The 55,613-nt window shown below is 71.7% G+C and carries 56 protein-coding genes and 1 tRNA gene (2 of these 57 only partly in view); 24 read left to right on the top strand and 33 right to left on the bottom strand.

The window, feature by feature from the left end; genetic code table 11:
- Positions 1-426 carry the 3' end of a methylmalonyl-CoA mutase gene (scpA, locus tag BN39_RS13755; protein ID WP_019202997.1) on the top strand. It extends 1,803 nt beyond the left edge of the window, so only the last 426 of its 2,229 coding nucleotides appear in the window; the start codon falls outside the window, past its left edge; the stop codon is at positions 424-426.
- A gap of 2 nt (positions 427-428) precedes the next feature.
- On the top strand, positions 429-1,412 hold the full coding sequence (gene meaB / locus BN39_RS13750; protein ID WP_081586167.1) for a methylmalonyl Co-A mutase-associated GTPase MeaB: 984 nt from the start codon (positions 429-431) through the stop codon (positions 1,410-1,412).
- A 4-nt stretch (positions 1,413-1,416) separates the two neighbouring features.
- Here the strand turns inward: meaB and BN39_RS13745 are convergent, their stop codons facing one another.
- Complete coding sequence (locus tag BN39_RS13745) at positions 1,417-2,397, bottom strand: triacylglycerol lipase (protein ID WP_148281496.1); 981 nt, start codon at positions 2,395-2,397, stop codon at positions 1,417-1,419.
- Between the two features lie 11 nt (positions 2,398-2,408).
- Complete coding sequence (locus BN39_RS13740) at positions 2,409-3,392, bottom strand: triacylglycerol lipase (RefSeq protein WP_019202994.1); 984 nt, start codon at positions 3,390-3,392, stop codon at positions 2,409-2,411.
- A 90-nt stretch (positions 3,393-3,482) separates the two neighbouring features.
- On the opposite strand from BN39_RS13740, the gene BN39_RS13735 reads away from it, so the two are divergent.
- Genes BN39_RS13735 through BN39_RS13720 form a run of 4 tightly spaced genes read left to right on the top strand, consistent with a single transcriptional unit; the run spans position 3,483 to position 7,307 of the window.
- On the top strand, positions 3,483-3,944 hold the full coding sequence (locus BN39_RS13735) for a flavodoxin family protein (RefSeq protein ID WP_019202993.1): 462 nt from the start codon (positions 3,483-3,485) through the stop codon (positions 3,942-3,944).
- A 59-nt stretch (positions 3,945-4,003) separates the two neighbouring features.
- Positions 4,004-5,656: a thiamine pyrophosphate-binding protein gene (locus BN39_RS13730; protein ID WP_040767988.1), complete on the top strand. Its 1,653-nt coding sequence runs from the start codon at positions 4,004-4,006 to the stop codon at positions 5,654-5,656.
- On the top strand, positions 5,653-6,285 hold the full coding sequence (locus BN39_RS13725; protein ID WP_019202991.1) for a hypothetical protein: 633 nt from the start codon (positions 5,653-5,655) through the stop codon (positions 6,283-6,285). The genes BN39_RS13730 and BN39_RS13725 overlap by 4 nt, the downstream gene beginning before the upstream one ends.
- Positions 6,270-7,307, top strand: a complete 1,038-nt coding sequence (locus BN39_RS13720; RefSeq protein ID WP_051159019.1) for a 3-oxoacyl-ACP synthase III family protein — start codon at positions 6,270-6,272, stop codon at positions 7,305-7,307. Before BN39_RS13725 ends, BN39_RS13720 begins: the two co-directional genes overlap by 16 nt.
- Positions 7,308-7,323: 16 nt before the next feature.
- Here the strand turns inward: BN39_RS13720 and BN39_RS13715 are convergent, their stop codons facing one another.
- The 6 genes from BN39_RS13715 to BN39_RS13690 are packed head-to-tail and all read right to left on the bottom strand — an operon-like array spanning position 7,324 to position 11,462.
- Entirely contained in the window at positions 7,324-7,932 is a 609-nt protein-coding gene (locus BN39_RS13715; RefSeq protein ID WP_019202989.1) for a QsdR family transcriptional regulator, read from the bottom strand.
- 17 nt (positions 7,933-7,949) lie between these two features.
- Positions 7,950-8,720 (bottom strand): triacylglycerol lipase, encoded by a 771-nt coding sequence (locus BN39_RS13710; RefSeq protein WP_019202988.1) that lies wholly within the window; start codon positions 8,718-8,720, stop codon positions 7,950-7,952.
- A gap of 6 nt (positions 8,721-8,726) precedes the next feature.
- On the bottom strand, positions 8,727-9,494 hold the full coding sequence (locus BN39_RS13705; protein WP_019202987.1) for an SDR family NAD(P)-dependent oxidoreductase: 768 nt from the start codon (positions 9,492-9,494) through the stop codon (positions 8,727-8,729).
- Between the two features lie 42 nt (positions 9,495-9,536).
- Positions 9,537-10,067: a GNAT family N-acetyltransferase gene (locus BN39_RS13700; protein ID WP_019202986.1), complete on the bottom strand. Its 531-nt coding sequence runs from the start codon at positions 10,065-10,067 to the stop codon at positions 9,537-9,539.
- Positions 10,064-11,146: an alpha/beta fold hydrolase gene (locus BN39_RS13695; RefSeq protein ID WP_019202985.1), complete on the bottom strand. Its 1,083-nt coding sequence runs from the start codon at positions 11,144-11,146 to the stop codon at positions 10,064-10,066. Before BN39_RS13695 ends, BN39_RS13700 begins: the two co-directional genes overlap by 4 nt.
- A gap of 1 nt (position 11,147) precedes the next feature.
- Positions 11,148-11,462: a hypothetical protein gene (locus BN39_RS13690; RefSeq protein ID WP_019202984.1), complete on the bottom strand. Its 315-nt coding sequence runs from the start codon at positions 11,460-11,462 to the stop codon at positions 11,148-11,150.
- Positions 11,463-11,602: 140 nt separating this feature from the next.
- Between BN39_RS13690 and BN39_RS13685 the strand changes: the two genes are divergently transcribed.
- Positions 11,603-12,901: a TrpB-like pyridoxal phosphate-dependent enzyme gene (locus BN39_RS13685; RefSeq protein ID WP_019202983.1), complete on the top strand. Its 1,299-nt coding sequence runs from the start codon at positions 11,603-11,605 to the stop codon at positions 12,899-12,901.
- Between the two features lie 7 nt (positions 12,902-12,908).
- Here the strand turns inward: BN39_RS13685 and BN39_RS22295 are convergent, their stop codons facing one another.
- The 6 genes from BN39_RS22295 to BN39_RS13655 all read right to left on the bottom strand — a co-directional run bounded on the left by BN39_RS22295 (position 12,909) and on the right by BN39_RS13655 (position 22,242).
- Complete coding sequence (locus BN39_RS22295) at positions 12,909-15,746, bottom strand: EAL domain-containing protein (RefSeq protein WP_019202982.1); 2,838 nt, start codon at positions 15,744-15,746, stop codon at positions 12,909-12,911.
- Complete coding sequence (locus BN39_RS13675; protein ID WP_019202981.1) at positions 15,743-16,621, bottom strand: Gfo/Idh/MocA family protein; 879 nt, start codon at positions 16,619-16,621, stop codon at positions 15,743-15,745. Before BN39_RS13675 ends, BN39_RS22295 begins: the two co-directional genes overlap by 4 nt.
- Complete coding sequence (locus BN39_RS13670) at positions 16,618-18,081, bottom strand: amino acid permease (RefSeq protein WP_019202980.1); 1,464 nt, start codon at positions 18,079-18,081, stop codon at positions 16,618-16,620. The genes BN39_RS13675 and BN39_RS13670 overlap by 4 nt, the downstream gene beginning before the upstream one ends.
- An 11-nt stretch (positions 18,082-18,092) precedes the next feature.
- Positions 18,093-19,397 (bottom strand): styrene monooxygenase/indole monooxygenase family protein, encoded by a 1,305-nt coding sequence (locus BN39_RS13665; protein WP_019202979.1) that lies wholly within the window; start codon positions 19,395-19,397, stop codon positions 18,093-18,095.
- Between the two features lie 24 nt (positions 19,398-19,421).
- The gene (locus BN39_RS13660; RefSeq protein WP_019202978.1) at positions 19,422-20,633 is read right to left on the bottom strand and encodes an acyl-CoA dehydrogenase family protein; all 1,212 of its coding nucleotides are present in this window, start codon (positions 20,631-20,633) and stop codon (positions 19,422-19,424) included.
- Positions 20,634-20,712: 79 nt separating this feature from the next.
- Complete coding sequence (locus BN39_RS13655) at positions 20,713-22,242, bottom strand: HNH endonuclease signature motif containing protein (protein ID WP_019202977.1); 1,530 nt, start codon at positions 22,240-22,242, stop codon at positions 20,713-20,715.
- A gap of 180 nt (positions 22,243-22,422) precedes the next feature.
- On the opposite strand from BN39_RS13655, the gene BN39_RS13650 reads away from it, so the two are divergent.
- The 3 genes from BN39_RS13650 to BN39_RS13640 all read left to right on the top strand — a co-directional run bounded on the left by BN39_RS13650 (position 22,423) and on the right by BN39_RS13640 (position 26,203).
- A complete protein-coding gene (locus BN39_RS13650) occupies positions 22,423-23,154 on the top strand; it encodes a YoaK family protein (protein ID WP_019202976.1) in 732 nt (243 codons plus the stop codon).
- Between the two features lie 111 nt (positions 23,155-23,265).
- Positions 23,266-24,453: a serine hydrolase gene (locus BN39_RS13645; RefSeq protein WP_040767984.1), complete on the top strand. Its 1,188-nt coding sequence runs from the start codon at positions 23,266-23,268 to the stop codon at positions 24,451-24,453.
- Between the two features lie 118 nt (positions 24,454-24,571).
- Complete coding sequence (locus BN39_RS13640; RefSeq protein WP_019202974.1) at positions 24,572-26,203, top strand: AMP-binding protein; 1,632 nt, start codon at positions 24,572-24,574, stop codon at positions 26,201-26,203.
- Here the strand turns inward: BN39_RS13640 and BN39_RS13635 are convergent.
- Genes BN39_RS13635 through BN39_RS13615 form a run of 5 tightly spaced genes read right to left on the bottom strand, consistent with a single transcriptional unit; the run spans position 26,200 to position 30,533 of the window.
- Complete coding sequence (locus tag BN39_RS13635; RefSeq protein ID WP_019202973.1) at positions 26,200-26,826, bottom strand: hypothetical protein; 627 nt, start codon at positions 26,824-26,826, stop codon at positions 26,200-26,202. The two genes, BN39_RS13640 and BN39_RS13635, sit on opposite strands and share 4 nt — an antisense overlap.
- On the bottom strand, positions 26,820-27,302 hold the full coding sequence (locus BN39_RS13630) for a DinB family protein (protein WP_019202972.1): 483 nt from the start codon (positions 27,300-27,302) through the stop codon (positions 26,820-26,822). Before BN39_RS13630 ends, BN39_RS13635 begins: the two co-directional genes overlap by 7 nt.
- The gene (locus BN39_RS13625; RefSeq protein WP_019202971.1) at positions 27,289-28,326 is read right to left on the bottom strand and encodes a nucleoside hydrolase; all 1,038 of its coding nucleotides are present in this window, start codon (positions 28,324-28,326) and stop codon (positions 27,289-27,291) included. The genes BN39_RS13630 and BN39_RS13625 overlap by 14 nt, the downstream gene beginning before the upstream one ends.
- A 20-nt stretch (positions 28,327-28,346) precedes the next feature.
- Entirely contained in the window at positions 28,347-29,801 is a 1,455-nt protein-coding gene (locus BN39_RS13620) for an SDR family NAD(P)-dependent oxidoreductase (protein WP_019202970.1), read from the bottom strand.
- Positions 29,802-29,816: 15 nt separating this feature from the next.
- Positions 29,817-30,533: a hypothetical protein gene (locus BN39_RS13615; protein WP_019202969.1), complete on the bottom strand. Its 717-nt coding sequence runs from the start codon at positions 30,531-30,533 to the stop codon at positions 29,817-29,819.
- 99 nt (positions 30,534-30,632) lie between these two features.
- Between BN39_RS13615 and BN39_RS13610 the strand changes: the two genes are divergently transcribed.
- On the top strand, positions 30,633-31,133 hold the full coding sequence (locus BN39_RS13610; RefSeq protein WP_040768323.1) for a gluconokinase: 501 nt from the start codon (positions 30,633-30,635) through the stop codon (positions 31,131-31,133).
- Between the two features lie 6 nt (positions 31,134-31,139).
- On the opposite strand, the gene BN39_RS13605 is transcribed toward BN39_RS13610, so the two are convergent.
- Both BN39_RS13605 and BN39_RS13600 read right to left on the bottom strand, forming a co-directional pair.
- Positions 31,140-32,318 (bottom strand): NADH:flavin oxidoreductase, encoded by a 1,179-nt coding sequence (locus tag BN39_RS13605; protein ID WP_019202967.1) that lies wholly within the window; start codon positions 32,316-32,318, stop codon positions 31,140-31,142.
- Positions 32,319-32,363: 45 nt separating this feature from the next.
- Positions 32,364-33,527 (bottom strand): MFS transporter, encoded by a 1,164-nt coding sequence (locus BN39_RS13600; RefSeq protein WP_019202966.1) that lies wholly within the window; start codon positions 33,525-33,527, stop codon positions 32,364-32,366.
- 63 nt (positions 33,528-33,590) lie between these two features.
- Here BN39_RS13600 and BN39_RS23530 point away from each other — a divergent pair, with 63 nt between their 5' ends.
- Entirely contained in the window at positions 33,591-34,196 is a 606-nt protein-coding gene (locus tag BN39_RS23530; protein WP_159103254.1) for a TetR/AcrR family transcriptional regulator, read from the top strand.
- Positions 34,197-34,214: 18 nt separating this feature from the next.
- Here the strand turns inward: BN39_RS23530 and BN39_RS13590 are convergent, their stop codons facing one another.
- Complete coding sequence (locus BN39_RS13590) at positions 34,215-35,291, bottom strand: DUF4185 domain-containing protein (protein WP_019202964.1); 1,077 nt, start codon at positions 35,289-35,291, stop codon at positions 34,215-34,217.
- A gap of 6 nt (positions 35,292-35,297) precedes the next feature.
- Here BN39_RS13590 and BN39_RS23525 point away from each other — a divergent pair, with 6 nt between their 5' ends.
- A complete protein-coding gene (locus tag BN39_RS23525) occupies positions 35,298-35,543 on the top strand; it encodes a hypothetical protein (protein ID WP_019202963.1) in 246 nt (81 codons plus the stop codon).
- 39 nt (positions 35,544-35,582) lie between these two features.
- Here the strand turns inward: BN39_RS23525 and BN39_RS13580 are convergent.
- Positions 35,583-35,668: transfer RNA gene (locus tag BN39_RS13580), tRNA-Leu, on the bottom strand.
- A 114-nt stretch (positions 35,669-35,782) separates the two neighbouring features.
- On the opposite strand from BN39_RS13580, the gene BN39_RS13575 reads away from it, so the two are divergent.
- Both BN39_RS13575 and BN39_RS13570 read left to right on the top strand, forming a co-directional pair.
- A complete protein-coding gene (locus BN39_RS13575) occupies positions 35,783-37,114 on the top strand; it encodes a M20/M25/M40 family metallo-hydrolase (RefSeq protein ID WP_040767980.1) in 1,332 nt (443 codons plus the stop codon).
- A 25-nt stretch (positions 37,115-37,139) separates the two neighbouring features.
- Entirely contained in the window at positions 37,140-37,670 is a 531-nt protein-coding gene (locus BN39_RS13570; RefSeq protein ID WP_019202961.1) for a YbhB/YbcL family Raf kinase inhibitor-like protein, read from the top strand.
- On the opposite strand, the gene BN39_RS13565 is transcribed toward BN39_RS13570, so the two are convergent.
- The 3 genes from BN39_RS13565 to BN39_RS13555 are packed head-to-tail and all read right to left on the bottom strand — an operon-like array spanning position 37,667 to position 40,014.
- Positions 37,667-38,749, bottom strand: coding sequence for a quinone-dependent dihydroorotate dehydrogenase (locus BN39_RS13565; RefSeq protein ID WP_019202960.1), 1,083 nt, complete (start codon positions 38,747-38,749; stop codon positions 37,667-37,669). The two genes, BN39_RS13570 and BN39_RS13565, sit on opposite strands and share 4 nt — an antisense overlap.
- Before the next feature lie 16 nt (positions 38,750-38,765).
- A complete protein-coding gene (locus BN39_RS13560; RefSeq protein WP_019202959.1) occupies positions 38,766-39,005 on the bottom strand; it encodes a DUF5703 family protein in 240 nt (79 codons plus the stop codon).
- 7 nt (positions 39,006-39,012) lie between these two features.
- On the bottom strand, positions 39,013-40,014 hold the full coding sequence (locus tag BN39_RS13555; protein WP_019202958.1) for a YncE family protein: 1,002 nt from the start codon (positions 40,012-40,014) through the stop codon (positions 39,013-39,015).
- A 63-nt stretch (positions 40,015-40,077) separates the two neighbouring features.
- Between BN39_RS13555 and BN39_RS13550 the strand changes: the two genes are divergently transcribed.
- The gene (locus tag BN39_RS13550) at positions 40,078-40,923 is read left to right on the top strand and encodes an undecaprenyl-diphosphate phosphatase (protein WP_019202957.1); all 846 of its coding nucleotides are present in this window, start codon (positions 40,078-40,080) and stop codon (positions 40,921-40,923) included.
- Here the strand turns inward: BN39_RS13550 and BN39_RS13545 are convergent.
- The gene (locus tag BN39_RS13545) at positions 40,910-41,770 is read right to left on the bottom strand and encodes a LysR family transcriptional regulator (RefSeq protein ID WP_019202956.1); all 861 of its coding nucleotides are present in this window, start codon (positions 41,768-41,770) and stop codon (positions 40,910-40,912) included. The genes BN39_RS13550 and BN39_RS13545 overlap by 14 nt on opposite strands.
- A gap of 70 nt (positions 41,771-41,840) precedes the next feature.
- Here BN39_RS13545 and dapA point away from each other — a divergent pair, with 70 nt between their 5' ends.
- Positions 41,841-42,728 (top strand): 4-hydroxy-tetrahydrodipicolinate synthase, encoded by an 888-nt coding sequence (dapA, locus tag BN39_RS13540; RefSeq protein WP_019202955.1) that lies wholly within the window; start codon positions 41,841-41,843, stop codon positions 42,726-42,728.
- Here dapA and BN39_RS13535 read toward each other — a convergent pair whose 3' ends face one another.
- Positions 42,729-44,285, bottom strand: a complete 1,557-nt coding sequence (locus tag BN39_RS13535; RefSeq protein ID WP_159103252.1) for a DUF4153 domain-containing protein — start codon at positions 44,283-44,285, stop codon at positions 42,729-42,731.
- A 98-nt stretch (positions 44,286-44,383) separates the two neighbouring features.
- On the opposite strand from BN39_RS13535, the gene BN39_RS13530 reads away from it, so the two are divergent.
- The 3 genes from BN39_RS13530 to BN39_RS13520 all read left to right on the top strand — a co-directional run bounded on the left by BN39_RS13530 (position 44,384) and on the right by BN39_RS13520 (position 46,475).
- Positions 44,384-45,049, top strand: a complete 666-nt coding sequence (locus BN39_RS13530) for an MSMEG_4193 family putative phosphomutase (RefSeq protein WP_019202953.1) — start codon at positions 44,384-44,386, stop codon at positions 45,047-45,049.
- 67 nt (positions 45,050-45,116) lie between these two features.
- The gene (locus BN39_RS13525) at positions 45,117-45,701 is read left to right on the top strand and encodes a DUF3090 domain-containing protein (RefSeq protein ID WP_019202952.1); all 585 of its coding nucleotides are present in this window, start codon (positions 45,117-45,119) and stop codon (positions 45,699-45,701) included.
- Complete coding sequence (locus BN39_RS13520) at positions 45,702-46,475, top strand: SCO1664 family protein (RefSeq protein ID WP_019202951.1); 774 nt, start codon at positions 45,702-45,704, stop codon at positions 46,473-46,475.
- Here BN39_RS13520 and BN39_RS23905 read toward each other — a convergent pair.
- From BN39_RS23905 to BN39_RS13510, 3 genes are read right to left on the bottom strand one after another with little or no spacing between them, the layout of a single operon-like run.
- Positions 46,434-46,628 (bottom strand): hypothetical protein, encoded by a 195-nt coding sequence (locus tag BN39_RS23905; protein ID WP_081586099.1) that lies wholly within the window; start codon positions 46,626-46,628, stop codon positions 46,434-46,436. The two genes, BN39_RS13520 and BN39_RS23905, sit on opposite strands and share 42 nt — an antisense overlap.
- Positions 46,625-47,491: a DUF692 domain-containing protein gene (locus tag BN39_RS13515; protein WP_019202950.1), complete on the bottom strand. Its 867-nt coding sequence runs from the start codon at positions 47,489-47,491 to the stop codon at positions 46,625-46,627. The genes BN39_RS23905 and BN39_RS13515 overlap by 4 nt, the downstream gene beginning before the upstream one ends.
- Entirely contained in the window at positions 47,488-48,399 is a 912-nt protein-coding gene (locus tag BN39_RS13510; protein ID WP_159103251.1) for a TIGR04222 domain-containing membrane protein, read from the bottom strand. The genes BN39_RS13515 and BN39_RS13510 overlap by 4 nt, the downstream gene beginning before the upstream one ends.
- Positions 48,400-48,637: 238 nt before the next feature.
- Between BN39_RS13510 and mshC the strand changes: the two genes are divergently transcribed.
- Both mshC and BN39_RS13500 read left to right on the top strand, forming a co-directional pair.
- Complete coding sequence (mshC, locus tag BN39_RS13505) at positions 48,638-49,882, top strand: cysteine--1-D-myo-inosityl 2-amino-2-deoxy-alpha-D-glucopyranoside ligase (RefSeq protein ID WP_019202948.1); 1,245 nt, start codon at positions 48,638-48,640, stop codon at positions 49,880-49,882.
- 25 nt (positions 49,883-49,907) lie between these two features.
- Complete coding sequence (locus tag BN39_RS13500; RefSeq protein ID WP_019202947.1) at positions 49,908-50,219, top strand: hypothetical protein; 312 nt, start codon at positions 49,908-49,910, stop codon at positions 50,217-50,219.
- 8 nt (positions 50,220-50,227) lie between these two features.
- Here BN39_RS13500 and BN39_RS13495 read toward each other — a convergent pair whose 3' ends face one another.
- Entirely contained in the window at positions 50,228-51,088 is an 861-nt protein-coding gene (locus BN39_RS13495; protein ID WP_019202946.1) for a PAC2 family protein, read from the bottom strand.
- 62 nt (positions 51,089-51,150) lie between these two features.
- Here BN39_RS13495 and metH point away from each other — a divergent pair, with 62 nt between their 5' ends.
- Both metH and BN39_RS13485 read left to right on the top strand, forming a co-directional pair.
- Positions 51,151-54,759: a methionine synthase gene (metH, locus tag BN39_RS13490; protein WP_019202945.1), complete on the top strand. Its 3,609-nt coding sequence runs from the start codon at positions 51,151-51,153 to the stop codon at positions 54,757-54,759.
- Positions 54,760-54,954, top strand: coding sequence for a hypothetical protein (locus BN39_RS13485; protein WP_019202944.1), 195 nt, complete (start codon positions 54,760-54,762; stop codon positions 54,952-54,954). It abuts the gene before it with no gap.
- Between the two features lies 1 nt (position 54,955).
- Here BN39_RS13485 and BN39_RS13480 read toward each other — a convergent pair whose 3' ends face one another.
- A protein-coding gene (locus BN39_RS13480; protein WP_019202943.1) for a bifunctional UDP-sugar hydrolase/5'-nucleotidase crosses the window boundary here: on the bottom strand, positions 54,956-55,613 show its end. Its footprint extends 1,055 nt past the window's final position; 658 of the gene's 1,713 nt are visible here — the last part of the coding sequence; its start codon lies beyond the right edge, outside the window; it ends in the stop codon at positions 54,956-54,958.

Raw genomic sequence — 55,613 nt, 5'->3', positions numbered from 1 at the left:
TTCGAGGAGGCCGACGGCCGCCGCCCCCGCGTGCTCATCGCCAAGATGGGCCAGGACGGGCACGACCGCGGCCAGAAGGTGATCGCCACCGCGTTCGCCGACCTGGGCTTCGACGTGGACGTGGGCCCGCTGTTCTCGACGCCGGAGGAGGTGGCCCAGCAGGCCGCCGACAACGACGTGCACGTCGTGGGCGTGTCCTCGCTGGCGGCGGGGCACCTGACGCTGGTCCCCGCGCTGCGCGACGCCCTCGCCGAGGTGGGCCGGCCCGACATCATGATCGTGGTGGGCGGCGTCATCCCGCCCGGCGACTTCGACGAGCTGTACGCGGCCGGCGCCTCGGCGATCTTCCCGCCCGGCACCGTCATCGCGGATTCGGCGGTCGACCTGCTGCAGCGCCTCGCCGAGCGGCTCGGCTACACGCTGTAGTGCTGACCGTCGAGGAGTTGGCGGCCGGCGTCCGGGAGGACCGCCGCGCCGTCCTCGCGCGGGCGATCACCCTGGTGGAATCGCGCCGCGCGGATCACCAGGAGCTGGCGCAGCGGCTGCTGCTGGAACTGACGCCGCCGCCCGATGCGCCGATCGCGACCCGCGTGGGGATCACGGGTGTGCCCGGCGTCGGCAAGTCCACGACGATCGAGGCCCTGGGCAATCACCTGATCTCGTTGGGGCACAAGGTGGCCGTGCTCGCAGTGGATCCGTCGTCCACGCGCAGCGGCGGATCGATCCTCGGGGACAAGACGCGGATGGGGACGCTCGCGGTGAACCCGCGTGCGTACATCCGCCCGTCGCCCACGTCGGGCACGCTCGGCGGCGTCGCCAAGGCGACCCGGGAGACCATGGTGCTCATGGAGGCCGCCGGTTTCGACGTGGTCCTGGTGGAGACCGTCGGCGTGGGGCAGTCCGAGGTGACGGTCGCGAACATGGTGGACACCTTCGCCTTCCTCACCCTGGCCCGCACCGGTGATCAGCTGCAGGGCATCAAGAAGGGCGTCCTGGAGCTCGCCGACGTGGTCTCGGTGAACAAGGCCGACGGGGAGCACGTCGTGGAGGCGCGGGTCGCCGCCCGCGAGCTGTCCGGCGCGCTGCGCCTGATCCACCCGAAGGGCTCGTTGTGGCGCCCGCCGGTGCTCACCATGAGCGCGCTCGAGGGCACGGGCGTCGCCGAGTTCTGGGACGAGGTCCTGCGGCACCAGCGCACGCTGAAGGAGGCGGGGGAGTTCGACCGCCGGCGCCGGGAGCAGCAGGTGGAGTGGACCTGGACCATGGTGCGCGACGCCGTTCTCGGACGGGTCGAGCGGTCCGACGGTGTGCGGTCCGTACGCGACGAGGTCGAGGCCGCCGTCCAGGACGGCTCCCTCACCCCGGCCCTCGCCGCGCAGCGCATCCTCGACGCCTTCGACGCGCCGTCCTGACCCGTCAATCAGCGAGCTGTTCGAGCATGGTCATGTCGTAGGCCCAGGGTTGCGGTTCGGAGCCGAAGTACGGTGCGACCGCCTCGCACGGAACGGGTTTCGCGTTCCCCGGGGCCAGCGCGTTGAGCACATGGGTCCACGCGCGTCGGTTGTACACGGTGCTGATGTGCTCGGACCAGTCCTTCAGACAGCCCTCCTGCAGGGTGATGTTCGTGACCTTCTCACCCTTGAGGTACTGCCGCGGGTACGGGGTCACCACCTGATCGTTGACGGTCACGATGGTGGTGTAGGTGACGCCCGGCCGGGTGTCACCGGCGCCGTACACCTCCCGTGCGAGGTCCGATCCGACGGTCTGCTGGCCGAGTGCGGGCACGAAAACGTCGAGAACCTTCCGCACCGCGGGCCCGAGGGGAACGAGGGTCGGCTGCAGCAGGGCGGCGGTGGAGAGGGTGGTTCCGTGGTTACTCGGGGAGATGCCGACGAACTTGTCGACGTAGCGGGCACCGTCGAGCACATTGATGAAGTACGCGGGCAACACCCCGCCGCCCTGCGAGTGCCCGACGAGATCCACCTTCTTCGCGCCGGTCTCGGCGAGGACGGCGCGGACCCTGTCGCGCAGTGTTCGGGCGCTGCGACGGACGTCGTCCACGGCCTGTACCGGGATCTCGGGCAGATAAGCGGCGTTGCCGTAGTTGAAGGTGAACACGCAGTGCCCGGCGTTCTTGAGGAACGGGGCGCCGGCCTGGAAGGCGAGCGCCTGGTTGGTGGCGCTCGGGTTGATGAGGACTACCGGATTCGGATGCTGCGGGCCGGGTTTGCACGGGAGGTTCGCGCCGGGCGGCGGCGTTTCGGGGAGCAGGCCGGGTCCGATCGCGGTGAGCACGTCCCACCGGACCGGGAGTGCCGCGCCCGCCGGCGCGGCACACGTCCCGGCGATGACGGCCGCGACCACTCCGACGGCGACGGAGCGGCGAAGGCTTCTCATCTCGCCCGCCTTCAGTTGGCGAGCTGCTCGAGCATGGTCATGTCGTAGGCCCAGGGTTGCGGTTCGGAGCCGAAGTACGGTGCGACCGCCTCGCACGGAACGGGTTTCGCGTTCCCCGGGTCCAGCGCGTTGAGCACGTGGTTCCACGCGCGGCGGCTGTAGACGGTGGACAGGTGCTCGGACCAGTCCTTGAGACAGCCCTCCTGCAGGGTGATGTTCGTGACGGCGTCGCCCTTGAGGTACTGCCGGGGGTAGGGGGTCACCACCTGGTCGTGGATCGAGACGATGGTGGTGTAGGTGACGCCGGGCCGGGTGTCGCCGCCGGCGTACACCTCCTTGGCCAGCTCGGACCCGATGGCCTGCTGGCTGAGCGCCGGGCCCAGGACGTCGAGGATCTTCATGACGCCGGGGCCCACGGGGCCGAGGGTCGGCTGCAACAACGCGATGGTGGACAGGGTGGTGCCGTGGTTGCTCGGGGAGATGCCGACGAATTTGTCCACGTACTTCGCGCCGCCGAGGACGTTGACGTAGTACGCGGGCATGATCCCGCCGCCCTGTGAGTGCCCGACGAGGTCCACCTTCTTCGCGCCGGTCTCGGCGAGGACCGCGCGCACCTTCGCCTGCAGCGTGCGTCCGCCGTCTCGGATGTCGCCGAGCGCCTGCACCGGCGTCTCCGGCAGGTAGGCCGGGTTGCCGTAGTTGAAGGAGTACACGCAGTACCCCGCGTTCTTCAGGTACGGCGCGCCGGCCTGGAAGGCGGTGGCCTGGTTCGCGAACGTCGGGTTGACCAGGATCACCGGGTCGGGGTGCGCGGCGCTCGGCTTGCACGGCACGTTGGCGCCGGGTGGGGGCGTCTCGGGGAACAACGCGGGAACGACCGCGGACAGCAGGTCCCACCGGACAGGGAGCGGAGCGGCTCCCGCCGCGCCGCCGCCGGCCGAGGTCAGCGCCGTCGCCGAGAGGATCGCCAGGAGGACCGCCAAGGCCTTCTTCATGTGCATTCTCTTTCGTCGCCTCAGTTATGTGATTGCAATGTTAGGTATGATTCTCTGTCGTTGCAGGCGATCAGGCGTCACGATTGATACATGGCGGTACTACTTGTCTGCGCGTCCACGCATCACGGCAACACCCGCAGGGTCGCGGACCGGCTCGCGTCGGTGCTCGACGCCCGGGTCGTCGCCCCTGCCGACGTCACCGAGGAGGAGATCGACGGCGCGGATCTGGTCGGCTTCGGATCGGGCGTGTACTGGATGTCGTTCGACTCCGCGCTGACGGACCTGATCCGAACGTTGCCGTCGAAGTCGCGCGGCTCCGCGTTCGTCTTCGCCACCAGCGGGATGCCCGAGACGCCGGTGCGCCGCTACACCCGTGGGCTCCGGTCGCTGCTCGAGGAGCGCGGTTTCGATGTCGCCGACGAGGCGTTCCTCTGTCGCGGGTGGGACACCATGGGCCCCATCGGGTGGATCGGCGGGATGAACAAAGGGCACCCGACCGGCGCCGACCTCGACGCGGCCGCCTCGTACGCGCAGCGCTTCATTGAAACCTAAAGCGTTTGCCATCGCAACTTTCGTTGTGATGGTCGTGCGACGCGCCTACCGTTGTCGGTGTGGATCCCACAGTGGCGGACGTGCTGGCGAAAGCTTTGTACGCGTACGGAATTCGTGACGCGTACGGTATCCACGGGGCGAACTCGGAGGACCTGTTCGCCGCGGTGCTGCGCGAACCTCCCGAGGCGCGCCTGCGGCTGACCATCGCCAAGCACGAATTCGGCGCGGGGGCCATGGCCGACGGCACCGCTCGGATGACCGGCCGTCCCGCCTGCCTCATCGCCACCTCCGGCGGCGCCGCGATGAACTGCGTTCCCGCACTGGCGGAGTCGTACCAGTCCCGGGTGCCGGTACTGGCTCTGGTCGGGTCCGCCCCGACGGCGTCGGAGGGCCGCGGCGGGTTCCAGGACATGTGCGCACACCCGCGGACCGTCGACGCCCTCGCGGTGTACCGCGGTATCACCGGCTACGCCGCGAAGGTCTCCTCACCCGAGCATCTGTGGCCCGCGCTCGACGGTGCGCTCGACGCGCTGGAGCGAGGCCACCCCGCGGTCCTCCTCCTGCCCAAGGACGTGCAGACCGCGCCCGCCGCACCGTCGGACCGGCACCGGATCCCGTCGCCGCCCGCGCCGGCGCCCGAACCGTCTGCGGCGGTCCGCAGCGCGCTGGCCACCGCGTCCCGGCCGCTGATCGTGCTCGGCGAGGCCGCCTCCCGCGCCGGGCTGGCCAACCCCGCGGGTGCCCTCGCCCGCGCGACCGGCGCGGTGTTCGCTCTGGGGCCCAACGGCCGCGACGCGCTGCCGGCCGGCGCGCACTTCGTCGGCGTCTCCGGCCCCATGGGGCACCCGTCGGTGCCGCGGGCGGCAGCGGAGGCCGACCTCATCCTGGCGCTCGGAACCGACCTGGACATCATGGACCGAGCGGGCCTGGAACCCGCGCTCGACGCCGTCCGCACCGTGCACATCGCCGCGGAGCCGCCGCTGTACCCCGTCGGCCTGCACGAGCCGACCGCCGACCTCGCCGGTTACGTCGCCGCTCTCGCCGCCGGCCTCAGCGGGCGCCGCCCCCGCGCGCCGTGGACCACCGCACCGCCGGAGCCGATCGAGCCACCGCGCTCCGGGAACGACCGGATCACCTGCACCGACGCCGTTCTGGCCCTGTCCGGTGCGATCCCCGCCGACGCGCTGGTGTTCGCCGACGCCGGTAACGCCGGCGCCGCGGTGGTCCACCGGATGCCTCCGCACACCGGCTCCCGGTTCCTCGTGGCGCTCGGCATGGGCGGCATGGGCTACGGCATCGCCGCCGGAGTCGGCGCCGCGATCGCCGGCGGGCGGCGCACCGTGATCATCGCCGGCGACGGCGCCTTCTACATGCACGGCATGGAGATCCACACCGCCGTGGAATCCGGGGCGCCGGTGTTGTTGGTGGTGCTCAACAACGACGCGCACGGCATGTGCGTGGCGCGTGAGGATCGGTTCTTCGCCGGGCTGCCGAGCCTGAACACGTTCCGGCACACGCGAATCGGCGACGGGCTCGCGGCGATGTTCCCGTCCCTGAGGGTGGTCACGGCCGACACGGTGGCCGACACGCGCGCCGCCGGCGCGGACCTGCTCCGCGCCGCCGGTCCCTCCGCACTGGTGGTGAACACGGACCCGCTCGAGGTGCCGCCGTTCGCCGCGATCCTCCCCGACACCGCGAAGGAGCCCCGATGATCCCGAGAGAAGAGATCGAAGGCACGATCCGGATCGAGAGCCACCCGCGCCCCGTGGCGCAGCCGATCCTCATGGACCGCCTGCGGTCCGTCTATCCGCACGACCAGGTCTACGGCGAGTTCTGCACCGTGCACTCCTACGTCGACGCCCCGCCCGACGAGCTCTACGACTGGCTCTCCGACACCCGTTCGCTGGAGGAGTGGACGTACAGCCTGCGCGGGTTCCGCGAGACGGACGAACCGGGCCTGTGGGTGGCCCGCGACATGCTCGGCGCTGACACCGAGATCTACACCCGCACCGTCGCGGACCCGAACGCGCGGACCGTCGACTACCACTGCGCCTGGGACCAGGGCAAGCACCTCTGGATGATCTACCTGATGCGGGTGGTCGACGCGAAGACGGTGTTCGACAAGCCCGGGTCGGTGGTGCTGTGGACCAACTGTCACCACCCGTTCTACGACGAGAACCCCTACCCGGAGACCGCGCCCCCGGAGCGCCCGGTGTGGGTCGGCGACCTGTGGGACACCTTCTCCGGCGGCCACCAGATGGAGCTCGAGAACCTCAAGGCGATCGCAGAACACCGCCATGCCGCGGGGCGGCCCATCCGGCCCGAATGGATGGAGTCGTGACCGCCCCCGCGAACCCCCGCATCGTCGGGCTCGCGTCCTACCTGCCCGAGAACCGGGTCTCCGCCGACTACTTCCGTGAGTTCGCTGACGCCGACAGCCGCACCCTGACCTCGAATCCGATGTTCGCGCCACCCGCGTTCCGGCACCACGCCGCGCCCGAGGAGTCCAACGTGGAGCTCATGTGCGCGGCCGTCGACCGGCTCCGGGAGCAGGTCGGATCCGATGCGATCGAGCGGGCCGACGTGATCCTCACCCACTCCCAGCTGCCCGACCTGCCCGTCGTGGGGTGCGGCGGCGATGTGGCGCGCCGGCTGGGCGTGCGCCCCACGCTCGTGCTGGACCTGCACAACGGCGGCTGCGCCGCGTTCATGCTGATGCTGCACCTCGTGCGCACCATGGCCGCCGCCGGGACCGCCCGCTCCGCGCTCCTGCTCACCGCGACGAACGCCGCGGGCAACGTGTTCACCCAGGACCGGGTGCGGAACCTGCCGCAGGCCGCGATCCCCGGCGACGGCGCCGCGGCGGCCCTGGTGGTCGCCGACCCGGGCGTGGGCGGCATCGAGGTGCGGAACGTGACCGTCGCCCAGCACAGCGAGTACGCGGGTGACATGACCGCGGCGGTCGACCCGCCCCGCAGGTACTGGGAGGCCGGTGAGGGACAGCTCCACGTGGGCTTCACCGAGTCGAAGATCGCGAAGGTCCTCGCGCGCGGCAACCGCCTCGTCCCCGAGGTCGCGCTCCAGGCGGCCGCGGCGGGCGGGCTGACCGGCCCGCAGGTGGGGCACCTCGTCACCAACCAGCCCAACCGCACGTTCCTGCGGAACTGGCGCGAGGCGCTGGAACTTCCGCCCGAACGCCACCCGGACACCTTCGACGAGTGCGGCAACCTATTCGCCGTGGGCGTCCCGCACACCTTCGCGACCGCCCTCGCGGACGGCCGGATCGCGCCGGGGGAGGACGTGGTGCTCGCCGCGTTCGCGCACGCCGGCGACTTCGCGGGGTCCGCGCTCGTGCGGACGTGACCGGACGCCGTGCGCCTCAGGGACGTGCGGGAAGGAACCGGGAGGCGACGCCGAGCACGGCGGCGCAGGACAGCCGTGCCTTCTCGGTGTCCGGCTGCTCGCCCGTGATGATCGGTGAGTACACGTACGCCTCAGCGGTGCGCAGCAGCAGGAACGCGAGATCGTCGATCGGCAGTTCGGGCGTGTACCGCCCCGCGTCGACCTCCTCCTCGATGACCGCGGCGATCCGGGCGAGGATCCGGTGGTGCACGCCACCCGCCTGGGTCGTCATGACGCGGAAAGCGCGTTCCGGTTCGCTGCGGACGAACGGGACGAACGCGGACCCGCGGTTCGCGACCGACGCGAAATCGCCCATCACGTTGGCGATCCGCACCGCGCCCTCGCCCTCGGCGCGCCGGGCGACGCGGTCGAACGCCGGCGCCGTGATCGACCACACCACCTCGCCCATCAGCCGGTCGCGCCCACCGAACCAGCGGAAGAGCGTGTTCCGGTTGACTTCCGCGTAGGCGGCGAGCTCGTTCATCTCCACTCGGCGCCCGGCGAGGAAGATCTCCGTGGCCCGCGCGATCACCGCGTCGCGCCGGTCCCGGCCGTCGCCCGCGGTGTCGGAGGCCCCGCTCGTCATCTGTGCAGTATCACATTTCACGCCCGATCGGTCGCGGTCGCCGGGTACGCGAACGTGAACGCGGGCGGCGGGCGGAACGGCGGACCGCCGGGCCCGTGGGCGAGTCGGTCGGCGAGCGCCCACAGCACCGCGGGATTGGCGCCGAGGCCCAGATGGGAGCCGAGCACCTCGATGTTCTCGGCCGACGGTGCCGGGTCCCGGCACAGCTGCCACGGCACGATGCCGTCGAGCCTGCTGTAGATCGCCACGGACGGCACGGGGAGCGGCGCACCGTCGGGCTCGAGCGGCAGCCCGAGTTCCTCCGCGTGCCACCGGCCGAACACCTCGTAAACCAGTCGGGCGTTGCTCTGCCCGTGGTCCGACAGCCGGAACGGGCTGCCGAGCGTGACCACCTGGCGGACCTGGTCGGGGTGCCCCCGCGCGAGCCGCCGGGCGAAGATGCCGCCCAGGCTCCAGCCGATCAGCGTGACCGGGCCCTCCTGATCGGCGATCGCGCGGAGCCGTGCGGGCATGCCGCGCAGGATCTTCTCGGACGGGCCGATGTTGGTGCCGAGGCGCCAGCCGTGCACGCGGTACCCGAGCATGCGCAGGGTGCGGCGCAGGGGCAGCGTGGTCGCGTCCGAGGTCCCGAGTCCGGGCAGGACGAGGATCGGCCTCCCGTCACCGGCCGGCGCGCGCAGCAGGGCCGGCCAGGTCCAGGCGAGGGCGCCGCCCTCCCAGAATGCGCGGGCGCAGTCGGTCGCCAGGAGGGCCGGGCCGGGTGCGCGGACGTGATCGACGGTGGTCATCGCGCCTCAATTCGTCAGCATGCCGCCGTCGACCGGCATCGTGATGCCGGTGACGTAGCTGGACGCGTCGCTCGCGAGGAAGAGCAGCGCGGGGTTCAGTTCGCCTTCGGCGCCGAGCCTGCCGAGCACGGTGCGCGGGAGCACGCGCTCGTCGAGGACGCCGTCCTCGAAATCGTCGGTCATCTCCGAGGCGAAGTAGCCCGGAGCGATCGCGTTCACCCGGATCCCGCGGCGCGAGCCCCACTGTTGCGCGAGGTCACGGGTCAGGCCGACCACCGCGGCCTTCGACGCCGAGTACGCCGCCTGCGGCATGAGGACACTGGTCAGGCCGAGGACGCTGGCGATGTTGATGATCGAGCTGCCCGGTCGCATCGCGCGCGCCGCCGCCTGCGCCATCCAGTACGTGCCGTTGAGGTTCACGTCGACCACCTTGCGGAAGTCGTCGGGATCCTCCCGCAGCGCGGGCACGGCGGTCGCGATCCCGGCGTTGTTCACCAGCACGTCGACGCGCCCGAACTCCCTTGTCGCAGCGTCGATCACCGCCGTACAGGCGTCGGGATCGACGACGTCGCAGGCCACCGGGAGGGCGCGGCGGCCGGCGGCCTCCACCAGTGCGGCGGTGTCGGCGAGGCGGTCGGCGCGCCGCGCGGCGAGCACGACGTCGGCGCCCGCGGCCGCGAGGGCCCGGGCGAAGCCGACGCCCAATCCGCTCGAGGCGCCGGTCACCACGGCGACGCGGCCGTCGAGGCGGAAGAGGTCCAGGGGGTTCGTCATCGTGGTCGATCCGTTCCGTCGGGGGCCGGGGCAGGAAGGAGGTCAGGCGTCGAAGTCATCGGCGACGCCGACGAGGCCGATCGCCTCGGCGGAGTCGCGTGCGTGGTGGGCGAGCACGATGAGGTCGCGCAGTTCGCCGTCCCGGCCGCGGATGTGATCGCGCAGCAGGGCCTCGCCGGTGAACCCCAGTTCGTTGAACATCGTGAGCACCCGGTCCTCGTCGGTGGCCAGCTCGATCATGACCTTGGTCAGTCCCGCGGAGATCCCGGCCCGTAGCGCCTCCTGGACCAGGCGGCGGCCGATGCCGGCGCCGCGGCGGGCCGCGCCGACGACGAGGCGGAGTTCGCCGACGTGATCCGACCAGCCGGGGAGTCGGGCGAGGGAGGCGTAGCCGAGCACGGCACCGTCGGCCGCCGCGACCCAGCGCAGTCCCGGCTGGTCGACGATGCCCGCCGTCGGCGCGCTGAGGTCCTCGCGGATCACCGTGAGGTCGTGTGCCGACAGCCCGGCGAACATCTCGGCGAGCCCCGCCTCGTCGCCGGCGGCCAGTGCGCGGATGGTGATGTCGGTCATCGGACGGCCTCGCTCTGCGTGATCAGGAATTCGATGATGGTGGGGATGGTGGTCTTCGCCGCGGTGCGCCCGACGACGAGGCCGACGTGCCCGCCCTTGAGGCGCAGCTCGGTCTTGTCCTCGGACCCGACGAGGTCGATCACCGGCCCGGCGGCGGCGATGGGGACGATGTGGTCCTTCTCGCCGACCACCGCGAGGAACGGGGTCCGGATGTCGGCGAGGTGGATCCGGTCACCGCCGAGGAAGAGCCGGTCGGTCATGAAGCCGTTGTCCGCGCTGAGCATCGACGCCATCTGGCGCGCGACGCCGCCCGGCAGCGGGATGTGGTCGGTGCCCCAGCCGTTCATGGCCTGGTAGGCGGCCACGTACTCGTCGCTCCACATGCGTTCGAGCAGGTCGACGTATCCCGTGAGTTCGGCGACCGGCTTGAGGGAGCGGAACGCGCCGTAGACCACGTCGGACGGGATGTTCCCGTCGTCACCGATCGCCCGCTCCACTTCGTCCGGCCCGCTGTTCAGCACCGACGTGAAGGGCATCTCGGAGTAGTCGACGGGGCACGCGACCACCGAGTGGCTGCGGATCGGGGAGTCCGTGTGGTGCGCCGCGTGCAGCAGCGTCAGGTTCCCGCCGAAGCAGTAGCCGAGCAGGTTCACCTCGTCGGTGCCCGACCTGCGGCAGGTCACGCGGATCGCCGCCGGGATCGCGGCGTCCGCGTAGTACTCGAGGCCGTTCGACGCGTCCCGCTCGTCGGGGACGCCCCAGTCCAGGAGGTACACGTCGAAGCCGGCGCGCAGGAGGTGCTCGACGAAGCTGTTGCCGGGCGTGAGGTCGAGGATGTAGCTGCGGCTGACCAGGCTGAACACGATCAGCAGCGGAGGGCGGTGCCGCACGTCGTCGTTGCGGTACCGGAACAGGCGTGCCCGACCGTCCCGCCAGACCTCGTCGCGAGGGGTCGCGCCGAGCCGCGGCGCCGACATCCCCGCGGCCATCCTGATCCCGTTGCGCGCCCGGAGCGCGTTCCGCTCGATCTCCTGCCGGACCCGGTCCAGTGCCGAGCGCGGACCGTCGGTGACGCCCACGTCAGAGCTCCCCGTCGAGGTCGTCGCGCGGCCCGCGCTCGTCGCGGTCGGCGAGCTCGCGGCGCAAGCGCCGGATCTCGTAATCCAGGTCGCCCACCTGCCGGCGGAGCTTGCGGATGTCCGAACCCGCGGGGAGGTTCACGGCGTGCAGCACGGCGGCGCCCGCGGCGTCGATCCGCCCGCCGATCGCGTCGCGGGTGCGGCCGACGACCTTCAGGGTCGCGGTGAACTCCTCGGAGTGGACGACGGCTTCGACCGGGGGCGTGATCCGCTGTTCGATCTGGTCGTACAGACCCCGTAGCGAGAACCTGCTCATGTCCGGACTCCTCGGTCGAGCGACCCACGGCGCTCCCGAGGGTGTGCATCATTTCAGCAGAATGACTCATCCGCCGGTGCGGAACGGTGAAACTCCCGGGCCCGCAACCGGGGCGGCGGCGGTCTCCTAAGCTGAGATCCATGACACTCCCGGACGCCGCGCAGCACCAGGACATCACCACCGTCGAGGTGCCGACGCACTGGTACAACCTGGCCGCCGAGCTGGAGACGCCGATCCCGCCGCACCTGCACCCCGGCACCAGGGAACCGGTGCGACCCGAGGACCTGGCGCCGCTCTTCGCGAGCGGGCTCATCGCGCAGGAGGCGTCCACTGAGCCGTACCACGCGATCCCGGAGCCGGTCCGGGAGATCCTCTCCATGTGGCGGCCCGCGCCGCTCATCCGCGCCCGCCGGTTCGAGGAGGCGATCGGCACCACCTGCCGCATCTACGTCAAGTACGAGGGCGTCAGCCCCGTCGGCTCGCACAAGACGAATTCGGCTGTGGCGCAGGCTTACTACAACTCCGTCGACGGGGTGAAGAAGCTCACCACCGAGACCGGTGCCGGCCAGTGGGGCAGCGCACTCTCGTTCGCGGGCGCGCAGTTCGGGATCGACGTGGAGGTGTGGCAGGTGCGCGCCTCCTTCGACTCCAAGCCGTACCGCGGACACCTCATGCGCACCTACGGCGGAACCGTGCACCCGAGCCCGTCGGACCTCACCGAGGCGGGGCGCGCCATGCTCGCGAAGGATCCGCACACCACCGGCAGCCTCGGCATGGCCGTCTCGGAGGCGGTGGAGGTCGCCGCGCAGGATCCCGAAGCCCGCTACGCGCTGGGCAGCGTGCTCAACCACGTGGTGCTGCACCAGTCCGTGATCGGCCTCGAGGCCGTCGAACAGCTGAGTGTCCATGAGAAGGGCGCCGACGTCGTGTTCGGCTGCGCGGGCGGCGGTTCGAACCTCGCGGGGCTCGCGTTCCCGTTCCTGCGGGAGAAGATCCACGGCCGCCAGGACCCACGGATCGTGGCCGTCGAACCCGCTGCGTGTCCCTCGATCACACAGGGGGAGTACCGCTACGACCACGGCGACGTCGCCGGACTCACGCCGCTGCTCAAGATGCACACCCTCGGCATGGACTTCGTGCCGGACCCCATCCACGCGGGCGGCCTGCGCTACCACGGCATGTCGCCGGCGCTGAGCCACACGGTGGAGCTGGGCCACGTCGAGGGCCGCGCAGTCGGCCAGAACGACGCGTTCGCGGCCGGCGTGCAGTTCGCCCGGTCGCAGGGCATCGTGCCGGCGCCGGAATCCACCCACGCCATCGCCGCCGCGGCCGAGTACGCCCGCGAGCACGACGGCGAGGTGCTCGTGATCGGGCTCTCCGGCCACGGGCAGCTGGACCTTCCCGCCTACGCGGAGTACCTCTCGGGCGCCCTCGCCTGATCCGCCGTCAGGCCGGCGCGTCCGGAGGGGTGCGGTTCATCGACGCCCGGATCTCGTCGAGCTTGGCCTTGGCCGCCTTCTCCCGCTCAGCGAACCGGCGCTCGGTGTCCTGCCCGGCCGCGGTCCCGTGCGCCAACTCCTCCGCGCCCAGCGCGGTCGTGGTCCGCTGCTCGATCCTGTCCCGGACGTGGTCGAACGTCGGCACACCGCCCGCGGTGTACCCCGTGACCTCCTCCAGTGAGGGAGCCGCCGGAGCGGGTGTGTCCACGATCTCCGCGTCGATCGGCTCCGAGGCCTGGTCGCCGGTGGGCTGGGCATCGCCGGGATTCGTCATGGCCCCAGCGTAGCCGCGGAGGCCCGCCAGGACGTCGACGTCGACCGCAGGACTCCAGAGGAACCCCTGGGCGTACCGGGCCCCCGCCGCCGCGAGCGCCGCGGCCTGCTCGGGCTGTTCGACCCCCTCCGCGATCACGTCCAGGTCGAGCGCGCGCGCCATCGCGATGGCGGCCGTCAGCATCGCCTCCAGGCGGTGGTCCTCGCGCCGCGCGGAGGCGACGACCACCGACCTGTCGATCTTCACCAGCGCCAGGTCGAGGTCCTTGAGCTGCGCCAGGCTCGACCACCCGGTACCGAAGTCGTCCAGCGCGATCCGCGCACCCAGCTCGATGAGGCGGTGCGTCGCGGCGAGCACGTGCCGCTCCGGAACCACCCGCTCGTTGATCTCCAGGATCAGGCGGGCGGGGTCGAGGCCTGTCCGCTCCAGGGTGCGCTCCACCACGGAGGGCAGCTGCGGATCCGCGAGGTCTTCCGACGCCAGATTCACCGACACCCAGCCCAGGGACGGGTCGGCGGCGAAATCGGCGCAGGCCCTGCCGAGGACGAGCCGCGCCAGCGCGGGCAGCAACCCGAGTGCCTCGAGATGGGGGAGGAACTCCGCGGGGGCCAGCTCCGCACCGTCCGGGCCGGCGATCCGGGTCAGCGCCTCGGCGCCCACCCGCTCGCCCGTCGCGAGGTCGACGACCGGCTGGTAGCGGACCACGACGTCGCCGCCCTCGACGGCGGCGCGGACCCGGGTGGCCAGCGCCACCCGCTCCTGTTGGGGCGCCCGCAGCCCGGCGGTGTACTGCACGATGCGGTTCCGGCCGTCGCGCTTCGCCTGCAGCAGTGCCAGATCCCCGTCGATCAACAGCTGGGAGATCCCGTCGTCCGTCGCACCCGACTCCACCAGGCCGATGGAGCAGGTGACGGTGAGCTGCAGCCCGTCGATCTCCACCGGCTCACCCATGGCGGCCCGCACCCGCTCCGCCCACTCCTCGGTGGGGTCGCCGCCGGCCACGCGCGGGCGGAGGACGACGAACTCGTCGCCGCCCAGGCGCGCCACGAGATCGGTCGCAAGACTCGCGTCGACGAGCCTTCGGGCCACCACCTGCAGCACCTGATCGCCCAGCTTGTGGCCGAGCGAGTCGTTGATCCGCTTGAACGAGTCCAGGTCGATCCACAGCACGGCCAGCGCGGCACCGTCGGCGCGCCGTCGCCGCACCACCTCGGTGGCCCGCTCGATGAACCCCGCCCGGCCGAGGAGATCGGTGAGGTCGTCGTGATCGGCGCGTCGCCGCAGCCGCAGGTTGAGCTCGCGGATCTCCTCCTCCGAGCTGCGCCGGTCCGTGATGTCCGTGTGCGTGCCGATCAGCCGGCTCGGCAGGCCGCTCGGGCCGATCTCCATCGCCCGGCCGCGGTCGTGGATCCAGCGCCAGGATCCGTCCTTCGTCCGCATCCGGTGCTCGAACCGGAACTCGGCGACCTCGCCGCGCACCACCTGCGAGATGATCTCCCAGCAGCGCACGTAGTCGTCGGGGTGGACGCGCCCGGCCCAATCCTCCACGGACGTGCCCACGTCCTCGTCCGAATAGCCCAGCATCGCCTTCCACTGCTGCGAGTAGAACACCGTGCCCGACCCCACGTCCCAATCCCAGATGCCGTCCCCCGCACCGTCGATCGCGAATTGCCAGCGCGCCTCCACGTGCCGGAGCAGGGCCTGATCGCGGCGGGTCGCAGTGATGTCGCGGGAGATTCCGATGAGGCCCACCACGTCGCCGCTCGCACCCCAGTAGGGCGCCTTGTTCGACAGGTACGTGCGGCGCTCCCCGTCGACCACGGGGTACTCCTCGACCTCCCGGCCGATCCCGGAGTCCATGATGGCGCGGTCCGTCGCGATCAACGTCTGCGCGAGATCCGCGGGGAACAGCTGCGAATCGTCCTTCCCGACGGCCGTCGCGACCGGGATACCCATCAGCCGCGACACCGCGGCGTTGACGTACTGGTAGCGGCCGTCGCGGTCCTTGATGTATACGAGGTCCGGGGCCGTGTCGATCACGGCCTGCAGCAGGTTCGCGACCCGCTGCGACGAGGTCCGCGATTCGGCGACCCGCTCCTCGAGCCGCCGGGTGGCCTCCTGCTTCGCCCGATCGGACGCGACCCGGTCCGTGATGTCGCGGATCAGGCCCACGATGTAGGTGTGGCCGTCGATCGCCAGGCAGGAGATGTGCGCCTCGACCGGGAAGGTGGTCCCGTCCTTGCGCCGGTGCATCGCGGGCACCAGGACCGACGCGCCCGCCATGGCCGTGTCCCAGGTGCGGCGCGCGTCGTCGACGGTCACCTGGACCACCTCGAGCGCGTTCATCCGCAGGAGCTCCTCGCGGCTGTACCCCGTGGTGATGCAGGCGGTGTCGTTGACGGCGACGAACCGGCCGTCGGCGTCGTGCACGAAGAAGCCGTCGAGCGACATCTCGATGAAGGCGCGGTAGAACCCGTCGTCGAGGCGGGGCCCGTCGCCGCGGGGGTTCACAGCACCGGCGGGCGGACCCCGGCCCGGACCTGGGCGATCACTCGCTGGACGTGCAACCCTCGCAGCACCCCGAGCGGGTGGTCCCGGCCCGTGGCGACGGACTCGAGGAACTCGTCGAGAAGGACCGCGAAGCATTCGGTGGCGGGCGTCGCCCGGCTGTCGAGCACCGCGCACCCGGCCCCCGAGTGCGCGGTCACCCGCATCACCGTGGGGGTCACGGGCGTCTTGATGGACAACGACATCGAGGATGCGGCGCCGCCTTCGTGCACGGCCTGCACGGTCCAGGTGTCGCTGGGGCCGTCGTGCGAGGCGGCCGTGACGGATTCGACGGGACCGGCGACGGCGTCCACCAGATCGATCACGTGGGGGCCCACGTCGTAGAGCGCTCCGTCCTCGTGCCGCCACTGCGACGCCGCGTACTTGCCGCCGAGGACGGCGCCCGAGAGCCATTGCCCCTCCACGGCGACGGGGCCCAATGCCCGTGCCGCGGTGATGAACTCGCGGGTCTCGGGCGCGAAGCGGCGGGTGAACGCCACGATCGACCGCACCCCCGCCCCGGACACCGCCTCCGCGAGTGCCGTCGCCCCGTCGAGGTCGAGCGCGATCGGCTTGTCGAGGATCACGTGCCGGCCCGCCCGAGCCGCCTCGATCGCCAACGGCGCCTGCACGTTCGGCGGCACCGCGAACGCCACGGCGTCGACCGCATCGAACAGGGCGCTCGGTGATTCGAAGGCACGCGGGAACACGCGCGCAGCGGCCTCGGGATCGCGGGCCCAGCCGCCCACGAAATCGACGCCCGGATGCGCGGCCAGCGCGGGGGCGTGGGTGTCCTGCGCCCACGGGCCCGCGCCGACCAGACCGATCCGGAGGGTCACGACGGGGCCCCGGCCTCGTCGGCCTCCTCGCCGACCTTGGAGTGCAGGCGCCCGTAGACCACGTAGATGGCGATGCCCAGTGCGAACCAGATCAGGAAACGCAGCCAGGTGGCGATCGCCAGGTTCATCATCAGGTACACGCACGCCAGCCCGGACAGGATCGGGATCACCGGCGAGAAGGGCACCTTGAACGGCCGCGCGAGATCGGGCTTCGTGCGGCGCAGGATCGGCACCGCGAGGGAGACGAGCAGGAACGCGAAGAGCGCGCCGATGCTCACCATCTCCGACAGGTCCTCGATCGGGATGAAGCCGCCCATGAGCGCGCAGACGACCACGACGCCGATGGTGAACCGGACGGGAGTGCCGTACTTCGGCGAGACCTTGGCGACCGCGGGCGGGATGAGCCCGTCGCGGCCCATGGCGTACCCGATCCGCCCCATCGTGACGAGTTCCACGAGGATCACCGAGGTGAGGCCCGCGACCGCCGCGATCGCGACCAGATCACCGGCCCAACTCGCGCCGACCACCTCGAACGCCTTGGACAGCGGTGCGCTGGAGTCGATGTCTGTGTACTCGACCATGCCGGTGAGCACGATGGACACGAGGACGTAGAGCAGGGTGCAGGCGAGCAACGTGCCGATCAGGGCGCGCGGCATGTCCCGGGCCGGGTTCTTGGACTCCTCGCCGAGGTTGGCGACCGCCTCGAAACCGGTGTAGGCGAAGAACACCACCGCGGCCGCGGTGAGGATGCCGGCGACGCCGAAGTGGGACGGGGCGCCGCCCAGGAAGGTCTCGATCAGCGGGCGATCCATGGCGGATCCACCCTGTTCGGCCGGGACCGAATCGGGGATGAACGGCGTCAGGTTCGATCGGGTGACGAAGAACGCGCCCACGATGACGACGAACACGGAGATCGCGACCTTCACCAGGACCAATCCGTTGGTGACGCGCGCCGATTCGCGGATGCCGACCGTCGCGACGACGCCCAGCACCACGATGATGAGGATCGCGCCGATGTTCACCGGCGCCTCCTCGGTGAACAGCTCGGGCGGGAGCCCGAACAGGTCCGCGAGATAGCCGGACCAGCTGCGCGACACCACCGCCGCGCCGAGGCCGAACTCCAGGAGCAGGTCCCAGCCGATGATCCACGCGAAGACCTCGCCGATCGTGGCGTACGCGTAGGTGTACGCGCTGCCCGCGGTGGGGACGGCCGCCGCGAGCTCGGCGTAACAGAGTGCCGCGAAGAGGCTGACCAGCCCCGCCACCACGAACGAGAGCGCGATGCCGGGACCGGCGTTCACCTTCGCCTGAATGCCGGTGAGGGTGAAGATGCCGGTCCCGATCACGATGCCGACACCGAAGCCGATGAGATCCTTGAGGCCCAGATCGCGGCGGAGGCCGCCCTCCGCGGCACCGTCGGCTTTGATCCTGGCGATGGGTTTGGTCCGCAGGATGTCCATTCCGCGGGACGCTACACCCGTTCGTACGCCTCCGCAGCCTCCTTGGCCCCATCGATGAACCGCAGTACGTCCTCCTCCGTGCGGAACTCCAGGATCGGATCGGGCACCGAGAGCAGGCCGAAGAGCGCGGCTCCGACGGCGTCGTCCTCCGTCGCCCCGGCGAACAGCGGTCCGGCGGCGAACGCGTACTCCGGGTCGCCGAGGAACAGCCGCGTCACCTCGGCGGCGGCATGCCCGCGCTCCTCCCAGTGCCGGTCGAACTGGTCCGCTATCCACTCCGCGGTGAAGTCGGAACCGCGCGCCTCGACCGCCTTGACCAGTGCGGCGACCTGGATGAGGCCCGTCTGCGCCCCCTGGCCCGCGATGGGGTCGAACGCGATCGACGTGTCGCCGAGCGCCGCGACCGGATGCCCGCTCCGGGTGTACCCCACGCCCTGCCGCACCGTGGGGGTCACGGCGCCGCGCAGCCAGGACCGCTTGTCCCGATCGATCACCCGCAGCTTCTCGATGTCGGGCAGATCGTCCGGGAAGTAGTCCCGGTAGACGCCCACCACGACCTCCAAGGCGCTCTCCGCGTCCGTGACCTCGTTGAAGCGCTCGACCCACGCCCCGTCGGGCTTGGCGAACCCGAGCACGCTCCACGACGCGCCCGCGTCCTTGTGCCAGTACGGGCCGATCCAGATCTCGCCGTGGTCGGTGTGCAGGTTGAACACGTTGTGCGCGCCGGCGCCGTGCCCCCGGGCGGTGAACACGTCCGGACCGTGGCCGAGGCCGGTGAACGCGGCCGCGAGCAGTTCGCGCTGCGGGGAGCGGTAGACGGTGCGCGACTCGTCGACCGGGAACAGGCCGGAGAGCCCGCCCTTGCCGGTGGAGACCAGCGTGAGGTCGTGCTGCCCGGCGATGGTGTCGAGGCTCTCCGGGGTGACCGTGTCGACGACGACGGTGCCGCCCGCCTGCTCGAACAGCCGGATGCGGTCGTGGGCGCGCAGCCGCACGTCGATGCCCGCGGCGGTGTAGGTGAAATCGGGGTCGAACGCGAGCACCTGGGTGAGGGCGCCCGGTTCGCCGGTCTGCAGGCGGGTGTTCATGCCCGTCGACAACGGAGCGTCCGGGTAGAGCTCCTCGACCAGCGTGTGGTCGACGTCCCGGGAGTGGCCGAACAGCACGGCGGTTCCCGTGGCGGGCACGTCGTCGCGGAGCTGCTGCGGCGCGCGATCCGTGTACAGGTCCACCTGGTGGCCCGCGCGGGCCAGGACGAGGGCGGCGGTGGCACCCACCACGCCCGCGCCGATCACGGCGATGCGGTTCTGCGTCATCGTTCGTACCTTCCTCTCAGTCGGTCAGTGCTTGTCGGTGCGGGAACCGGCGTTCCACGCGTAGGGGAGCTCGGCGCCGTTGAGCAGGAGATCGCCGATGGAGCGGGCCTTCTGGATGGCCGGGTTGTGCACGGCGAGCGTGCGGGCGTTGCGCCAGTGCCGATCGAGCGCGAGATCGGCGTCGACGATGGAGGCGCCGCCCACCTCGAACAGGTCGGACGTGGCCTTGAGCACCACGTCGATCACGGCGAGCTGGGCGTGCGCGGCCGCCAGTTCCGCCTCCGGCAGGAGGTCCTCGTGGACCCGACGGTCCGCCAGGGCCTCGTCCAGCACATCGGCGACGGCGAGCACGGACTGCCTCGCCGCGAACGCGGCCGCCGAGAGCCGGCCGATCACCTGCTGCACCAGCGGATCGTCGCGCTGCAGGTCGGCCGCCGCGTGCGAGAAGGTGCGGGTCCGGGCGCGAACCCACTCCACCGTGTCGTCCGTCGCCCGCTGCGCGATGCCGGCCAGGCCGGCGAGCTGCACGAGCTGCAGGAAGGAGGTGGAGTAGGTGGGCCCCGGCACGCCGTAGCCGGGGCCGAGGAGGCGGTCGGCGGAGATGCGGACATCGGTGAACACCGTGGTACCGCTCGCGGTGAGGCGCTGGCCGAAACCGTTCCAGTCGTCCACCTTCCGCACGCCGTCGGCATTCGCGTCCACGATGAGGCCCACGCGCTCGCCGTCGAGATCGGCGGCCACGATGATCTCGTCCGCGTACAGGGTGCCCGTCGAGTAGAACTTGGTGCCGTTGAGCGTGTAATCGCCGTCGTCGCGCCGGGTGAGGGTGGTGTTGTAGCCACCCACGGACCCGGTGCCCGGCTCGGTGATGGCGTTGCCCACGATCAGTCCGTCCGTCACCGCACGCAGCCGCGCGTCACCCTCGGGCGTGTGGGCCACGCGCTGGTCCTCGACGAACAGCAGGTGCACGCGCAGGGCTTGCGGAATGTTGGAATCGGCCGCCGCCAGGTTGATCAACTGCCGGAAGAACTGTCGCAGTGTGACTCCCGCGCCACCGAACTCCTCGGGGACGCGCAGCGCCGTGAATCCCGCGGCCTTGAGCGCCGTGACCGCGTCGTGCGCCAGGATTCGGTCGCGTTCGCGGTGGACGGCGCCCTCGGCGATGCGGGCGTAGACGGGGCCGAACGTCGCATCGAGTTCGGCATCGGACGGGGAGCGGGTCAGCGAGGTCGTCATGCCACGGAACTGTCCTCGCGCCCGGCGGGTTTGACGAGAGTTCGCCGCGCCGTGAACGTATTCCGCTGCGGACCGGCGATCAGAAGGGCGGTGGGTCGTCCGGGGCGGGTGTGTTCGGGTGCTCGCGGTGTTGTTGCTCTCGCTCGCGCCGGTACTCGCGACGCCTGGCCTCCCGGGCGGCGTTGCGGACCTCGGCGCGGCCGGGAGCGGTGTCCGCCGGCGTGGGGAGGGGGCGAGTGGGTGGGAGCCATCGGATGCGTTCGAGGTCGGGGAACCAGTCGTCGCCCTGAACCTGTGCGGTGCGGTAGCTGTGGCCGGTGGGCGCGTGCCATTCGACGGTGCCGTCGGGGAGGACGTCCGAGAGCCAGTCCTGTTCGGTCTTGATGCGGTGGTGCCTGCCGCAGAGCGGCACCAGGTTGCCGATGGCGGTGGCGCCGCCGAGGCCGGGGTCGCGATGGTTCCGTTCCGCGACGTGGTCGATCTGACAGCGGGAGAACGGGGTTTGGCAGCCGGGAAAGACGCACGTGGGGTACCTGACCCTGAGGAAGCGGGCCTGCTGGTCGGAGGGCCGGTAACCGGCGACGTCGTGGGCGATCACGCGGCGTTCACCGTCGACGGGCTTGCCGAGCGGACGGAACCAGGCCGTGCCGACGCGAGCGAGGAGGTCGCGGCCGACGCCGGCGGCGGTGGGGTTGCCGTCGATGAGGACCGGCTCGTCGTCGATGCCGGCGAGAGTGGATTCGTTCATCACCATGGTGACGTCGGCGATGGTCTTGGCTTCCACAGTGGCGTGCCGGGGAATTCGCTCGGCGTGATCGCAGCCGGGGGTCTCGCAGCGGCACCCGAGGCTGTCGTAGCCCTGGATGAGCGCGGAGTGGGCGTCTGCGCGGCGCTCGCCCATGGTGCGGGGATCCTTGCGGCACACGGTGTTCGCGACCCGCTCGATCTGGCGCTCGACGTCAGCGGCATCCTCGCAGAACGTCACCCCGGCGAACTCGGTGAGGCCGTCGCGGCGTTTGTCGAACCAGACTCCGCGGCGCTGTGCCGTGCGGGCGGGCGGGATCGCGGCCGGGTCGAGCTTCGCGAGCACGCCGTCGGCCAGGCGTTTCGCGTCGTTCTCGGTGACCACGGCGCGGCCGCGGGCGAGCTTGCGCGCCAGCTGTTCGGAGACCGCCGCGTCGTACCGGTGCAGGAGGGCCGGGTCGGTGACCGCCTCGGCCCGGCGCGCGATCGTGCGAGCGACGGTCTTGCTGACGAGTCCTTCGTACAGCAGCTCGAACACGGCGGGGGTGCGGTCGCGGAGAGTGAGCGCCAGTTCGATCGCGTTGCGTGCGGCGGTGGGGCCGCGGCCGATCACCGCTCCGACTTCGGCTACCACCTGGTCGAGTTCATCGGTGAATCGCCGCATCGACGCTGTCGATTCGTGTGCAGTGGCGGCCCATTCGTCGTACACCTGGTCGTGCCGGGTGGCGATCCAGGCGAGCCGGCGAGTCTCGGCGCGGTTGATGGCACGGCTGCACTCGTCGATGAGGTCCACCACCGAGGTGCGGTCGAAGCAGGAGAACGATCCCCAGAACGGTTCGAAGGCGTCCTCGATTATTGCCGTCATTTCCAGATCCCCCGATCTAGCTCATATGTTCGAGTGTACGCCAGGCGTCCGAGGATGTCGAGGAGTTCTCCTCGCGCGCAGAAGAATTCGATCTGGTGTGACGGGAGTCGCTCTGAGGTGCCGTAGTGACGTTGTCCCCGTCGAACAGCGGACCGTCGGACGAATCGGTACGCATGGGACATGAGTCCCGACACCCGAGGCCCCGTCGTCAGCCGTGAGACCGCCGTCGGAAGCGAGGCGCGACTGTCCTGGCTCCTGGCGGGCGTCGCGGGCATGGTCGGCGCCGTCGCGTTCCTGCACAGCGCCGGCTACTTCGTCACGTTCATGACGGGCAACACGGAACGCGCAGTGCTGGAATGGTTCACGGTCTCCTCGGAGCAGAAGATCGCCGGCGCCGGCGCGGTCGCGGCGATCACCCTGCTGATCGCGTTCATCGCCGGCGTGACCGCCGCGTCGTTCTGCCGCCGCCGATTCTGGCGCAACCACCCGCACGGGCCCACTGTGCTCACGACTGCCGGCCTGCTGCTCGCGGCGGCGATCGACTTCCTCTACGACGGATTCGCCTACTCCGAGGTGCGATTCGTGCCGATCGTCATCATCACGTTCTCGATCGGCGCGCTGAACACGTCGTTCATCAAGAATGGCGAGGTCTCGGTGCCGCTGTCCTATGTGACCGGGACGCTCGTGAAACTGGGGCAGGGGATCGAGCGGCACGCGACGGGCGGCGGCACGGTGTACGACTGGCTCGGCTACGCGCTCCTCTACGCGGGCTTCCTCGGCGGCGCCGCTGTCGGCGGCGTCGTCGCGTCGGTCTTCACCGGGCCGCAGGTGATCCTGGCGACCGGGATCCTCTGCGGGATCACGACGCTCGTCACGTTCTTCCACTCCGACCGCGCCGCGCTCCTCGGCTGACCGGAATCCCGCCGCGAGCGCGCCCTCCCACCTCGGGTGATAGCCGTTCGCGATGACGGCCGCGCCCATCGTCGCGATGCCGTGGACGGCGCGCCGTGGTGTCGTGGCGGCATGCGATCATTCACCCACCTGCGAGGCGTCGTAGGGGCGCTCGTGCTGACCCTCGCCCTGGCCGCCTGCACCCCCTCGTCGCCGGAACCCGTGCCGGAGGAGCGGGACTCGGTCGGCGAGGCGGTGGGCCGGGTGGCTGAGGAACTGCGCACCGCGCACGACGTGCCGGGGGTCGCCGTCGGGGTGGTCGACGGTCCGCGCACCAGGGTCTTCGCGTACGGACGGATGGGAGCGGACGATCCGCGCCCGGTGCGGCCCGACACCCTGTTCGAGATCGGCTCGGTCAGCAAGCTGTTCACCGCGATCCTCGCCGAGTCGGCGGTCGTGGGCGGCCGGCTGTCCCTGGAGGAGAGGCCGGGCCGGTACCTGCCCTGGTTGCGGGGCAGCGCCGTCGACGCCGCGACGCTGGGCCAGCTCGGTACCTACGCCGGTGGCGGGTTGCCGCTCCAGTTCCCTTCCGGCGTGACGGACGACGAGTCGATGCGCGAGTACTTCACGGGCTGGCAGCCGGTCACAGCTCCCGGAACGAGCCGCCTGTACTCGAATCCGAGCATCGGGCTGCTCGGTCGTGCGGCGGCCACGTCCTACGGCACGGACTTCGCGACGGCCGTCGGGCGAGAGGTTCTCGATCCGCTGGGGCTGGACGACACTCACGTGCGGATTCCCGCCGCGGACGAGGCGCGCTACGCGTGGGGCCGCACGGCCACCTCCACGCGGGCGAGGGTCGCGCCCGGGCCGCTCGATGCCGAGGCGTACGGGCTGAAGTCGACGGCGGCCGACATGACCGACTTCCTCGCCGCAGTCGTCCGGCCCGGCGACGGTGCGATCGCCCGGGCGGTCCGCGCGTCGGCGGCCGTGCGGTACTCGATCGGCCCCGTCGGCCAGGCGCTCGGATGGGAGGCCTTCCCGGCGCCCACGACGCTGCAGGCGCTGCAGGCGGGGAACGCCCCCGACGTCGCGAGCGCGCCGCACGCGACGGCCCCGGCGGATCGTCGGGCGACGTGCGTGCTCGACAAGACGGGCTCGACGGGCGGCTTCGGTGCCTACGTTCTCGCCCTTCCCGGCGAGGGACGTGGTGTAGTCGTGATGATGAACCGCAACGTGCCCAATGCGGCGCGGATCGCGGCCGCGCACGCCGTGCTCGGCGCGCTCGCCGAGGGCGTCGGTGGTCCCTCCTGCCTGAGCTGACGCGACGCACCGGCCCGGACTTCTGCGCCAATTCGCCCCGGAGTGAGGTAGAACCTGTTACAACTAGAACAGGTTCTGCTTATCCGGATGGGTTCGCAGGTCAGGAACAGGAGAGCGCATGAAGTTCAACCTCGCCGACATCTTCGAGGCGGTCGTCGACGCGGTTCCCGAGCGAATCGTCCTGAGCTATGAGGGCGCGCAGACCAGCTACGCGGAGATGGACGAGCAGGCGAATCAGGTGGCGCACCTGTTCGCCGCGCACGGCATCGGGGCGTTCGACCACGTCGCGCTGTTCCTCAAGAACAGCGTGGAGCACGTCCAGTCCCTCGTGGGCCTGATCAAGGTGCGCGCGGTCCCGGTCAACGTGAACTACCGCTACACCGGCCCCGAGCTCGAGTACATCTTCACCAACTCGGACTCCAAGGGCATCGTCGTCGAGATGGCCGAGCACCAGCGCACGCTCGCGGGCCTCGTCGGTGCGCTCCCGGACCTCAAGGTCGTGTTCGTGGTCGGCGAGACCGAGCCCGAACTCGCCGACGCCGTCGCCGCGGCCCCCGGGGTCGAGCTCGTCCCGTTCTCCGAGGCCGAGAAGAACTCCACCGCGCGCGATTTCGAGCCGCGCACCGGCGAGGAGCACTACATCATCTACACCGGCGGCACCACCGGGTACCCCAAGGGCGTCGTGTGGCAGCACGACGACTTCTTCCGCAAGCCGCTCTCCGCCGGCGTCCCGTACGGCGGCGAGCCGCGGCAGAACCTCGACGAGGTGGGGGAGGGCGCGAAATCGTTCCCGTCACTGGCGTTCCTCATCGCCGCGCCGCTCATGCACGGCGCCGCGTCGTACTCGCTGTTCACGTTCTTCGTCCTCGGCTCCCGGATCATCCTCGAACGCGACTTCAACGCCGGGCAGATCGTGCGGAACATCGCGCGCGACCAGACGCAGACCATCCTCATCGTGGGCGACGCCATGGGCATCCCGCTGGTGGAGGAGATGGAGAAGCAGAAGGACACCGCCGACTTCTCGTCGCTGTTCTCGATCACCTCCGGCGGCGCCATCTGGTCCAAGCATGTGCGCGACAGGATGGCCGCGATCAAGCCCGAGCTCATCCTCCGGGACAACTTCGGCGCCTCCGAATCCGGCAACGACGGCGTCATGCAGCTCGACGACGACGGGAACCTGCACGCGCCGCCCACGGACAAGATGATGGTGGTCGACGAGACCTTCCAGCAGATCACCACGCCCGGCGAGGTGGGGTACATCGCCCGCGTCGGCAACGTGCCGCTCGGCTACTACAACGACCCCGAGAAGTCCGCGCGCACCTTCCCGACGCTCGCCGACGGCCGCCGCATCTCGGTCCTCGGGGACATGGGCTACCCCGCGGAGGACGGCGGCATCGTGTTCCTCGGCCGCGGCAGCCAGTGCATCAACAGCGGCGGCGAAAAGGTGTACGCCGAGGAGGTCGAGGCCACCCTGCACGGCCACCCGGCGATCGCCGACGCGCTCGTCGTCCCCGTGCCCGACGCCCGGTACGGCCAGCGCGTGGCCGCCGTCGTCGCGGTGGCCGAGGGGCACGAGCGCCCGTCCGTCGAGGACATCCAGACCTTCGCCCGCTCGGAGCTGGCCGGGTACAAGGTGCCGCGCACCGTCGTCTTCGTGGACCAGGTGAAGCGGACCCCGGCGGGCAAGGCGGACTACCGCTGGGCCAAGTCGACCGCCGAGGTGGCCGCCGAATCGGAGCAGCCGGCCTAGGAACCTGCGGCGCCGTCCACCCACGCGAGGTAGGCGGCGCCGCGCGGGGAGAGCTCGTAGCCCACGTCGTGGCTGATGGTCAGACCCATGCCCTTGAGCTTGCGGATGTCCGCCTTCATCGGCAGCAGTTCCACGCCCCGCTCGGCCGCGAGCTCCTTGGACACCACGTGGGGGTGTTCGCGGATCCACGCCAGGATGTCGCGGGTCCACGGCCCGGTGTCCCGCGCGTCGAGGCGGGACAGGCGCTTCGCGATGGCTTCCAGCTCGTCGGCATCGGGCAGCTCCTCCCGCAGAGCCAGGCGCGGGTCTTCGCCCGCCCACTCGAGGTGGATCCGGTAGACGTGCTCGCCGCCGCGCGCGGACCGCTCCCGACGGAGCGCGTCCGGATCGCGCGGCCGCAGGGCCCGGCGCAGGGCAGCTGCGTCCTTCATCCCCGCGGCGCGCGCGGCGCGGTCCGAGATCTTCTCCACCTCCGGCACTCTCGTGACCCGCGTGAAACGCAGCAGCCCGGCCGGCGTGAGCTGGGTGCCGCCCACCTTCACGCGTGGGGAGTCCCACCGGCGGTACTGGGTGGTGACCCGGCCGTCGCGCACACCCTCGGCGATCGCCTTCGGAATCAGCACGGTCGGTCCGCGCGCCGGGCGACCACGTCGCGACAGATCTCCATGTGCCCCGTGTGCTGGGTCAGCTCGCGCAGCATGTGCGTGAGCACCCACTCCGGCGTCGCCGTCGCGGCGTTGCGCCGGGTGGTGCCCGTCGCCTCGGGGTTGCGAATCCCATTGGCCGCCACGGGATCCCAGCGCGGCAGGTCCACGCGCAGGCGCGCGACGATCGCGTGGGCCTCGTCGACGGTGCCCGTCGCGTGGAACTCGCTCGCCCGGTCCCGGGGGATGTCCTCACCCGCGAGCAGCGAACCGCCCCAGTAGCCGAGTGCCCCGGCCACGTGCGTGACGAGGGCGAACACCGAATTGACGCCGGGCACCGGCGGGACGGCGTTCACGGTCGTGTCGTCGCAGTCGCCGAGCACCCGGTCGACGGTGTCGAGGGTCTCGGCCGCGACGGACAGGAACGCCGCGATCTGCCCCTCAGACGCCGGCACGGGCGAGCCTCCCGATCGAATCGACGAGGCGGTCGAAGAACCGCACCGGATCGGTGGACTGCGCGATCTGCGCGGTGTGCGGCCGGTTCCACGCGCCGTAGGTGTCCGCGATCGTCGTACCGCGGGTCAGGGCCCCGGCGAGCTCCACGTCCACGGTGTACGGCGCGGTCTCGGCGATCGTGGGATCGAGGGCCACCGCGGCGGCGAACGGGTCGTGCATGTGGGCTATGTAGCCGTGGTCGTGGTCGCGGTGGAACTCGAAGTAGAACCGCACCGCGTCCGACACCGCCCGCACCACCGGATCGCTCGCCGTGGAGCGCGTCCCGTCGTCGTCCTCCGGGGCGAGGACCTCCGCCGGGCTGCTGCCGGCGGCGTCCGCGAGCCGGAGCACGTGATCCGGGGTGAGCTCGATCGTCTCGGTGAGGTCGAGCGGGCACAGGATCGGCAGCGGCGTGCCCGTCCCGTCGAGTTCGCCGTAGGCGCGCAACACCTCCCACAGCGACTCCGGGTCCACCGCCACGTTCCACTCCGACGTCGGGGTGGTGTTGCCCGGATGCCAGAACACGCCGCCCATGATCACCAGCCGCCGGAGCCGGGCCAGGATGCCCGGGTCGTCGCGGAGCGCCAGCGCGAGGTTCGTGCACGGGCCGGTGACCAGCCCCACCACTTCACCGGGGTGGGCCCTGGTCAGATCCGACCACGCCTGCGCGCCCGGCACATCCGACGGTGCGCGGCTCGGCGTGGGCAACTCCGCGTACCCCACCCCGAACGGGCCGTGCGTCTCCTCGGTCGTGATGAGCGGCGTCGACAGCGGGGAGTCCGACCCGACGTACACCTCGACATCGTTGCGCCCCAACAACTCCAGCCAGCCCAGATTGTTCTCCACCACCTGCGGGCCGGGCACGTTGCCCGCCGTCGAGACGATGCCGAGCAGGTTCACCTCCGGCTGCGCCAGCAGGTACAGCAGGGCCAGGGAATCATCGACGCCGGTGTCGCAGTCGAACAGGACCTTCGTTTCCGCCACGCCCCGAGCCTAGCCGCCCGTCACCAGGGCGAGGGCCGGTAATCCTTGAGGAAGCAGCCGTACAGGTCGATCCCCGCCTCGCCCTGGACGATCGGGTCGTACACCCGGGCCGCGCCGTCCACCAGGTCGAGCGGGGCGCGGAACCCCTCGTCGGCGAGCCGCATCTTGGTGTGATGGGGGCGCTCGTCGGTGATCCAGCCCGTGTCCACGGCGGTCATCAGGATCCCGTCGGCGAGCATCTCCTCGCTGGACGTGCGGGTGAGCATGTTCAGCGCGGCCTTGGCCATGTTGGTGTGCGGGTGGCCCGCGCCCTTGTACTTGCGGCCGAACTGCCCCTCCATCGCCGAGACGTTCACCACGTACTTGCGGCGGGCCGGCGACGCCCGCAGCGCGGGCCGCAGCTTGGAGATGAGGATGAACGGCGCCACCGAGTTGCACAACTGCACCTCCAGCAGCTCCAGCGGCTCCACTTCGTCGACCGTCTGCACCCAGGAGTTCGTGTGCACGAGATCGGGCAGCAACCCACCCGCGTCGATCGCGCTGCCGTCCTCGATCCGGGCGGCCGAGGCGGAGCCCCCGCGCAGGGCGAGCGCGGTGAGCGCAGCCGGGTCCAGTGCCGTCACGTCACCGGACCGGTCCAGCGTGTGCCCGTCGAGCGCCTCCGTGAGCGCGGCCGGGTGCGCGGAACTGGCCCGGCCGAACCGGATGATGCGGTCCGCGAGCTGGGGCGGCACGTCGCCGGCTTCGGCGTCCACGAGCGCCGAGTACGCGCCGGGGGAGCGGCGCACGGTCTGGGCGGCGTTGTTGATGATGATGTCCAGCGGGCCGCGCGCGGCGACGGCGTCGGCCAGTGCGCTCACCTGCGACGGGTCGCGCAGGTCGATGCCCACGATGTGCAGTCTGTCCAGCCACTCCGCGCTGTCCGCCAGCTCGGCGAACCGACGGGCGGCGTCGGTGGGGAAGCGGGTGGTGATCGTCAGGTCGGCGCCGTCCCGCAACAGCCGCAGCGCGATGTACATGCCGATCTTCGCGCGGCCGCCCGTGAGCAGAGCCCGCCTGCCCGTGAGGTCCGTGGTGGCGTCCCGCTTGGCATGGCTGAACGCCGCGCACTCCGGGCACAGCTGGTGGTAGAACGCGTCGACCCGGGTATAGGGCCTCTTGCAGATGTAGCAGTTCTGCGGCCGCGCCAGCTCACCCGCGCTCTCGCCCACCGTGGGCGTGGTCAACAGGATGCCCGCGGTCTCGTCGTCGATGCGGGCGCCCGAGCCGGTGGCGGTTCTCTCCAGGACCTCCCTGTCCGCGTCGCGGACCCGGTCCCGGGCCGCCCTCCGGCGGGCCTTCTTCGCGGCCTTGAACATGTGGCCCACGGCGCGCTGCACCTCGATCGACTGCGGATCGTCCTCGTCGAGCCCCGAGGCGGCATCCAACACACGGTGGAAGGCGGCGAGGTCGGCGGGATCGATGGGGCCGGGCATGGGGAACAGTGTCCCTCAGGACATCGGGACGGTCGCATCGTGGGCCGTGACGTCCACGATCACGGCGTCCCGGCCCCACTCCACGGCGGTGATGGTCAAGGCGTCGAGCGCCGGCGGAATGACCTTCGCGCGCAGCGCGACGATCCACGAATCGATCGCCCACGCCATCGGGATCGGTACGGGCACCGGGCTGAGCGGCATCGACAGGTCCGTCGCGCGGAACGCGAGCCGCCCGTCCGCCACCGTCACGGCGATCGCCATCCGGACGTCGATGCCGCGGCCGAAGGCCACCGGCAGCCCCACCGTGACCGACAGGGCGCCGCGGCGCGGCATCAGGGAGATCGACCGGACCACGACGCCGTCGCCGTTCCCGCCCGCCGCCTCGGCGGCGTACCGAATCCAGGGGAGGGGCAGCGTGGCACGCGCGTCGAGCGCCCGCAGCCGGAGGCCGCCCGGTGCGGTGCTGACACCGCGGGCCTCGCCGCGCAGCAGCAGCGCGCGGGGATCGGCGGGCTCGCCGTCCGTGTCCACGCCCACCCGCGCCAGGCGCCGCTCGGCCAGCTGCAGCAGTACGGGCCGGGCCCCGAGCGCCACCGCCGGGCGGTGGAACAGCACGTCGGCGCACATCCCGGCCAGCCGCGCCCGCACCAGCGCCCGCGCCGCGAACTCCCCGGCGCACAGCAGCACGACGGCACCGAGCACCGTCAGGCCCACCACCGCGCCCGTCGACATCGATCCACCCCCGTACGACCGTTCCGCCGACCCATTATGCGGTGGCCGCCCGCGGCGGCGTGATCTACTCGACGGGTGGCCACGATCCAGATCTGTGTGATGGGAGTGTCCGGCTCCGGGAAGTCCACGGTGGGCGCCGAGCTGGCGCGGCACCTCGGACGGGACTTCGCCGACGGCGACGACTTCCACAGCAACGCCAACCGCGCCAAGATGGCCGCGGGCACCCCGCTGACCGACGAGGACCGGTGGCCCTGGCTCGCCGCCATCGGCGCCCACCTGCGGGACGAGATGATCGCGGGCCGCCCCGCCGTCGTCGCGTGCTCGGCACTCAAGCGCGTCTACCGCGACCGGATCCGGGCCGCCGGCGCGAGTGTGTACTTCGTGTTCCTGACCGGCGGCGAGGACGTTCTCATGCGGCGTATGCAGGGGCGCGAGGGCCACTTCATGAAGGCCGACATGCTGGCCTCGCAGCTCGCGATCCTCGAGCCGCTCGATCCCGACGAGTTCGGCGTCACGGTCAACGTCTCGGGGGACGTGCCGGGGATCGTCACCGAGGCACTCGCCGACTTCGCCGCCACCGAGGTGCCCGGCATCGCCTGACCCCCGTCAGGCCCCGGCCTCCTCCGCAGTCCGCACCGGGCATTCCGTGCGGCGGTAGATGGTGGGCATGCACAGGTTGCAGTGCGTGCACCGGTCCTCCTCGTGCGGATCGGCCGCCATCCGGCGCACCAGGTCCGGCGTGCGCAGCAGGCCCCGGCCGAGGGCCACGAACTCGAATCCCTCGTCCATCGCGCGCTGCACCGTGGCGCCGTCGGACACCCCGCCGAGGAGGACCAGCGGCATCGACAGCGCCGCCCTGAAGCGGCGCGCGAGGTCCAGCAGGTACGCGGGCCGGTACGGGTACGCGCGGAGGAACGCGGGCCCGGCCACCCGCAGTCCCGCCCGCAGCGCCGGGCTCGGGAACGCCGCCGCGAACTCGCTGCGCGGCGGCGTGCCGTGGAACAGGTACATCGGGTTGAGCAGCGAGCTGCCCGCGGTGAGCTCCAGCGCGTCCAGCGCACCGTCGGACTCGAGCCACCGCGTCACCCGCAGCGCGTCGTCGGGCCTGAGGCCCCCGGGCACCCCGTCGGTCATGTTGAGCTTGGCCGTGACCGCAATGCGGTCGCCCACCGCCTCGCGGACCGCGATCGCGACCTCCCGCGCCAACCGGGCCCGCGCCGGCAGGGAGCCGCCGTACCCGTCGCGCCGGCGATTCAGCAATGGGCTGAGGAATGCGCTGATCAGGTAGTTGTGGCCGAAGTGCAGCTCCACCGCGTCGAATCCGGCGTCGGCCGCGAGGACGGCCGCCTCCGCGTGCGCCGCGACCAGCCGGCGGACGTGGGCGGCGTCGGGGCGCGCGGTGCGGCGCAGTGCAAGCGGGCTCACCATGCGGCTGGGGGTGACGGGCGTGCGGTGCTCGGCCCCGTCCGCGACGGGGCCGGCGTGTCCCAGCTGCGCGGAGACCGCGGCACCCTCCGCGTGGACGGCCGCGGTGAGCCGGAGGAGGCCGGGAACCGCCTCCGGGCGCATCCACAACTGCCGCCGCTCGGTGCGGCCCTCCGGGGCCACCGCGCAGTAGGCGACGGTGGTCATCCCGACACCGCCCCGGGCGAACTCGGCGTGGAAATCGATGAGGTCGTCCGTGACCAGGGCGTCCGGTGTACGCCCCTCGAACGTCGCGGCCTTGATCGTGCGGTTCCGGAGGCGCAGGGGGCCCAGATCGGCGGGGGCGTACGGGTCCGTCATCCTTCGATGAGAACATGTTCTCGTTCGACGCCGACGCCGAATCCGCTACGCGCGGGTCGCGATCGCCGCTGTCGCACCACCGAGCGCGAGCACCGCCGCTCCGCCCAGTGCCACCGTCGTGAGCCCGCCGCCCAGCGCGGCGTCGAGCGGCGCACCGAGGCTCGCTCCGCCGAAGATGGTCACCGTGTAGAGCGAGGCGGCGGCGCCCACGGCGGGCGCTCCCAGCCGCGTCACCTCGGCCACGACCGACGGGGCCGCGACCGCGACCGCGCCGACGAACAGGAACAGTCCCACGCCGACCGCGAGCGTGCTGCCCGTGGCGCAGACCAGCGCGCCCAGTGCCGCCGTCCCCACCGCCCCGAGGATGCGGGCCCGTGCGGGCGTTCCGCCGAGCTTCAGGGTGAGCAGCCCCGCAGCGACGACCGCCGGCAGCGAACTCGCCCGCAGCACCAGCAGCGTCGTCGAGGACCACCGGCCGTCCGCGGCGAGCGCGGTGTAGAGCGACACGAGCACGCTGAGGAAGGTGAAGCCGGTGCAGTACAGCAGCACCAGGCGGGGCCGGGCGAGCAATCCGGGGATCGCCCGGTACACGGTCGCCGCCGAGGGGCGGTCCCCGTCGGGCACCGGGTCGCCCGGGAGGAGGGTGCGCACCGCGACGGCGGCGAGCGCGCACGCCGCGGCCGACACGAGGAAGACGCCCGTGAGTCCGGTGTGGGGCGCCAGCAGTTGCGCCGCCACCTGGCTCACGACCGCCGACGCGAGGCCCGCCCCGATCGCGGCGGTGTTGAGCGGCACCCGCTGCGCGGGTGCGGTGGTGCGGGCGATGTAGGCCAGCGTGGCGGGAGTGAACGCGGCGGCCGCGAGGCCCTGCGCGGCGCGTCCCAGGAGGAAGAATCCGGCCGACGGGGCGAGCGCCGTCGCGGCCGTGACGACGGCGGTCGCGGCCGCGCTCGCGACCATCAGCCGACGGGCGCCGAACCGATCGGCCAGCGGACCCAGCGCCAGGATGCCCGCCGCGTACACCAGTGCGAAGGCGGTGGTCGCCAGCGCCGCCGTCCCGGCGGAAGCGCCGGGCAGCGAGCGGATCTCGGACGCGAGCGGGAGGACGACGTAGAGCTGGCCGACCATCGGGATCGCGCCCAGGGCGCCGATCGTGCCGGTGCGCCACAGCCGCTGCGAGCCCGGCGGAGCGAGGGTGGGGACTGTCATGCGGCGACCGTAGCAACCGCGCGGTTGGCCGGTCAACCGTTCGGTTGGCGGTACGCTGTGCCCGTGACCGGTGCCGTGTACGAATCGACCCCCACCAGCGAGGCGCTCATCGCCGCCGCCCGCGAGGAGTTCACCCGGCGCGGCTTCGACGGCGCCCGAGTCGCCCGCATCGCCGCCTCGGCGGGGGTCAACAAGGAGCGGATCTACGGCTACTTCGGGAGCAAGGAGGGCCTGTTCGAGGTGGTCATGAGCAAGGCCCTGACCGAACACGTGGAACAGACGCCCTTCCTGGACGGGCAGAGCCTCACCGACCACGTCATGGCCGCCTACGACCACCACCGTCGCGATCCCGAGCTGGTGCGGCTGCTGATGTGGGAATCGCTGCACTACGACGCGGGCGAGGGGGAGCTGCCCCCGTTCAGCGAGGCCCGTCGGGAGTTCTACGGACAGAAGGTCGCGCGCCTGCAGGCCATCTCCGGTGACGAGGACCGGCTCCGCGTCGCCGTCACCCTGTTCGTGGCCATCGGCCTCCAGGCGGCGCCGTTCATGGTGCCGCAACTCGGCGCCGTCCTCCTCGGTCGCCCGCTGTCCGACGACGACGTACAGGCCGTCCTGCGCCCGCTGATCGAGCGCACCGTCGAGGCCCTGGAGTCGCAGCTCTCGGGCTGACCCCGCCCCGCCCCGTCGCTACCGCGGCCTGCGCAGCGGGCCGGTGAACATCATCGACTTGTACGGATGGTTCTTCACGGTGTTCCACTGCGACACCACGACTCGCGCCGCGGAGAGCGTCGATCCCGGCACCAGATAGCCGCCGTACAACTGCGCCACCCGGCCCGCCGCATGGTCCTCGTCCTCCCACGAACCGCCCTGCAGCAGCGTCACCGGCTCGGACCAGCGCCCGTCCACGCTGTCGGCGAAGCGCGCGGCGATCCGGTAGGCGGCCGCGTCGAAGTACGTCATCACCCAGGTGTCGTCCACGAGCGAGAGCGACAGCTCGCCGTAACCCCGGCCCAGTGCCAGGTCGGTGGGCGGGTTGCCCCACTGCCAGCCGGTGTCCTCCCGCCAGCCCCACGGCTCCCACTCGACGTTGATCCCGTCGCGGAGGGTGCCCAGCGTCTCCGTCGGCATCCGGTGCAGGCGCAGCCCGTTGCTGCGCGTGAGCCCGCCCGTCGACAGGTTGTAGGTGTACCCGTCCGGCGCCGGGCACAGGGCCCACATCACCCAGCAGCCGTCGGCGTGGCCGGCGTTGTACTGGGCCACCTCGCGCCACGACCGCGCCCCGTCGTCGCTGCGGTACAGGCCCGTGCGAACAACGGTGTCGAGGCTCTGCATCCGCATCGTGTGCAGGTACAGCGCACCGTCGACCTCGATGCACGTGGTCGGGAGGATCGTCGTGAACTCGCCGGTGTCGTGGCGATAGTCCAGCAGCTGCCGCGCCCGCTTCGGGTCCGGGCCCGCCGGGCGCGTGATCGCGCCGGACCGGTTCCCGAACAGCCCGACGGGGGAGCGCCAGTCGCCGGCGCCGATCGTCAGGCCCTCGAAGGTGTCGCCGAACACGTAGAGCACCTCGTCGCCGACCCGGCACGGGATGCCGAGGTCGGTGCCGCCGACACCGAAGCGGGTGACCGGCGTGATGTCGCGGAGCTTGTGCAGTGTGGGGAGCTCGTTCGACCGGGGCACGCCCCTCACCCTGCCAGACGGTGCGCCGCCGCGGGCGGCCGATCCGCGGGAACCGCCGTGCGCGAGCACGATCGGGCGCACCATGGAGGCATGGACACGTTCACGGGACGAGAGCTCTACGAGGCCTTCCACGCGGACTACGACGCGGTCATGGAACGGGACGCGCAGATCTACGACGCACAGGGGAGGCTGCTGGCGCGAGGCCGGCTCGCGGGCCTGAAGCTCGACGAATCCGGCGGCCGGGAGAGCGTCGAGTACAGCTTCTCCTCGCTGCACCCCGACATTCCGTGGGCGCCCGAGCACCGGATCGAGCTGGCGCCGCAACCGACCCGCTGAAACGCGAGAACCCCGGCCGGAGCCGGGGTTCTCGTTCTGTGCGCGGAGGGGGACTTGAACCCCCACGTCCATTAGTAGGACACTAGCACCTCAAGCTAGCGCGTCTGCCATTCCGCCACCCGCGCCGGGAAGCTCGTTCACAGTAATCGATCCCGGGCCGTGCGACCAAATCGGCACGTGGAGGGGTGTGCGCGCCCCGATCCGGAACCCCCGTCGCGTGATAGGTATATGACGTGCCAATGACTCCAGTGAACGCGCTCGACGAGGTCGTCGAGACCGTGAGCGCGCTGATCCGTTTCGACACCACCAACACGGGCGAGCTCGACACCACCAAGGGCGAGGCCGACTGCGCCCGCTGGGTGCAGCAGCAGCTCGAGGAGGTGGGGTACGAGACGCACTACGTGGAATCGGGGCAGCCCGGCCGCGGCAACGTGTTCGCCACCCTCAAGGGCGCCGACCCCAAGCGCGGCACGCTCCTCGTACACGGCCACCTCGACGTGGTGCCCGCGGAACCCGCCGACTGGAGCGTGCACCCCTTCTCGGGCGCCGTCGAGGACGGCTACGTGTGGGGCCGCGGCGCCGTCGACATGAAGGACATGTGCGGCATCATGCTCGCGCTCGCGCGGCAGCTGAAATCCACCGGTACCGTGCCGCCGCGCGACATCACCTTCGCGTTCCTCGCGGACGAGGAGGCCGGCGGCACCTGGGGCTCGCACTGGCTGGTGCAACACCACCCCGAGCTGTTCACCGGCGTCACCGAGGCCGTGGGCGAGGTGGGCGGCTTCTCCCTGACCGTCGACACCCCGTCGGGCGACAAGAAGCGCCTGTACCTCGTGGAGACCGCCGAGAAGAGCATGTGCTGGATGCGGCTCACCGCGAAGGCGCGCGCCGGCCACGGCTCCTTCATCCACGAGGACAACGCGGTCACCGTGCTCTCCGAGGCGGTGGCCCGCCTCGGCCGGCACCGGTTCCCGTTGGTCCTGACCGACACGGTCGTGCAGTTCCTCCGGGCGCTGGACAAGGAGTCGACCATCGACATCGACGTGGACGCCCCCGACCTCGAGGGCCGGCTCGCCAAGATCGGCGGGCTGTCCCGGATCGTCGGGGCCACGCTGCGCGACACTGCGAACCCCACCATGCTCCGCGCCGGCTACAAGGCCAACGTCATCCCGCAGACCGCCGAAGCCGTCGTGGACTGCCGTGTGCTCCCGGGCCGGCAGGCGGCGTTCGAGCGGGAGCTCGACGAGATCCTCGGCCCGGACATCGAACGGGAGTGGATCACCAAGCTGGATCCCTACGAGACCCGGTTCGACGGCGACCTGGTCGACGCCATGAACGACGCGATCCTGGCGCACGACGAGAACGGCCGGACGGTGCCGTACATGCTGTCCGGCGGCACGGACGCCAAGGCGTTCGCCAAGCTCGGCATCCGCTGCTTCGGCTTCGCTCCGCTGCAACTACCCGAGGAGCTCGATTTCGCGGCGCTGTTCCACGGCGTCGACGAGCGGGTCCCCGTCGATTCGCTGCTCTTCGGTACGAAGGTGTTCGAGCACTTCCTGATGAACTCGTAGAACAAGCACGACGAAAGGACTCGACATGAGTGAGCAGTTCGATCCGTACGCGGGGCTCCCGGCGCTGCCGAAGCTGACCGTCACGTCCACGACCTTCACCGACGGCGCCGAACTCCCCGTCGCGCAGCGCAGCGGGATCATGGGCGCCGGCGGGAACGACGTCTCACCCGAGCTGTCCTGGAGCGGCGCCCCCGAGGGCACCAGGTCGTACGCCGTCACCTGCTACGACCCCGACGCGCCCACCGCGTCCGGGTTCTGGCACTGGGCCGTCGCGAACATCCCCGCCTCGGTCACATCGCTCGCCGAGGGCGCCGGCGACGGGTCCGGGCTGCCCGACGGTGCGCTCGCGCTCAACAACGACGCCGGCCTTCCGCGCTACATCGGCGCGGCGCCGCCGGCCGGGCACGGGCCGCACCGGTACATGTTCGTGGTGCACGCGCTGGGTGTCGAGACGCTCGACATACCGGCCACCGCGACCCCGGCCTACCTCGGGTTCAACCTGTTCGGCGCCGCGATCGCCCGTGGCGCGATCACCGGCACCTACGCGCAGCTCTAACCCGCGCGGCGGTCCGCGCCGACGGCCTCGGAGATCGACGAGAATCCGTCGGCGCGGAGCCGCGCCGCCAGCTCCTTGTGCACGGTGCGGGTCCACAACGGCCCCCCGTAGATGAACTGCGTGTACACCTGCACCAGCGAGGCGCCCGCGCGGATCCGCGCGTACACGTCGTCGACGTCCTCCACGCCGCCGACCGAGATCAGCACCAGATCGTCGCCGACCCGGGCGGCCAGCCGCCGGAGCACGTCGAGCGAGCGGGCCTTCACCGGGCGGCCCGAGAGACCGCCCGGCCCGATCGCCTCGACCTCCGCGGCGGGCGTGTCCAGGCCCTCGCGGCTGATCGTCGTGTTGGTGGCGACGATCCCGGCCAGGCCGAGTTCCACCGCGAGATCGGCGACCGCGTCGACGTCCGCATCGGCGAGGTCGGGCGCGATCTTCACGAGCACCGGCACGGTCACGGTGTCCAGGACCGCCTGCAGGATCGGGCGCAGCGACTCCGTGGCCTGCAGGTCCCGCAGCCCCGGGGTGTTCGGAGAGGACACGTTCACCACGAGGAAATCGGCCAGCGGGCCGAGGAGCATCGCGCTCACCCGGTAGTCCTCCGCAGCCTTCTCCAGCGGCGTCACCTTGGTCTTGCCGATGTTCGCGCCGATCGGCACCGCCGTCGGGCCCGGGGCGCGCTTGCGCAGCTCGTTCGCCGCGGCGCCCGAACCGTAGTTGTTGAAGCCCATCCGATTGATCAGGGCGTGATCCTTCGGCAGCCGGAACAGCCGCGGCGTCGGGTTGCCGGGCTGCGCGTGTGCAGTCACGGTTCCGATCTCGGCGAAACCGAACCCGAGCGGGCCCCAGCCGTTCACCGCGCGGGCGTTCTTGTCGAATCCCGCGGCAAGCCCGACGGGCGCCGGGAAGTCCACGCCGAACACCGTCTGCGCGAGGATCGGATCCCGGTACGCGGCACCGCGGCGCAGCGCGCCCCGCACGGGCGGCACCGCTGTGGTCCCCCGGATCAGCCCGAACACCACGTGGTGGATCCGTTCGGGGGACACCAGGAACATCATGCGCAGCAGCAGCTGGTACATCGGCGACATCGATTGATCACAGGCCCTTCGTGGCGTCCGGCGGCAGCATGCCGGAGGTCTTCGTGCGGCGGCGGCGCAGCAGCACCCGGCGCGAACCGTCGGTGTACAGCCGCACGCGGGAGAGCTCCCACCCGCCGAATTCGGCTTCGATGGCGAGCCGCGTCGCAGCGGTCAGGCGGGTCACGTCCCGCGGCAACCGCAGCGGCAGGAAATCGTACTCGCCCTCGTCGGCCTCGTTCGCGGTGCTCGCCGTCATGGGTCTCCTACCTCGTGGGGATCGCCTGGATCCCACCGCCCGTCGCGGACTGCACGTAGACCGTGCCGGTCTTCGCGTCGACGGCGAGCGCGTTCGGCTGACGCACCGTGGCGTGCCGCTGCTTCTGCTCCGGCATGCCCGACGCCAGGGCGTACGCCACCACCTCGTTCGTCGCGGTCCGCGTCACCCACATGAGCTTCGCGGACTCGTCGTAGTCTACGGCCCACGGCGAACCCGGGACCGGGTAGAGGAACCGCTCCATGAACGGGTCGATCGTGTACCCGATCACCTGGTTCTCGCCGGTGTCGACCGCGAAGATCCGGCCGAACGGGTCGATCGACGCGTTCGTGATCCCGCGGCCCACCCGCAGCGAGCGGCCGATCGTGCCGCCGGCCACGTCGACCTCGGTCAGCGACGCCTGCCGCCGGTCCACCACGGCGACCTTGTCGTCGCGGACCACCAACCTGCTCGCCTCCACGGGGCCGGTGATCGTCTTCGTCGCCGACGGTGCGCCCAGGCTCACGATCCGGCCGTCGGCGGTGCCCGCCAGTGTCGTCGCCCCGTCGTGGTCGTAATCGGCGACGGTCAGCACGTCGCTGTCCAGCGTGTCCAGCGGCGTGAGCTTCCCGTCGCCGCTGATCTCGAGGACGGCGTTCTTCGCCGCGACGAGGAACCCGCCGCCGTTCTTCGGCACGACCTGGTTCGCCCGCCCGTCGGTCGGCGCGCGCCCGGCCTCGGTGAGGCCACCGTCGACCGTGTACAGCACCACCGCACCGTCGGTGATCGCGGCGAGGCGGCGACCCACCGGGTCGAAGGCGAGGCCCTCGCCCGCCGGGGCGGGGGTCACCTGCCCGGCCGGCGGGGCGGAGGGTTCCGGGGCGACGGCGGGGGTGGCCGGGGTGATGGTGGGGCGGTCCTCGCGGGCCGGGGTCGACGAGCAGCCGGTCATGGCGAGCGCGGCGGCGAGCGCGAGGGCGGCTATGCGGGAGAGGCCGTTTGTCCGGGTCATGATGACTCGAAGTTACCGGTACGGGTGTCCCGGCGGACCGGCCGGTAGCCTGCCCGGGTGGACATGACGTGGTTGCAGGCGATCGTTCTCGGGCTGGTGCAGGGACTCACGGAGTTCCTCCCCGTCTCCTCCTCCGGGCACCTGCGGATCGTCTCGGAGATCTGGTTCGGCGACGATGCGGGCGCCTCGTTCACGGCGGTCACCCAGCTCGGCACGGAGCTCGCGGTGCTCATCTACTTCGCCCGGAAGATCTTCCGCGTGGTCGCGGCGTGGTTCCGCGGGCTCCGCGATGCGACCCAGCGCGGGGTCGACTACCGGCTGGGCTGGTACGTGATCATCGGGACGATCCCGATCGGGGTGCTCGGGTACCTGTTGAAGGACGAGATCCGCACGGCCGCCCGCAATCTGTGGCTGGTGGCCACGATGTTGATCGTGTTCTCGTTCGTGATCCTCGCGGCGGAGTACGTGAGCTCGAAGTACTACGCCGCGCGGCAGCGCCCGATCGACGAGGTGACCGCGCGGGACGCGGTCGTGATGGGGCTCGCGCAGTGCCTCGCGCTGGTCCCGGGCGTCTCGCGGTCGGGAGCGACGTCCAGCGCGGGCCTGTTCCTCGGGCTCGAGCGTCGCGCGGCCGTCGAGCTGTCGTTCCTGTTCGCGATCCCGGCGGTCACGGCCTCCGGCCTGTTCAGCCTTCCGGACGCCTTCCAGACCGGTGGACCGGGACTGCACGCGTCGGGCCCGCAGCTCCTGGTGGCGACCGTGATCGCGTTCATCGTGGGATACGCGGCCATCGCCTGGCTGCTCGACTTCGTGTCGAAGCATTCGCTCAACTGGTTCGTCGGTTACCGGATCATCGTGGGCGTCACCGTGCTCGGCCTACTCTCCACCGGAGTGATCAGCGCGACGTGAGCGCGTCCCGCGCGGCGGCGACCAGCGGGTCCCTCGCCGCGCCGCGCCGGTAGGCGAGCGCCGTGTGCCGGCGCGTGGGCAGCGGGGTGAGCCGCACCCCGCCGGGCACCTCGGCGGCGGCGAGGTCGGGCACCAGCGCGACGCCCTGGCCGGCCTCCACCAGCGCGAGCACCGCCGAGAAATCGTCGGTCCGGTGCCGCACCCGGGGCGTGAATCCGGCGTTCTCGCAGGTGCGCACGGTGGCGTCGTCGCACAGCGTGCCGAGCGTTCCGGAGATCCAGCGCGCCTGCGCGCAGGACTCCAGCGTGCCGGGGCCCGCGTGGACGGCCAGGTGCACCGCCTCGTCGAACAGCGGCTCGGTGTCGAGCGACGGGTCGTCGCGGGCCGGCAGGCAGTCGTAGCGCTGCAGCAGCGCCACGTCGAGCCGGCCGGACCGCAGCTCCTCCGGTGCGGTCGCGGGATCCACCTCGGTGACGCGCACCCGCAGCCGCGGGTGCCGCTCGGACAGACGGACGAGGGCCGGCGCCACCACGGGCCGCATCGCCGAGCCGAAGGCCCCGATCCGCAGCTCGCCGGTCACCTCGCCGGCCAGCGCGTCCAGATCGGCGCGCGCCTGTTCGAGCCGCGCCAGGATCGCTTCGGCGTGGGCCACCAGGACCCGGCCCGCCTCCGTGAGCCGCACGCTGCGGCCGGTGCGCTCGAGAAGGGGCCTGCCGGCCTCCCTCTCCAGCGTCGCGAGCTGCTGCGACACCGCCGACGGGGTGTAATCGAGGGCCTGTGCGACCGAAGCGATGGTGCCGCGGAGCGCGAGCTCGCGGAGCAGGCGGAGGCGGTGCACGTCGAGCATAAGTTCAGCTTAATCTCAACGTCTGATCTTCGCGCTGGACCTTGCGCTAGCGGGGCCACATCCTGAACTCATGACGACGCTCTCCGGCCTCCACGTCCCCCTCATCACCCCGTTCGCGGCCGACGGCACCGTCGACCTGCGCGCGCTCGAGGACCTCGCCCACCACACCCTCTCCGACGGCGCCGACGGCCTCGTCGCGCTCGGCACCACCGGCGAGCCCGCCACGCTCACCGCCGCGGAGCGCGCGGCCGTGACCGACGTGATCGGCGGCGTGTGCGCCGATCGGCGCGCGGTGTTCACCGTCGGCTCCGGCGGCAACGCCACGGACGGCACCGCGGACGCGCTGCGATCCGTCGACCGGCGCGCCGACTACGCCCTCGTCGTGGTGCCGTACTACACCCGCCCCTCCGAAGCCGGCGTCGTGGAGCACTATCGGCGGGTCGCCGACGCGAGTCCGGTGCCCGTCATCGTCTACGACGTGCCGTACCGCACGGCGCGCCCGCTCGGTGTCGAGACGCTGCTCGCGCTCGCCGCGCTCGACGGGGTGGCCGGGTTCAAGCACGCCGCCGGCGGCGTCACCGAGACGACGGTCCGCCTGCTCGCCGAGGTGCCCGACGGGGTCGGCGTACTCGCGGGCGACGACCCGTTCGTTGGCCCGGTGCTGGCGCTCGGCGGCAGCGGAGCGATCGCCGCGTGCGCGAACGTCGCGGCGGGCGAGTACGCGGCCCTCGTGGCGGCCTGGCGGGAGCGCCGGATCGAGGAGGCGCGGGTGATCGGCGGCGCGCTCACCCGCCTCGCTTCGGCGTTGTTCGCCGAGCCCAATCCGACCGTGATCAAGGGTGTGCTCGCCGCACAGGGGCGGATCCCGACCCCCGCGGTGCGGCTGCCGCTGCTGCCCGCGTCGGACGCGGCGGTGGCCGCGGCCGTCGCGCTCACCACCGCCGCGATCGCCGCCTGATCAGCGCACCGCGCGCTCGGAAGTGCATTCGCCGGTGCCACGGGCGGAGTCGAGCGCGGAACGGTGCGCCCGGTCCCGCCCCAGGTTCCACTCGATCGGGGCCGACGCCCGGGGGCGATTGCGCACGATGCACCGGGCCAGGTCCGCGGGCAATCCGTCCGCGATGGCGGGCCGCGCGTCCGGTCCGAGTCCCGACAGGTAGGCGGCGTCGATCTTGCCGGAGTCCCGGTACCGGTCGACGTTGTGCTGGGCCACCCACGCCTCGGGGTTCATCACCCCCAGGCCGAGTACCACGAGTGCCGCCGACACCAGCGCCGCCCGCGGGAGCATGGCCACCGCCCGGATCGCGACCGCGAGCATGGTGAGCACCAGGAGCAGGCCCATCCACAGTTCGAACGCGTCCACCAGGAGCCGCAGCACGGTGAAGCCGTACGCCTGCTGGTAGACGTGCATCCGGTACAGCGCCGACGCCACCACGACGAGCGCGAGGGAGCAGAGCACCCCGAGCGCGGCGCTGAGAACCAGTCTGTCCGCGGCCGACTCCCGCGGCGCGTACCACCACGTGACGCCCACGACCAGGAGCGCGAGCAGCGTCGCCACCGTGAGCTGCCCGAAGCCCCGGTGCACGGACTCCGCGTAGGTCACCCCGGCGGTGCGCTGCACGTAGTCGTGGCCCGCCCACATCGTGGTGGCCTGCGCCGCGACGAACCCGCCGAACATCGCGATCACCACGACGAGCGGCGCGAGCCACTCGAAGCGGCGCGGCGTGCGACGGGGCCCGGACCGGCCGGCCGGCGCCGGGGACGGCGGGTTGATCGCCGTGTAGAACGCGCCCACGGCGAGAACGGACACCGCCGCAGCGACGAGCGCCCGCGTGACCAGCAGCGCACCGTCGAACCGGGGGAGCAGCGCCTGCACCCAGGACCCGAACACCGCGTCGCCCGTGGCGAACAGGGCGCCGAACACGACGAGGGCGACCACGCACAGCGCCGCCGTGCGGACCACCGGCCAGCCGACCGGGAGCCGCCGGATCTCCCCGGAGGTGCGGCGCACCCAGGGCACGGCACGGAACACCGCGATGATCCAGGTGAGGGCGGCCAGGCCCAGGTCGGCGACGGTCCGTGCCCCGTTGAGGGCCGAGAACACCAGGAGCGCCCCCACCGCGAGCGCGAGCGCCGCGAGCCAGCCCGCGGCCCGGAACACGAGCAGCGAGAAGAGCGCCGCGGTGAGGGCGGCGGCGACCCAGGTGTACGGCGCAGCGCGGTGTGTCGAGAACGCGACCGGCACCAGCAGGAGCCCCGCGGCGACGAGGAAGCCCGCGACCGAGACGGCGAAGTGCTCGGGCAGGATCAGGCCGGCCAGGACGCCGATCGCGAGCGCGCCCACGAGCAGCGCGGGCCGCGTGGGCACGTCCTCCTCGGGCCAGGCGTCGTCGAAGAGGGGCGGAGGCGGCGGAGGCGGCGGTCCGTACAACTGCGGTGGCCTGCCCCGCGGGACCGGGGTCTCGCCCGGTCGCGGTGCCGGGGACCAGCCCTCCGGGGGCGGCGGTGTGGTCATCGCTCCTCCATTCGATGGCCCGCACGGTCCAACATGTGTGACCATGCGATGATTACTTGCAGTTATCGTACGCGGATTCCGGGCATAGACTCGGGGCCATGACGGTGATCCTGCTGCGTCACGGCCGCTCGACGGCCAACACCTCGGGCGTGCTCGCCGGCCGTGCGGAGGGCGTCGCCCTCGACGACACGGGCCGCGCGCAGGCCGCCGACCTGGTGGGCCGCCTCGCCGATGTCGAACTGGTGGCCGCCGTGAGCTCGCCGCTGCTGCGCTGCGAGCAGACCCTCGCCCCGCTCGCCGCCGCCCACGACGTGCAGCCGCTGGTGGACGACCGGCTGGCCGAGGTGGATTACGGCAGCTGGACCGGACGCGCCATCGGCGAGCTGCTCAAGGAGCCGCTGTGGAAGGTGGTGCAGAACCAACCGTCGGCCGCCGTGTTCCCCGGCGGGGAGGGGCTGGCCGAGGTGCAGACCCGGGCCGTGACCGCGATCCGCGAGCACGACCGGAGGATCACCGACGAGTTCGGAGAGGGTGCGCCGTGGGTGGCGTGCAGCCACGGCGACGTGATCAAGGCGGTCATCGCGGACGCGCTCGGCACCCACCTCGACCAGTTCCAGCGGATCTTCGTCTCGCCCGCATCGGTGTCGGTCGTCAGCTACGGGCACGCCCGGCCGCTGGTGCAGTGCGTGAACTCGTCGGGGCCGGTCACGCTGCCCAAGCGGCCGGTGAAGGAGGCCACGGTGGGAGGCGAGAGCGGAGCGTGAGGGATCTCCGGGGATACTGGGAGGCGATGATTCCGATGTCTTACCCGCAGCGCACCGGGGAGGTGGCATGAGCCGATCCGTCCACGTGTTCCGGACGCCCGACCGTTTCGTGGCGGGCACCGTCGGGCAGCCGGGTGATCGCGCGTTCTATCTGCAGGCCGTGCACGACACCCGGGTGGTGTCGGTGCTCCTGGAGAAACAGCAGGTCGAGGTGCTGGCCGAGCGGATCGCGGCCCTGCTCGACGAGGTCGCCCGCCGGTTCGGCACCGCCATCCCGGCCGCCGACTCGCCGGTCGCCGATCTGCAGCCGCTCGTGATGCCGGTCGACGCGGAGTTCCGCGTCGGCACCATGGGCCTCGGCTGGGATTCCGAGGAGTCCTCGGTCGTGGTGGAGCTGCTCGCGATCACGGAGCAGGAGCTCGACGAGTCGGTGGTGCTGGCCGACGACGCCGAGGACGGCCCGGACGCGGTGCGGGTGTTCCTCTCGCCGGAGGCCGCCCGGGAGTTCGCCAACCGCGCCGACAAGGTGATCGGCGCCGGCCGCCCCGCCTGCCCCCTGTGCGGCGATCCGCTCGACGCCGACGGCCACATGTGCGTGCGCCTCAACGGCTACCGCCGCGGCGCCGCCTTCGGCTCCGAGGCGGAGGAGTAGGTGGATCTCGCCACCGCCGAACTGAAGATCCTGGGCCGTATCGCGAGCGCGTCGAATGCGACGCTCCTGTGCGACCTCGGCGACACGGGGGAGCGCGCCGTGTACAAGCCGGTCCGCGGCGAGGTGCCGCTGTGGGACTTCCCCGACGGGACGCTCGCCGGCCGCGAGGTGGCCGCCTACCGGGTCTCCGAGGCGCTCGGCTGGAGCCTCGTCCCCGAGACCGTCCTGCGCGACGGTCCGCTGGGGCCCGGCATGGTGCAACGGTGGGTCACCGAGCCCGACGGGGACGGCGGGCACACCGATCTGGTGGACCTGTTCGCCGAGGACGATGTGCCCGAGGAGTACTTCCCCGTGTTCACCGGGTACGTCGAGGACGACTCCGCGCAGGACGGGATCCGCGAGGTCGTGCTCGCCCACGCGAACGATCCGCAGCTGCGCCGCCTCGCGGTGCTCGACGTGCTCATCAACAACGCCGACCGCAAGGGCGGGCACATCCTGACCGGCCCTGACGGCCGGGTGCAGGGCGTGGATCACGGGATCTGCCTGCACTCCGCCCCGAAGCTCCGGACGGTGTTGTGGGGCTGGGCCGGGGCCCTGGTGCCCGAGGACCTGCTCGGCGACGTGCAGCGGTTCGCCGCTGCGCCGCCGGACCTCGGCGGCCTGATCACCGACGAGGAGTGCGCCGCGCTGGTGGAGCGCGCGGAGATCCTCGTCGAGCTCGGGGCGATGCCGCTACCGACCTCGTCGCGCCCGATCCCGTGGCCGCCGTTCTGATCCGACCCCCTCCGCGTGCCCGGCGTGCGCGTCCCGCTTGTGCCGGCACACGGCGCCCGCCGCGGCCACCTCGTCGGGGTCGAAGCCGGGAGGCACCGGCCCGCCGGCGACGAGCGCCCGCACCAGGGCCTCCTGCTGTTCCCGCAGTGTCATGTCCACTCCCTCCGGGCGTGCGCGGTGATCGTCGGGCATCCCGCCGCGGCCGCGATGGCGTCGAGCTCGTCGAAGAGCTCCGCGGCGGGCGGGTAGCGGCCGTCCCGCTCCAGCATGAACGGCACGTCGGCCCGTTTCCGCAGGGCCGTGACAAGCTGCAGCACACCGGGATTCACGGGATGGGTGTGCGTATCGTGGTACCTGCCGCCCGCGTGTTCACCGCCCGCGACGTGGCTGTAGGCGATCCGGTCGGCGGGTAGCCGCGCCAGCTCGTCGTGCGGATCCCGGCCGCGGTTGAGCGCGTTCGCGTACACGTTGGCGACGTCCAGGACCAGCAGGGCACCGGTGCGCTCGAGCAGCTCCGAGAGGAACTCGCCCTCGGTGTACTCGTCGTCCGGCCAGCGCAGGAACGCGGCGATGTTCTCGACCGCGAGCGGGACCGGCAGCTCCCGTTGGGCACGGGTGATGTTGCGCACCAGCACGTCCAGGGCCTCCCTGGTCCGCGGCACCGGCAGCAGGTGCCCGGCCTCGATCCCGCCGGCCCGCACGAAGGCGAGGTGCTCGCTGACGAGCGGCGACCCCAGGGCCTCGGCGCACGCGGCCAGGCGGTGCACCCGTGCGGGTTCCACCTCGTCGACCCCGCCCAGCGACAGCGCCACACCGTGCGGCACCACGGGAACGCCGCGGTCCCGCAGAGCCGCGACCAGGGGATCGGGCAGCGCACGCCCGCGGCGCATCGGCACGGATTCGGCGATCACCTCGCAGAACCCGGGCCACAGGTCCGCGATGACGCCGGCGATCTCCCGGCGCCAGCCCAGGCCCAGCGGCCCCAGGGCCGGCACCGTGCGCACCGCGGCGGTCATCCTCCGCACCCGCCGCAGCCGCCACACCCACCGCAGCCGCCTGCGCCGCCACCGTCGCCGCCACAGGAGGCGCCGCCGCACGAGCCGCCCCCGTCGCCGGAGGCCTCCGCGCTCCCCGCGAGTTCCACGTTCCCGGCGAAGTCGCCGTCGAACTGCCACAGCGCCGCCGTGCCGAACATCGCGACGGAGAGTCCGACCGCGGCCGCGCCGTACGTGGCGAACGCGGGCCTGCGCGACGGGGCGAGGTAGTCCAGCCGCTCGGCCTCCGCCCCGAGCAGGCGCCTGCCTGCCCGGGTGGCACGGTCGACGGTCCAGAGGTGCGGGGCCACGACGATGCCGACCAGCAGCGACGGGAGGAGAACCCCGGCGACCAGCGTCAGGTCGTGCCGGCGCACGATCACGAGCAGCACGAACGCCGTGACCCCGCCGGCGAGGCACGCCGCGGTGACCGGGGCGGCGCCCACCCGCATCCGCCACCGGTCGGACTCACCGCGCAGGTAACCGCGCGCGGCCATCCGCTCCTCCAGCGCGTCGAGCTCGTCGGACAACTCCACGGTGAGGCCGTTCACGGTGTACGACGAGATGTCGGCGCAGTGCGCGTACACGCCGCGGGTGAACGCGTCGGCCTCCGGGCCGGGTGGCCGGGACCGGTCCGCCTGCCGCACCGCGCTGATGTGTTCACCGGCCCTGAGCTGGGCCAACGCCACGACGATCGGCGCCTGCCGGGATCGCACGCACGCGAGTTCGGTGGGCGTCGGCCGCGGATCGACGACGGTGCGCCGGCGCGGCGCGGCCAGGATCCGCCACACCAGGGCGAGCGCGACGCCGCCCAGCAGCAGGAACTGGAACCATCGGTGCTCGGTGGGCGACAGGGTTTCCACAACTGCCTGGAAATCATTGGGGGACATCGTGATCACCTCCCGGGTGACAGGTTCTTCAAGGTTCGGTAAAGCATGCCGACGGAGCGCGCTCCCCGCTAGTCCCCGGGGGCAAGAGTTTCCTGAGAGTTCCTGCGGCACAGGATCGCTGCACGTCGAGGGCCCGCCGGGAGGGTGGCGCACCGTCGGGCGGGGCTCGCGGGAGGCGGAACGCGGGCCCGATGCGGCCCGGAATCGGGCGTCCCGGGCGGGCGCATAGGGTGGGGGCATGCGTTCGTGGCCGTCTCCCACCGTTCCCAGCGTCCCGGGCCCGTCGGTCCCGCTGCGGCTCTACGACACCTCCGACCGGGCCGTGCGCCCCGTCAACCCCGGCGCCACCGCCGGGATGTACGTCTGCGGCATCACGCCGTACGACGCGACCCACCTCGGGCACGCGGCCACCTACCTGGCGTTCGACCTGGTCAACCGGGTGCTGCGGGACAACGGCCACGAGGTGCACTACGTGCAGAACGTGACCGACGTGGACGATCCGCTGTTCGAGCGGGCCGACCGCGACGGGATCGACTGGCGCGACCTGGGCGCTCGGGAGACCGACCTGTTCCGCGAGGACATGGAGGCGCTGCGGGTGCTGGCGCCGCGGGATTACATCGGGGCCGTGGAGTCGGTCGACGAGGTGGTGGAGTACGTGGGGAAGCTGCTGGCGAACGGCGCCGCGTACACCGTGGACGACGCCGAGTTCCCCGACGTCTACCAGCGCGCCGACGCCACCGAGCAGTTCGGCTACGAGTCGGGGTACGACCGCGCCACCATGGAGGAGTTCTTCGCCGAGCGTGGCGGCGATCCGGACCGGCCCGGTAAGCGGGACCCCATCGACGCCGTGGTCTGGCGCGCCGCCCGGCCGGGGGAGCCGTCCTGGCCGTCCCCGCAGGGGCCCGGGCGCCCCGGCTGGCACATCGAGTGCGCGGCCATCGCGGCGAACCGGCTGGGCGCCGCGTTCGACATCCAGGGCGGCGGCAGCGACCTGATCTTCCCGCACCACGAGTACTCGGCCGCCCACGTCGAGGCGGCGACGGGGGAGCGGCGCTTCGCCCGGCACTACGTGCACGCCGCGATGATCGGCCTCGACGGCGAGAAGATGTCCAAGAGCCGCGGCAACCTCGTGTTCGTCTCGAAGCTGCGCCGGTCCGGCGTGGACCCGGCCGCGATCCGGCTCGGTCTGTTCGAGGGGCACTACCGGCAGGACCGGCCGTGGTCGGACGAGGTGCTGGAGCGGGCGCAGGCCCGGCTCGCGCTGTGGCGCAAGGCCTTCGCCGCGCAATCCGCGCCCGACGGCGACGAGCTGATCGCGCGCGTCCGTCGCTACCTGGCGGACGATCTGGACACCCCGCACGCCCTCACGGCGATCGACGCGTGGGCCGAGAAGACGGTCACGACGGGCGGCCCGGACGCCGCCGCGCCGGCCGCCGTCGGGGCCGCGATCGACGCGCTGCTCGGCGTTCCTCCGACGGCCTGACAGCCGGACAGGCTATATTGCGGCTGTGAGGACCGTCAGCGAGCTGGCCCCGGACCTGACCGAGGGCGTGTGGACCGTGCAGACCCGCACGTCGACCTATGTGCTGGACCTGGGGGAGATGACGCTCATGCGCGCCCCGGGTATCGGCGGCGATTCCGAGGACGAGCAGTGGAGCATCAGCTCCCTGCGTCGCGACTCCGAGGACATCCCGCTACTCGGCATCAAGAGCTGCCGCGTGGGTGAATCCGCGCAGTTCTGGGTCCGCGCCGCGGACGATCCCGACGTGCGCACGTGGCGCATCACGACGCCCGTGGTGTCGATCGAGCGCATCGGGTAGGACCCCGGCTACGGCCCCGTGCCCGGGTCGCGACGGCGCAGGTACTTCTCGAACTCCTCCGCGAGGGCGTCGCCGTCGATCTTGTCGGCCGCGTCCTCCATCTCGGCCGCCGCGTCGCCGCGCTCCTCGAGGCCGCGTACGTAATCGGCCACGTCCTCGTCGTCCTCCGTCATCTCCGTGACCGAGGACTCCCACTCCTCGGCCTTCACCGGGAGATCGCCCAGCGGCACGGCCAGGTCCAGGACCCGCTCCACGCGCTCCAGGAGCGCGGCGGTGGCCTTGGGGTTGGGCGGCTGCGAGATGTAGTGCGGCACCGCCGCCCAGAACGAGACCGCGGGCACTCCGGCGCGGACGCACGCGTCCTGCAGCACGCCGGTGATCCCGGTGGGGCCCTCGTAGCGGTTCTGCTCCAGCCCGAACCGGCGAGCCGAGTCCGCGTCGTAGGAGCTGCCGGTGACCGGGACGGGCCGGGTGTGCGGCGTGTCCGCGAGCAGCGCGCCCAGGATCACCACGGTGTCGATCTCGAGGTCGGTGAACATCTGGATCAGCTGGTCGCAGAACGCGCGCCAGCGGAAGTTGGGCTCGATGCCGCGCAGCAGCACCACGTCGCGGTCGGCCTTGGGCGGCCGACACAGCGAGAGCGTGGTCGACGGCCATTCGATCGCACGGGTGACCCCGTCGATCTGCTTGATGGTGGGCCGGTTGACCTGGAAGTCGTAGAAGTCGTCGGAGTCGACCTCGGTGAGCAGCTTCGCGCCCCAGGTCAGTTCCAGGTGTTCGACGGCTCCCGACGCCGAGTCACCGGCGTCGTTCCAGCCCTCGAACGCGGCGATGAGAACCGGCCGGTCGAGCTTCGGGTAGGACGTCACTTCGGTCAGCCTACGCGCCGGGCGCGACGAGCACGTTTGCTCGTACCCACTACCCTTGGAGCATGACCCATTCGCATCAGCAGCCGCTGCAGTCGACGTTCCTGGAGGCGGCGAAACGCCGCGTGCTCATAGGAGACGGTGCGATGGGCACGATGCTGCAGGCCGCAGACCTCACCCTGGACGATTTCCTCGGGCTCGAGGGCTGCAACGAGATCCTCAACGACACCCGCCCCGACGTGTTGGAGGAGATCCACCGCGCGTACTTCGCGGCGGGCGCCGACGTGGTGGAGACCAACACCTTCGGCTGCAACCTGTCCAACCTCGGGGATTACGACATCGCTGATCGGATCCGCGAGCTGTCGGACAAGGGCGTGGCGATCGCGCGCCGGGTGGCCGACGAGTTCACCGCCGCCGACGGCGGGGAGCGGTTCGTGCTGGGGTCGATCGGCCCCGGCACCAAACTGCCCACACTGGGGCACACCTCGTTCGCGGTGATCCGGGACGCGTACGTGGAGGCCGCGCTCGGCATGCTCGACGGCGGCGCCGACGGCTTCCTCATCGAGACGAGCCAGGACATCCTGCAGACCAAGGCCGCGGTGCGGGGCTGCCAGCTCGCGATGGAGCGCTCCGGCCGCCGCATCCCGATCATCACGCACGTCACGGTGGAGACCACCGGCACCATGCTGTTGGGGTCGGAGATCGGCGCTGCGCTCACCGCCCTGGAGCCGCTCGGCATCGACATGATCGGCCTGAACTGCGCCACCGGCCCCGCCGAGATGAGCGAGCACCTGCGGCACCTGTCGCGGCACGCCACGGTCCCGGTGTCGGTGATGCCCAACGCCGGCCTGCCCGTGCTGGGCAAGAACGGCGCCGAGTATCCGCTGACGCCGGAGGAACTCGCCGAGGCGCTGTCCGGGTTCGTCTCCGAGTTCGGCCTGAGCTTCGTGGGCGGGTGCTGCGGTACCACGCCCGAGCACATCCGGCAGGTGGCCGAGGCGGTGCGGAACGTGGAGTGGGCGCGCCGCGAGCCGGAGCACGAGAGCTCCATCAGCTCGCTGTACACGTCGGTTCCGTTCGCGCAGGACGCGTCGATCCTGATGATCGCCGAGCGCACGAACTCCAACGGGTCCAAGGCCTTCCGCGAGGCGATGCTCGCCGGCGATCACGACAAGTGCGTGGACATCGCCAAGGACCAGATCCGCGACGGCGCCCACATGCTGGACCTCAACGTGGACTACGTGGGCCGCGACGGGGCGCAGGACATGGCGGCCCTGGCAGCGCGCCTGGCCACGGCGTCGACGCTGCCGATCATGATCGACTCCACCGAGCCCGCGGTCATCCAGGCGGGCCTCGAGCACCTGGGCGGACGGTGCGCGGTCAACTCCGTCAACTACGAGGACGGTGACGGGCCGGAGTCCCGTTTCACCAGGATCATGGAGCAGGTGGTGGCGCACGGGGCCGCCGTCGTGGCCCTGACCATCGACGAGGAGGGGCAGGCCCGCACCGCCGAGTGGAAGGTGCGGATCGCCGAGCGGCTCATCGCCGACCTCACCGGGAATTGGGGCCTGGGGCTCGAGGACGTCATCATCGACCCGCTCGTGTTCCCCATCTCCACCGGCCAGGAGGAGGTCCGACGGGACGCCCTGGAGACCATCGAGGCCGTGCGGATCCTGCACGCGAAGTACCCGGCGCTGCACTTCACCGTCGGGCTGTCGAACGTGAGCTTCGGCCTGAACCCGGCCGCCCGGCAGGTGCTGAACTCGGTGTTCCTGCACGAACTGACCGAGGCCGGGCTGGATTCGGCGATCCTGCACGCGTCGAAGATCCTCCCGATGAGCAAGATCGAGGACGCGCAGCGGGAGACGGCCCTGGACCTGGTGTACGACCGCCGCGGCCTGGACGGGCTGCAGTCGCAGGGCGACCCCGACTACAACCCGCTGTCGAAACTGATGGAACTGTTCGAGGGCGTCTCCGCCGCGGGGGCACGGGAGTCCCGCGCGCAGGAGCTGGCCCGGCTCCCGCTGTTCGAGCGGCTGGAGCGGCGCATCGTCGACGGTGAGCGCGAGGGCCTCGACGCCGACCTCGACGCGGCGCTCGAGGAGAAGCCCGCCCTGTCGATCATCAACGACACCCTGCTGTCCGGCATGAAGACCGTGGGCGAGCTGTTCGGCTCCGGCCAGATGCAGCTGCCGTTCGTGCTGCAGTCCGCCGAGGTGATGAAGGCCGCCGTCGCGTATCTCGAGCCGCACATGGAGAAGGCGGAGGACGACGCGGGGAAGGGCCGCATCGTGCTCGCCACCGTCAAGGGCGACGTGCACGACATCGGGAAGAACCTCGTCGACATCATCCTCTCCAACAACGGCTACGAGGTGGTCAACATCGGCATCAAGCAGCCGATCGCCGCCATCGTGGAGGCCGCGGAGGACAAGCACGCCGACGTGATCGGCATGTCCGGCCTGCTGGTGAAGTCCACCGTGGTGATGAAGGAGAACCTGGAGGAGCTCAACACCCGCGGGCTGGGGGAGAAGTACCCGGTGCTGCTCGGCGGCGCCGCGCTCACCCGCGCCTACGTCGAGGACGATCTGGCCGAGGTGTACTCCGGCGAGGTGAACTACGCCCGCGACGCCTTCGAGGGCCTGCGCCTGATGGACGACATCATGGCGCTCAAGCGCGGCGAGGGCCCCGATCCGGACAGTCCCGAGGCCATCGCGGCCGCGGAGAAGGCCCGCGAGCGCAAGGAGCGGCACGCCCGCAGTAAGCGGATCGCGGAGAAGCGGCGCGCCGAGGCCGCGCCGGTCGTGGTCCCCGACCGCTCGGACGTGGCGGCCGATTTCGAGGTGGCGACCCCGCCGTTCTGGGGCACCCGGGTGGTCAAGGGCATCGCGATCGGCGAGTACGCCTCGCTACTCGACGAGCGCGCCCTGTTCTTCGGCCAGTGGGGCCTGCGCGGCTCCAAGAAGGGCGAGGGCCCCACGTACGAGGAGCTGGTGGAGACCGAGGGCCGGCCGCGGCTGCGCGGCTGGCTGGACGAGCTCAAGGCCGAGCGGATCCTCGACCACGCCGCGGTGGTGTACGGGTACTTCCCGGCGGTCAGCGACGGCACCCGGATCGACGTGCTGGACTCCCCGGATCCCGATGCGCCGGTCCGGTATTCGTTCGAATTCCCGCGGCAGCAGCGCGGGCGGTTCCTGTGCATCGCCGACTTCATCCGGGATCGGGAGACGGCCCGCGCCCGCGGCCAGGTGGACGTACTGCCGTTCCAGTTGGTCACCATGGGCCAGCCCATCGCCGACGCGGCCAACGAGCTGTTCGCGAAGAACAGCTACCGTGAGTACCTGGAGCTGCACGGCATCGGTGTGCAGCTGACCGAGGCGCTCGCGGAGCGGTGGCACCAGCGGGTTCGCGAGGAGCTGATCCTGCCCGGCGGGCGCAAGGTCGCCGACACCGATCCGGCGGCGGTCACCGACTTCTTCGACCTGAAGTACCTCGGCGCGCGCTACAGCTTCGGCTACGGCGCCTGCCCGGACCTCGAGGACCGCGCGAAGATGGTCGACCTGCTGCAACCGGAGCGGATCGGCGTGGAGCTGTCGGAGGAGCTGCAGCTGCATCCCGAGCAGTCCACCGACGCCTTCGTCCTCACCCACCCCGAGGCGAAGTACTTCAACACGTAGATGGACGACTACCGGCTCCACCTGCAGGCGGGCGAGGGGGACGAGCCGGCCTGGTTCTGGCGCCTCGACGACGCCGCCGGCCTGCAGATCGCTGCGGCGGGCGCGGATTCGCTGGACACCGCGCTCGCCGAGGTCCGCCGGGTGGCGGCGGACCTCGGACTGGACACCGGCCCCGACAGCCCGGACGCCCGCTGAGCTACTTCTTCGTGATCCGGGAGACCGGGTCGGCGAGGTCCGGGGTGGCCTGCAGGTACTTCTCCAGGGCGTCCAGGTCGATGCCGCCCACGGTGAGGTCGGTGGACTGGGTGAACACGCTGAAGCCGTCGCCGCCGGCGGCGAGGAAGTTGTTGGTGGTCACCCGGTACTTCGCCACGGGGTTCAGCGGCTGGTCGCCGACCTTGACACTGTCGCGCGCCACCTTCCGGTTCGGGGCGCCGTTCGGGTCGTAGGCGTAGGTGAGCCCCGACGGGGCGAGGACCGTGGTCTTCTCGGGGTTCTTCCACTGCTGTTCGAGCAGGTCGATGATCTGCTGGCCGCTGAGCGACACCGTGACCACCTGGTTGCCGAACGGCTGCACGGTGTACGCCTCGCCGTAGGTCACGTCGCCGGCGTCGAGATCGGAGCGCACGCCGCCGGGGTTCATGAGCGCGAGCTGCCCGCCCGCCTCGTTCGGGGCCCGGGTCGTGAACAGCATGGCATCGGCGATGACGTCGCCGAGCGGGGAGTCGCCGCCGGGGAACGGTGCCCGCGGGAGCGCGTCCGGGACCTTCCCGATCACCCGGTCCGCGCGGGGCTTCGCCTCCTGCGCGTAGAAGTCGACGAGCTTCTGCGTCGCGGGGTCGGCGGGGAGGTCC

The organism is Tsukamurella sp. 1534, assembly GCF_000312385.1.
Lineage (GTDB): Bacteria > Actinomycetota > Actinomycetes > Mycobacteriales > Mycobacteriaceae > Tsukamurella.
This window is presented reverse-complemented; position numbering and strand designations above follow the sequence as displayed.

Bases quoted from the DNA above. Each gene is read 5' to 3' on its own strand.
- BN39_RS13565 (WP_019202960.1), bottom strand. From the start codon at position 38,749: ATGTACCAGCTGCTGCTGCGCATGATGTTCCTGGTGTCCCCCGAACGG.
- BN39_RS13555 (WP_019202958.1), bottom strand. From the start codon at position 40,014: ATGACCCGGACAAACGGCCTCTCCCGCATAGCCGCCCTCGCGCTCGCC.
- BN39_RS13735 (WP_019202993.1), top strand. From the start codon at position 3,483: ATGGCGGTACTACTTGTCTGCGCGTCCACGCATCACGGCAACACCCGC.
- BN39_RS13545 (WP_019202956.1), bottom strand. From the start codon at position 41,770: ATGCTCGACGTGCACCGCCTCCGCCTGCTCCGCGAGCTCGCGCTCCGC.
- BN39_RS13740 (WP_019202994.1), bottom strand. From the start codon at position 3,392: ATGAAGAAGGCCTTGGCGGTCCTCCTGGCGATCCTCTCGGCGACGGCG.
- BN39_RS23525 (WP_019202963.1), top strand. From the start codon at position 35,298: ATGGACACGTTCACGGGACGAGAGCTCTACGAGGCCTTCCACGCGGAC.
- BN39_RS13655 (WP_019202977.1), bottom strand. From the start codon at position 22,242: ATGACGGCAATAATCGAGGACGCCTTCGAACCGTTCTGGGGATCGTTC.
- dapA (WP_019202955.1), top strand. From the start codon at position 41,841: ATGACGACGCTCTCCGGCCTCCACGTCCCCCTCATCACCCCGTTCGCG.
- BN39_RS23905 (WP_081586099.1), bottom strand. From the start codon at position 46,628: ATGACACTGCGGGAACAGCAGGAGGCCCTGGTGCGGGCGCTCGTCGCC.
- metH (WP_019202945.1), top strand. From the start codon at position 51,151: ATGACCCATTCGCATCAGCAGCCGCTGCAGTCGACGTTCCTGGAGGCG.
- BN39_RS13525 (WP_019202952.1), top strand. From the start codon at position 45,117: ATGAGCCGATCCGTCCACGTGTTCCGGACGCCCGACCGTTTCGTGGCG.
- BN39_RS13745 (WP_148281496.1), bottom strand. From the start codon at position 2,397: ATGAGAAGCCTTCGCCGCTCCGTCGCCGTCGGAGTGGTCGCGGCCGTC.
- BN39_RS13550 (WP_019202957.1), top strand. From the start codon at position 40,078: ATGACGTGGTTGCAGGCGATCGTTCTCGGGCTGGTGCAGGGACTCACG.
- BN39_RS13600 (WP_019202966.1), bottom strand. From the start codon at position 33,527: ATGACAGTCCCCACCCTCGCTCCGCCGGGCTCGCAGCGGCTGTGGCGC.
- BN39_RS13725 (WP_019202991.1), top strand. From the start codon at position 5,653: ATGATCCCGAGAGAAGAGATCGAAGGCACGATCCGGATCGAGAGCCAC.
- BN39_RS13515 (WP_019202950.1), bottom strand. From the start codon at position 47,491: ATGACCGCCGCGGTGCGCACGGTGCCGGCCCTGGGGCCGCTGGGCCTG.
- BN39_RS13575 (WP_040767980.1), top strand. From the start codon at position 35,783: ATGACTCCAGTGAACGCGCTCGACGAGGTCGTCGAGACCGTGAGCGCG.
- BN39_RS13640 (WP_019202974.1), top strand. From the start codon at position 24,572: ATGAAGTTCAACCTCGCCGACATCTTCGAGGCGGTCGTCGACGCGGTT.
- BN39_RS13670 (WP_019202980.1), bottom strand. From the start codon at position 18,081: ATGGACATCCTGCGGACCAAACCCATCGCCAGGATCAAAGCCGACGGT.
- BN39_RS13710 (WP_019202988.1), bottom strand. From the start codon at position 8,720: ATGACCACCGTCGATCACGTCCGCGCACCCGGCCCGGCCCTCCTGGCG.
- BN39_RS13605 (WP_019202967.1), bottom strand. From the start codon at position 32,318: ATGACGGACCCGTACGCCCCCGCCGATCTGGGCCCCCTGCGCCTCCGG.
- BN39_RS13685 (WP_019202983.1), top strand. From the start codon at position 11,603: ATGACACTCCCGGACGCCGCGCAGCACCAGGACATCACCACCGTCGAG.
- BN39_RS13590 (WP_019202964.1), bottom strand. From the start codon at position 35,291: ATGGTGCGCCCGATCGTGCTCGCGCACGGCGGTTCCCGCGGATCGGCC.
- BN39_RS13700 (WP_019202986.1), bottom strand. From the start codon at position 10,067: ATGACCGACATCACCATCCGCGCACTGGCCGCCGGCGACGAGGCGGGG.
- BN39_RS13620 (WP_019202970.1), bottom strand. From the start codon at position 29,801: ATGCCCGGCCCCATCGATCCCGCCGACCTCGCCGCCTTCCACCGTGTG.
- BN39_RS13665 (WP_019202979.1), bottom strand. From the start codon at position 19,397: ATGACGCAGAACCGCATCGCCGTGATCGGCGCGGGCGTGGTGGGTGCC.
- BN39_RS13560 (WP_019202959.1), bottom strand. From the start codon at position 39,005: ATGACGGCGAGCACCGCGAACGAGGCCGACGAGGGCGAGTACGATTTC.
- BN39_RS13510 (WP_159103251.1), bottom strand. From the start codon at position 48,399: ATGTCCCCCAATGATTTCCAGGCAGTTGTGGAAACCCTGTCGCCCACC.
- mshC (WP_019202948.1), top strand. From the start codon at position 48,638: ATGCGTTCGTGGCCGTCTCCCACCGTTCCCAGCGTCCCGGGCCCGTCG.
- BN39_RS13645 (WP_040767984.1), top strand. From the start codon at position 23,266: ATGCGATCATTCACCCACCTGCGAGGCGTCGTAGGGGCGCTCGTGCTG.
- BN39_RS13610 (WP_040768323.1), top strand. From the start codon at position 30,633: ATGGGAGTGTCCGGCTCCGGGAAGTCCACGGTGGGCGCCGAGCTGGCG.
- BN39_RS13615 (WP_019202969.1), bottom strand. From the start codon at position 30,533: ATGTCGACGGGCGCGGTGGTGGGCCTGACGGTGCTCGGTGCCGTCGTG.
- BN39_RS13570 (WP_019202961.1), top strand. From the start codon at position 37,140: ATGAGTGAGCAGTTCGATCCGTACGCGGGGCTCCCGGCGCTGCCGAAG.
- BN39_RS13535 (WP_159103252.1), bottom strand. From the start codon at position 44,285: ATGACCACACCGCCGCCCCCGGAGGGCTGGTCCCCGGCACCGCGACCG.
- BN39_RS13720 (WP_051159019.1), top strand. From the start codon at position 6,270: ATGGATGGAGTCGTGACCGCCCCCGCGAACCCCCGCATCGTCGGGCTC.
- BN39_RS13660 (WP_019202978.1), bottom strand. From the start codon at position 20,633: ATGACGACCTCGCTGACCCGCTCCCCGTCCGATGCCGAACTCGATGCG.
- BN39_RS13530 (WP_019202953.1), top strand. From the start codon at position 44,384: ATGACGGTGATCCTGCTGCGTCACGGCCGCTCGACGGCCAACACCTCG.
- BN39_RS13690 (WP_019202984.1), bottom strand. From the start codon at position 11,462: ATGAGCAGGTTCTCGCTACGGGGTCTGTACGACCAGATCGAACAGCGG.
- BN39_RS13485 (WP_019202944.1), top strand. From the start codon at position 54,760: ATGGACGACTACCGGCTCCACCTGCAGGCGGGCGAGGGGGACGAGCCG.
- BN39_RS13650 (WP_019202976.1), top strand. From the start codon at position 22,423: ATGAGTCCCGACACCCGAGGCCCCGTCGTCAGCCGTGAGACCGCCGTC.
- BN39_RS13705 (WP_019202987.1), bottom strand. From the start codon at position 9,494: ATGACGAACCCCCTGGACCTCTTCCGCCTCGACGGCCGCGTCGCCGTG.
- BN39_RS13715 (WP_019202989.1), bottom strand. From the start codon at position 7,932: ATGACGAGCGGGGCCTCCGACACCGCGGGCGACGGCCGGGACCGGCGC.